This is a genomic window from Nocardioides pacificus, from assembly GCF_054775955.1.
This window is the reverse complement of the sequence record NZ_BAAHCI010000011.1, coordinates 1-54,513: the sequence shown is the minus strand read 5'-3', so window position 1 is coordinate 54,513 and position 54,513 is coordinate 1. Positions and strand designations below refer to the sequence as shown.

Here is a 54,513-nt window from a genome sequence, read left to right as displayed (position 1 = left end):
CCCCCCCCCCCCCCCGCGACCGGGCCCCGGTCGGCGACCAGACTGAAGGCGTCCTGCTCCTCCTGGTCGTTGTGCAGCCGCAGGATCGCATAGAGGCCATAGAGCAGGCGTCGCAGCTCGACCACGTCCTCGGGCTCGGGCTCGGCCTCGGGGCCGCCCTCGTCGAGGGAGGCCAGGAGTCGGCGCAGTCGGGAGGCCTGGTGCTCGATCTCGGCATGGGTCCGGCTCAGGGCCGCAGCGGCGTCACTTCCACCGAGAGCGCGACCGACCAGCGGGACGAGCACCGCCTCGTCCTCCCTCTCGTGCGGGAGCAGCTCGGTGTCGAGACGGACCATCAGGCCTCGCACCGGCTCCAGGTCGATGCCCTGGGTGGTGAGCGCGTCGGCGACGGTGCGGAACTGCTCGACCACCGGGAGCACCGCGTCGTGCTCCGCCCGCAGGCGTACGGCGCTCGTCACGTCGGCCGCGGGCATCGCCACCGTGTGCACGCGGCCCGGCAGCACGGCACGCAGGGCGATCCCGATCGCCAGGACGTCGATGACCTCCTGGACGACCGCGCCGGCGGCGGGCGGCAGCCAGCCGAGGGCGGCCGCGACCATCGCGACCAGGGAGAGCCCCATCCCCACCGAGACGGCCTGCACCGCGATGCGCCGCGACCGGCGGGCGATCCAGATCGCGTCCGCCAGCGCGTCGATGCGGTCCACCGTCAGCACGACGTCGGCCGCCTCCGACGAGGCCGTGGCTCCGCGGGCGGCCAGCGCCACGCCCACCCCGGCCGCGGCCAGGGCCGGGGCGTCGTTGATCCCGTCCCCGACCATGATCGTGTCGACCCCCTCTTGGGCGATCGCTCTCAGCTTGTCGGCGGGGTCGCAGTCGGCGAGCACATGGTCCGCGCCGACGAGTCGCCCGACCATCTCGGCCGTGTCGGCGTGGTCACCGGTCACCAGGACCACCCGATCGACGCCTGCACGACGCAGGCTGCGGACCATGCGCGCCGCACCGGGCCGGATCGGGTCCTCCAGCAGGAAGGCCCCGGCCGGCTCACCGTCGACCGCGACGTAGACGCTCAGCGAGCCGTCCAGGTCCGCGCGTCGACGGACCCGGCGAGCCCAGGCGGGCGGGTCGGCACCGAGGATCCAGGAGGCCTTGCCGAGCCGCACGTCGTACCCACCGACCGATCCCCGCAGGCCGTAGCCGTGCTCCTCCACCACGTCGGTCGGCATATCCAGCGCTAGGCCGCGGGCCGAGCCGGCGCCCACGATGGCGCTGGCCAGCACGTGGGCGGAGACCTGGTCCAGCGACGCTGCGAGCCGCAGGAGCTCGTCGGCGTCCCACCGGTCGTCGGCGACCACCACGTCGGCGAGCGTCGGCCGGCCGCGGGTGAGCGTCCCGGTCTTGTCGAACAGCACCACTCGTCCCTGCGCCAGCCGCTCCAGGGCTCCCCCGCCCTTGACGACCACTCCGGCCCGCGCCGCCCTCGAGAGACCCGACATGATCGCGACCGGGGCGGCGAGCAGCAGCGGGCACGGCGTCGCGACGACCAGCACGGCGACCGCGCGGACCGCGTCGCCGCTCAGGGCCCACGCCGCCCCCGCCAGCACCAGCGTGAGCGGCACGAACAGCACGGCGAACCGGTCGGCGGTGCGCACGAACGGGGCCGAGGAGGCCTGCGCCTGCTCGACCAGCCGCACCACCCCGGCGTACGTCGACTCGGACGCGGCCGCGGTCGTGACCAGCTCGAAGGGCGATCCTGCATTGACCACCCCGCTGCGGACGTCGTCGCCCGCCGGACGCTCGACCGGGAGCGGCTCGCCGGTGAGCGCGGACTCGTCGAGCAGGGCGGCCGAGGCGAGACGGCCGTCGGCGGGGACGATCTCACCCGTGCCGACCAGCAGGCGGTCGCCGTGGGCGACCTCGTCCACGGCGACCTCGATCACGGTGTCGCCCACGCGGCGTCGGGCCACCCGGGGTGCGCGCTCGACCAGGAGGCTGAGCTCGCGCCGGGCGCGCTGGGCGGCCCGGGCGTCCAGGAGCTGCCCGCTGGAGAGCATCACCGTGATCATGGCGCCCGCGAAGGCCTCGTCCACGAGGAGCGCGCCGAGCAGGGCGAGCACCGCGATGACGTCGACGCTGGGCTGCCGCTCGCGCAAGGCTTCGATCGTCGTCCAGCTCGAGAACAGCAGGCCGAGGACCGCCCCGCCGATCCAGAGCCCGGTGGCGGCGGGGTCCTGGTCGAGAACCCACGCGACGCCGCCCAGCGCCAGCAGCGCGGCGGAGGCGAGGAAGAAGAGCAGCGGCACCTGCTCCGCCACGCGGTCCCGGAGGGAAGGGGCAGGCTGCTGGGCGACGTGCATCTGGATGGGTCCTTCCTCGACGCGGTTTCCAGTGTCGTCCCGCGAGCCCGGGACCCCCAGGGCCCTAGGTCCCCCCGGGTGCCGCTCCCGGGCGGCGGTGATTGGAGCACAGCCGTGACCTGGCGGTAAATTCGCCCGTCGGTCGGCCGGACGCCGTGCCACCCCCTCAGGAGCCACCGTGTCGAAAGCCGCCATCCCCACGCCCTCTCCCCTCGGTCCCATCGGGGAGGCCACCGCGCCGCCGCCTCCCTCCGAGACCCACACGGTCCGCGGGGCGCTGCGTCGGCCTGCGGTCCTGCGCCGCGAGGTCGTCGCCGGGTTGGTCGTCGCTCTGGCCCTGATCCCGGAGGCCATCTCCTTCTCGATCATCGCCGGCGTCGATCCCCGCCTTGGCCTGTTCGCGTCCTTCACGATGGCCGTCTCGATCGCCTTCCTCGGTGGCCGCCCCGCGATGATCTCGGCTGCCACCGGAGCCGTGGCTCTGGTCATCGCGCCCGTCGTGAGCGAGCACGGGGTCGACTACCTGATCGCGACCGTCATCCTCGCCGGGGTGATCCAGATCCTCATGGGGCTGGCGGGGGTCGCCCGGATGATGCGGTTCATCCCGCGCTCGGTGATGGTCGGCTTCGTCAACGCCCTGGCCATCTTGATCTTCGTGGCACAAGTGCCGCACATGGTCGACGTCCCGGCGCTCGTCTATCCCATGATCGCCGTCGGCATCGTCGTGATGGTGCTGCTCCCGCGGATCACCAACGTGGTCCCGGCGCCGCTAGTCGCGATCGTGGTGCTCACCGCCGTCACGCTGCTCGCCGGCTGGTCCCTGCCCGACGTCGGCGACGAGGGCGACCTGCCCGACACGCTCCCCTCCCTGCTCTGGCCCGACGTGCCGCTGAGCCTGGACACGCTCGAGATCATCGCGCCGTACGCACTCGCGATGGCGCTGGTCGGCCTGCTCGAGTCGCTGCTGACGGCCAAGCTCGTCGACGACATCACCGACACCCACTCGGACAAGAGCCGGGAGGCCTGGGGCCAGGGCGCGGCCAACGTCATCACCGGCTTCTTCGGCGGGATGGGCGGCTGCGCGATGATCGGCCAGACGATGATCAACGTGAAGGCCGGCGGCGCCCGGACGCGGATCTCCACCTTCAGCGCCGGCCTCCTGCTGCTCGTGCTCGTGGTCGGCTTCGGCGACCTCGTCGCCCGGATTCCGATGGCCGCTCTGGTCGCCGTGATGATCATGGTCGCCGTCGGCACCTTCGACTGGCACTCGGTCGCGCCACGCACGCTGCGGCGGATGCCCAAGTCGGAGACCGCGGTCATGGTCTCGACGGTGGCGGTCACAGTCGGCACCCACAACCTCGCCATCGGCGTCGGTGTCGGCGTGCTGGTGGCCATGACGCTCTTCGCGCGTCGCGTCGCACACCTGGCGGCCGTCCAACGCGAGGTGGTCGAGGAGCAGGACGGCTCCACCAGCGTCCGCTACACGGTCATCGGCGAGCTCTTCTTCGCCTCCAGCAACGACCTCTACACCCAGTTCGAGTACGCCGACGACCCCGAGCACGTGGTCATCGACCTGAGCCGGTCGCACGTCTGGGACGCCTCGACGGTGGCCTCCCTCGATGCGATCGTCACGAAGTACGAGCGCAAGGGCAAGACTGTCGAGATCCAGGGCCTCGATGAGCACAGCTCGCACATGCACGACCGACTCAGTGGGGAACTCTCACCGCCCTGATTCGGCGCCTTCTCCTCAGGATCGGGTGGCATTCGCCGATGCCCAGACGGACGCGGCATGCCCGCTCTCGGTCCGGCGACCCGCAGGAAGCCGGCCCGCCACCGTCCCGGGCCACCGCCCCTCCACCATCCTCTGGGGATCATTTCATGGCAACGTCCGCAGCACCGACGCGCTCGCGCTGGCTCGCCGACCGCAGCATCCGCACCCGGATCGTGGCCCTCGCGGTCACCCTCGGCATCGCCACGCTCGTCGTCGCCGGGACCGCGGCCCAGGGTGCCTCCGAGGTGACGGACCTCAACGCCGACCTGGAGCGCGCCGTGAGCGTTCAGGACTCCGTCGAGACTGCGCGCTACGACCTCCTCTGGGCGTCGAACTGGCAGAACATCACCGCGTGGAAGTCCCGCTCGGAGGGAGGCGCCACCGCGGCGGCACCCGGCGGCGACAACCTGGCCAACTACGACGACGGCGTGGCCGGCTTCGAGCGGATCTTCGACCTGGATCGCTCCCTGCTCAGCGCCTCTGCCGCCGACAGCCTCGACGTCATCGAGACCCAGTGGGACGACCTGCTGGCCTACAACGACGAGATCCACGGCCTCTGGGGGCAAGGTCGGCTCGACCAGGGGGATGCCGTCTCGGGTGGTCCCAAGTGGGACATCTACTACGTCATCTCCGAGGCGCTGGACGCGCTGTCGGAGTCGGTGAACGCCCGGGTCGAGTCCCTGCACGCGGAGACCGCGGCAGCGCAGGACCGCACACGGACAACGACGTTCCTCGTCACGGGGATCGCCCTGCTGGCCGGTGCGGCGATGGCGATGCTCCTGTCCCGCTCGATCGTGCGGCCGCTGCGCCGGATCAGCGACGGTCTCGAGCGGGTCGCGGAGGGTGACCTGTCGGTCGAGGTCGACGTCCACTCCGCCGACGAGGTGGGACAGATGGCCGTGTCGTTGACGACCGCCCTCACGTCCCTGCGCTCGCTGGTCGGCTCCGTGGCCGAGTCCGCGACGACGGTGGCCTCCGCGGCCGAGGAGCTCACCGCGACTGCCGGATCGATCGAGACCTCCGCGGTCGAGACGTCGTCTCGCTCGGACGTCGTCGCAGCCGCGGCCGGCGAGGTCTCGCACAACGTCAGCGCCGTCGCGGCGGGTGCCGAGCAGATGGGTGCCTCGATCCGTGAGATCGCCGAGAACGCCCAGCTTGCCGCCCAGGTGGCCTCCGAGGCCGTGGGCGTGGCGGCAGCGACCAACGAGACGGTGATGAAGCTGGGTGTCTCGAGCGAGCAGATCGGGCGCATCGTCAAGGTGATCACCTCGATCGCCGAGCAGACGAACCTGTTGGCGCTCAACGCCACCATCGAGGCGGCGCGGGCCGGCGAAGCGGGCAAGGGCTTCGCGGTCGTGGCCGGGGAGGTCAAGGAGCTCGCCCAGGGCACTGCCAAGGCGACGGAGGACATCGTGACCCAGGTGGCCGCGATCCAGGCCGACACCTCCGACTCGGTCGAGGCGATCAGCAAGATCTCCGAGATCGTGCTCTCGATCAACGACTACCAGACCACGATCGCGACCGCCGTCGAGGAGCAGACCGCGACCACCAACGAGATGTCGCGTCTCGTCGGCGAGGCCGCGGCCAGCTCGAGCCAGATCGCAGCCAACATCACCGGGGTCGCCACCAGCAGCACGATCACCTCGGAGGCGGTCAACCAGACAAGTCAGGCGATCAGCGAGCTCGCCAGCATGGCCGAGAGTCTGCGCTCCGAGGTGCGCCGCTTCACCTACTGAGGACGGGCTGCCTCAGGACTGGGCTCAATCAGGACTGGGCCACCTCAGGCGGCCACGACCTCGAGGAGGGCCTCGCCCCATTTCTCGAGCTTCCCGGCACCGATCCCCGAGATGGTGCCGAGCTCGGCGAGCGTGGCGGGCGACGCAGCGGCGACGTGGCGCAGGGTCGCGTCGTGGAAGATCACGTAGGCCGGGAGCCCGGCCTGCTTGGCCGTCGTGGCCCGCCAGGCGCGCAGCCGCTCGAACAGGGCCTCGCCGGCGGCGTCCAGCACCACGGCGTCCGCCGCCCGCGAGCGCTTGGCCGACCGGGTGCGCGCAGCCTTCGGCGCCTCGGTCCGCAGCGCCACCTGCCGGTTGCCGCGCAGCACCTCCGCGGAGTCCTCGGTGAGCTCGAGCGTGCCGTAGCCGTCGCTGCCCACCGCCAGCAGCCGCTGGGCCAGCAGCTGGCGAGCGACTCCCCGCCACTCCGCCGCGGAGAGCTCGGTCCCGATGCCGAAGACCGTGAGCGTCGTGTGGTCGAGCTGGACCACGCGCGGCGTCTCGTTGCCCAGCAGGATGTCGACGATGTGGCCGGCACCGTAGCGCTGCTGGCGGTGGGCCAGCCGCACGACGGCTGACAGCAGCTTCTGGGCCGCGACCGTGCCGTCCCAGGTCTGCGGCGGAGCCATGCAGGTGTCGCAGTTGCCGCAGGGCTCCCCCTCCTGGCCGAAGTAGGCGAGGAGCTGGACGCGCCGGCACTGCACCGTCTCGCAGAGCGCCAGCATCGCGTCGAGGTGCTGCCCGAGCCGGCGCCGGTGGGCGGCGTCACCCTCGGAGGAGTCGATCATCTTGCGCTGCTGGACCACGTCGGCCAGGCCGTAGGCGAGCCATGCCGTGGCCGGCTGGCCGTCCCGTCCGGCCCGGCCTGTCTCCTGGTAGTAGCCCTCCACCGACTTCGGCAGGTCGAGGTGGGCGACGAACCGGACGTCCGGCTTGTCGATCCCCATCCCGAAGGCGATCGTCGCCACCATCACCAGACCGGGCTCGCGCAGGAAGCGGGCCTGGTGCTCAGCGCGCACCTCCGCCGGCAGCCCCGCGTGGTAGGGCAGTGCCGTGATGCCGTTCTTGGTCAGGAACCGCGCGCTCTCCTCGACCGACTTGCGCGACAGGCAGTAGACGATCCCCGCGTCACCCACGTGCTCCTCGCGCAACAGGGTGAGGAGCTGGCCGCGCGGGTTGTCCTTGCCGACGATGCGGTACTCGATGTTGGGGCGGTCGAAGCTCGACACGAACGTCCGGGCCCCGCCCAGGCCCAGCCGGGCGACGATGTCGGTGCGGGTCGCAGCGGTGGCTGTGGCGGTGAGCGCGATCCGGGGCACGTCCGGCCAGCGCTCCCCCAGCACCGCCAACAGGAGGTAGTCGGGTCGGAAGTCGTGCCCCCAGGCCGAGACGCAGTGGGCCTCGTCGATCGCGAACAGCGCGATACGACCCCGGTCGAGGAAGTCCAGCGTGGCGCGGGCCGAGAGCCGCTCGGGGGCGAGGTAGAGCAGGTCGAGCTCCCCCGCGACGTACGCCGCCTCGACCCGTCGGCGCTCCTCGCTCGACTGCGTCGAGTTGAGGAAGGCCGCGCGCACGCCGAGCGCCGCCAGGGCGTCGACCTGGTCCTGCATGAGCGCGATCAGCGGCGAGATCACCACACCCGTGCCCGGCCGGACCAGCGCCGGGATCTGGTAGCACAGCGACTTGCCACCGCCGGTGGGCATCAGCACGAGCGCGTCGCCGCCCGCGCACACGGTGTCGATGATCTCTGCCTGCTCGCCGCGGAACGACGGGTAGCCGAAGACGGTGTTCAGCACGCCCAGCGGGGTGGCCAGGGAGGTCGACGTCATGGGCGACATCGTGCCCGCCCGGGCAGACGTTGGCGAACCCAGGTGCACAGCCCGGCCGGGTAGGTTGACCGTCGAAGCCGCCAGGAGGTCCGCCGTGTCCATGCCCCCATCGCCTGAGCCCTTCCATCACGTCCCTCGTCCGGCCCCTCCTCGATCTTCGGGGACCGCCTGGCGCGGGTGGTCGATCGCGCTCGCGCTCGTGCTCGCCGGTGCGGCGCTCCTCTGCCTGTTCCCCACGGGCCTGGGGCTGGTGGTGATGCTCGGTGATCTCGCGGACGGCGACTCCGGGCAGTTCGACGGGCTGGGAGTCGCGCTGGGCGGCTTGTTCGCTGTGGCGGGAGGGGTGGGGCTGGTGCTCGCTCTCGCGTTGTCGGTGGCGACGGTCAAGGGACGCACGCGGGCTGCAGCCGGACGTCCACGCCTGCTGCGCGGGAGTGCCTGGACGTGCGTGGTGCTGGCGGTGCTCGGTGGGCCGGTCGCCGCCGTCGCGATGCTGGCGCTCGACGGCCGGCTCATCGACTCGCTGTTCTGGCTGGTGTGGTCGATCCCGTTCGGTCTCCCGGCGGCCGCCGTCCTCGTCACCCTTCCGGCGCAGACCGCTACCCGGGCGGGATCAGCTGACCGGGCACCTGCCCACTGATGTAGCGGCGACCGTACGTCGCGACCAGCTCGCCGGGCAGCGCCTCCTCGGTGCCGTCCGGGCGCACCCACAACAGCGCGAATCCGTCCCGGCTGTCGGGCTCGTCCTCGCGAACCCGGGCCACCACCCGGTGCTCACCCTGCCACCACGTCAGCTCGTCCTCGCTGCCCTCGACCATCTGCCACGCGCCGTCCTCCAGCACCCAGGTGCCGCGCTGCACGGTGTACGGCGTGGAGTCGATCTCGCCGCGGGGACCGTCACGCCACTCGGTCTCGGTGAACCGGACCGCGATCCGGTCGCCAACCTTGTCCATCGCCGCCACCCGCCACTCCTCGACGTACTCGTCGGGCATGCCGTAGTCAACGAGCTCGCCCGTGGCGGGATCGACCTCGACGATCTCCTGGTCCACCGTGCACCCGCCGCAAGGGTCGCCCTTAACCTGGCGCAGGGCGAGGAGCCCAGCGCCGTCCGCGGAGAGGTAGAGCGCGATGAGCCGCTCGTTCAGCGCGACGTTCGTGAGGTCGCCGTCCTCGATCCGAGCCAGGCCGTAGTCGCCGTCCTCGTACCACTCGCTGCTGTCGTGCCACAGCACGTAGGTGACGCCGTCGATGGTCGGCGTCGCGCCGTAGTAGTTGCGTGCCAGCTCGTTGAAGTCGGTGGCCTCCGGGTTGTCGGTGCCGGGGAGCTCGATCGACCAGAGCCGCTCCATGTCGAGCGAGTACGCCGTGAGCGTCGGTGGCAGCCGATAGCTGTCCAGGACGTTGACCTGGGTGACGGACCGGGACGGCAGCTCGAAGCCGCCTCCTCGGACCGGTACGGACGTCGGCCCACGCTCGGGATCGAGCGTCTGCAGCTCGACGGACCCTCTGGCCACGCGGGTCAGTGCCGTGCCGTTCGGCAGCCAGTGCGCGTCCCGACCTGTCGCCACGACCCACTGCTGCTCACCGGCGCGCAGCAGGAGGCCGGCGGGCGTGGCTGCGGCGTACGTCGGTCCGGGGTAGGACATCGCCACCGGCTCGACCCCCGTGTCCAGGACGCCCGAGCTCTCGGAGGCGCCCGGCACCGAGCACGCCGCCAGCAGCGAGCCCAGGACCAGCCCGCACGCGAGCCCCTGCTGGGGCGCACGTCGCCAGGGACGGCGGGTCGAGCGGACTGGCGACACGGCACACCTCTGGCTCACGCGGGGACTGATGGCCACGAGCATGCCCCACGGTGGAGGATGGCGGGCATGATGACCCTGCTACGGAAGCTGTTCTCGCCCCGGCTCGGGCACAACGGGTCCGCGGCCAGCTCCCCCGACGTCCGCGGGGTCGGCCAGCACCGGTGGGAGACGACCACCAGTCAGGTCCACCGGCCCGGCGCGCTCCCCGGCATAGACGCGGGGATCGATGCGGAGGACGTGTGGAGCCGGGCCCTCGACCTGGACGCGCACGAGCAGGAGTCTCCCCGCCCCGGGGACATCGCGCTGGCGTCTGTCCTGCGCATCCACGGCAGCATCATGAACGGCGGGGTCCTCAACGCGGTGGAGGACGTCTTCACCGCTGAGCAGCTCGACGCGGCCGAGCACGGCTACCGGTGGTTCGGCCTCGACGAGGTCGCGGATCTGCTCGCACGCACGCGAGTGGACGTCGCCTCCGGCGCGCTGAGCGAGAGGGATCTCGAGCGACTCGAGCGGCGCTGCGATGACGCGTACGCGACCGCCGTTCCCGACGACGCCTTCCTGAGCGACCTCCTCGAGCGTCGCGTGGCCGACGAGCCCGAGGCCTTCGCGCCGTTCTGATCCTCGGGCCGGGCCGGGCCGCGCCTCGTCGAAACATCACAATTGACGTTCGGCGACGATGAGTCACGTGGGAAAACGCAGATACAGCAATACGACGCGTCAATTCGACCTCGCGCATACGATCAAGCACATGACGACCAATGGCCCCACCCCGCCAGGCTGGTATCCCGACAATCAGGGGACCATTCGCTGGTGGGACGGAGCGACGTTCACTGAGAGGACGCAAAGCTCCCCACCCGGCTATGGCGGTAGCCCCGCGACGCCGCCTCCCAACTCGGGCGGCAACAAGCCCTGGTACAAGCGCTGGTGGGTGTGGGCCATCGCCGCGGTCGTGATCATCGCCGCTGTCGCCGGAGGGGGCAGTGGCGGCGATGAGGGCGACGCCGATCCGGTCGCGTCAGACGAGAACACGGCGAAGACTGAGTCGACCCCGAATGACCCCAAGGGAAAGCCCACGCCTGAGCCGGAACCTGAGCCTGAGCCTGAGCCGAAATGGATGACGGTCGGCAAGTTGAGCGGGAACACCAACAAGGCCGGCCCTGACTTCCACCTCGACGGTTGCGACATTCGCATGACCTACAACGTTCAGGGCGATGCGACGTCCACCATCGTCGCGTTCTACCTCATGGATTCCGGCACGCAGTTGATGGAAGACGGCGGCTTCCCCGTAGCGCAGCCCACCAAGACTGGCCCGGGCGAAACCACCCTTCGCAAGGATGAAGGCGACTACTACATCGAAGTGGTCGCTGCTAACGCTGAGTGGACAGTCCAGGTTCAGGAGAAGTGCTGACGCACTGACCCACGTAGGAGCCATCAGCGCAAGGCGGGTTGGTGGGGCATCTGTGCTTCAACGAGTAACGGCCGCCCGGGGACGGACCAGCATGTCCTGAGGATCTCGCTCAGCCCGATCCCGAGCGGCGGTCGCCGCCCCCCCCCTAATCGAGCGCCGTCTTGCCAGCGGAGCCCGACGCCTTCGCGCGGCTCTGATCCTCCAAGCGCCGCGCCAGGTAGCCCGCCGTGTGCCCCACCCCGGCCGCCGCGACGTCACGCGGCCTGCCCGTGGCAACGACCTGTCCCCCGCCGTCTCCGCCGCCGGGTCCGAGGTCGACGACCCAGTCGGCCGTGGCGATGGTGTCGAGGTCGTGCTCGACCAGCACGACCGTGTTGCCGGCGTCCACCAGCCGGTGCAGCTGCCGCAGCAGCAGGTCGGTGTCCGAGGGGTGCAGCCCCGAGGTCGGCTCGTCCAGGAGATAGAGGCTGTGGCCCCGGTTGGTGCGCTGCAGCTCGGTGGCCAGCTTGATGCGCTGCGCCTCACCGCCGCTGAGCTCGGTCGCCGGCTGCCCCAGGCGCAGGTAGCCCAGGCCGACCTCGCGCAGGGTCTGCAGGCCGCGGGCCGCAGCCGGGACGTCGGCCAGGAACTCCGCGGCGTCGTCGACGGACATCGCGAGCACGTCGGCGATGGTGCGGTCGCGGTAGGTCACCTCGAGCGTCTCGGCGTTGTAGCGCGCCCCGTGGCAGGTGGGACACGGCGCATAGGTGCTCGGCAGGAACACCAACTCCACCGAGACGAACCCCTCGCCCTGGCAGGTCTCGCACCGTCCGGCGGCGACGTTGAAGGAGAAGCGCCCCACGCCGTACCCGCGCGCCTTGGCCTCCGGCGTCGCGGCGTACAGCCGACGGACGGCGTCGAAGAGCCCGGTGTACGTCGCGAGGTTGGACCGCGGGGTGCGGCCGATGGGGCGCTGGTCCACGACCACGAGTCGGTCGAAGCAGTCGACCCCTCGCGCCTCGCGGACGTCCACGCCCTCCGCCGGCCCCAGGGCCCCCTCGTCCGGGGTCTCCTCGGCGGCGTCCTCCTCCGGCGGAGCGATCCCGAGGTGGCGGCGGACGACCTCGGCGAGGACCTGGGTCACCAGGGTCGACTTGCCGGACCCGGACACCCCGGTCACGGCGGTCAGTGCCCCCACCGGCAGGTCCAGGGAGACGTCCTGCAGGTTGTGCCGCGAGACGCCCCCCAGGTGCAGCCAGGCGGCCGGTGTCCGCGGGTCCCGGACGAACCGCTCGGCGCGACCGAAGAGGTAGGCGCTGGTGGGCGACTCGGCGACCTGCTCCAGGCCGGCGATCGGGCCCGAGTAGAGGACCCGTCCCCCGCCCTCTCCGGCGGCGGGTCCGATGTCGACCACCCAGTCGGCTCGTCGTACGACGTCCATGTCGTGCTCGACGACGAAGAGGGAGTTGCCCGCCGCCTTGAGCTGGTCGAGCACCTCGAGGAGCGGCTCGGCGTCCGCCGGATGCAGACCGGCCGACGGCTCGTCGAGGACGTAGACGACGCCGAACAGTCCCGAGCGCAGCTGGGTGGCGATCCGCAGACGCTGCGCCTCGCCCGGCGACAGCGTGGTCGAGCTGCGGCCCAGCGCCAGGTAGCCGAGCCCGAGTCTCAGCAGCACCTCGATCCGCGCCACCAGGTCGCCGCTGATGCTCCCTGCCACGTCGTCGACGTCGTCGCTGGCGAAGGGCCGCAGCGCCTCGGCCAGCTCGGTGAACGGCAGGGCGTTCGCGTCGGCGATGGAGAGTCCGGCGAAGGTCACCGCCAGCGCCTCGGGCCGCAGCCCACTGCCGTGACAGACGGGGCAGCGGGAGCTGCGCACGAAGCGGAGCATCTTCTCGCGCATCTTCTCGCTCGGCGACCCCGCGAGGACGTGGCGCACCTGGCTCCGGGCACTGCGGAAGGTGCCCATGTAGTCGCGCCCGCCTCCGCCGTCCTTGTCCTGCGGACGGATCAGCACCGAGGGCTGCTCCTCGGTGAACAGCAGCCACTCCTGGTCCTTGCGGTCCAGCTCGCGCCAGGGGCGGTCGACGTCGATGCCGAGGTTCTTGGTGACGCGACGCAGGTTGTGGCCCTGCCAGGCCCCGGGCCAAGCTGCGATGGCGCCGTCACGGATGCTCAGCGAGGTGTCGGGGACCAGCAGCTCCTCGGCCACGTCGTGGGCGACGCCGAGCCCATGGCACTCGAGGCAGGCTCCTGCGGCGGTGTTGGGCGAGAACGCCTCGGCGGCCAGATGGCCGGCACCGGCCGGGTAGTCACCGGCACGCGAGTAGAGGATCCGCAGCAGGTTGGACAGCGTGGTGATGGTGCCCACGGTCGAGCGCGAGCTGGCCGCGCCTCGACGCTGCTGCAGGGCCACGGCGGGTGGAAGGCCGGAGATCTCCTGGACGTGGGGTGCGCCGACCTGCTGCAGCAGACGACGCGCGTACGGCGCGACGGACTCGAAGTAGCGGCGCTGCGCCTCGGCGTACAGCGTGCCGAAGGCCAGCGACGACTTCCCCGAGCCGGAGACGCCGGTGAACGCCACCATCGCGTCGCGTGGAAGGTCGACGTCCACGTCGCGGAGGTTGTGCTCGCGTGCTCCGCGGACGCGCACGCAGCCGTCCTGCTGCTCGATGCTCACCACCACTGTCTAGCCGACGCGGCAAGCAGCGGGCCGGGTCAGGCCGGTGGCGCCCAGGTCTGCGTGCCGCCCATGAAGAGGTGCACGTAGCCGCACGTGGTGCAGATCGCGCCGTCCGCGGACTTGTTGAGGAAGTCGAGGTTGAGCAGCGAGAGCCCCTCGGTGTTCATCTTCACCTCGCGCCGGACGAACTCCTGCCCCACTCCGCACACGACGCAGGTGAGGTCCTTGCCGGCAACGCTCACGCGGCGTCCTGCAGGTGGGGTGCGCCCCATGTCTGTCTTCCCTCCGGAGTCGGCATGGCGACCAGAGGCTAGTGGCTGGTCGGGCATCCGGGAAGGTTTCGCGGGGTGACCCACCGGGGACGGATGCCGTCATGATGCGCATCGGGATGGTCGTGGGATCGCTGCTCGTAACCCTCCTGATCGGCTTCGGGGCCGGTTGGCTGGTCTTCGAGGAGGATCTTGACGACCGCGAGCTGGCCTGCGCCGGAGCGCGCTCGCTGCCACAGGAGCCCGGGGACCGATGGGGCGTCGCTGTGGGCAACGAGATCGCGGGCGTGGGTCTGCTCGCCCAGGCGGCCGGCTCGACCGGTGAGGACTTCGACGACCTCGACGAGCTCGGTCGGGCCGGACGCGATCTGAACGCCATCATTCAGCGGGCCGACATCGACGGCTACGACGACGCCCGCCGGGCGCTGCTCGCGGCCTGCTAGTCGCGGGGCTCACGACGACTCCGGCGGGGAGAGTCTGTCGCTGCCGCGGCCGACCGCCCCCTAGACTGATCCCCGGATCGACGGCTCAGCCAGGGCGGACCACGGGGTCATCCCGAGGGTTCCCCCGGTTGTGGGTTCGATCCCCCGCCTCCGTAGCTCAGCTGGATAGAGCAGCGGCCTTCTAATCCGCCGGTCGCAGGTTCGAATCCTGCCGGGGGCACCATCCTCCTCGCCGAGGACATGCTGGGACCCGGCGCACGGGTCCCACCAGGGCGTGTCAGAGTGTCGCCATGATGCATCAGATCAATGCCGCCGTTCAGGCCGCCGTCGACGCCACCTCCATCTTCCGCGACCAGGGCCACAGCGACACCACGGAGCTCGTGAAGCGCCTACGCGACGAGCTCGCGCAGCGCGACATCCAGACCGAGGACCAGGGGTGGCTGGAGAAGACCGTCGACCACATCCTGGCCGACCCCAACTTCATGACCGACGACTCCCCGTCGGACGTCGGCAACCCCTGAGCCCGCGCCTGACCGCTGCGACTTCGTGAGGTGAGGACCCGACGGCCGAGCGCGGCATGACTGCTCGGCCGCCGGGGTACCCGCCATGGCATGAAGCTGCGCCGCAAGTCCCCTGACCACGAGCCCCGGGACAGCGACACCCGGGACCACACGTCGCACGACAGCGACTCGGGGGCCCGGACCCCGCAGGAACGCGAGCACCTCGACCCCGACGACCAGGGCAAGGCGGACTCCCCCACCGACCTGACCAAGCGGTCGTGGATATACGTCGGGCGCAAGACCGTGCGCGAGTTCTCCAAGGACCAGTGCACCGACCTGGCTGCTGCGCTGACCTACTACGCCGTCCTGGCGCTCTTCCCCGCAGCCATCGCGCTGCTCTCGATCGTCGGTCTGGTGGACCAGGGCACCAAAACCATCGACGAGATGATGAAGATCCTGCGCGACATCGGCGCCGGATCGATGGCCGACACGATCGAGCCCACCTTGCTGGAGCTCTCGAACACTCCCGGCGCCGGCCTCGCGCTGATCCTCGGTCTCGCCGGCGCCCTCTGGTCGGCCAGTGGGTACGTCGGGGCGTTCGGCCGCGCGATGAACCGGATGTACGAGATCGACGAGGGCCGCCCGATCTGGAAGCTGCGCCCCGCCAACATCCTGCTCACGCTCGTGCTCGTGATCCTCGCGGCCTTCGCGCTGCTCTCGCTCGTCCTGACCGGGCCGGTCGCCGACTCGGTGGGCTCCGCCGTCGGTCTCGGGGACGCCGCCGTACTCGCCTGGCAGATCGCCAAGTGGCCGGTGCTGCTCGTGGTCGTGGTCGTGATCGTGGCACTGCTCTACTGGGGCACCCCCAACATCAAGCAGCCGAAATTCCGCTGGATCAGCGTCGGGGCCTTCCTCGCGATCGTGACCTGGGTGCTGCTGTCGGCGGCCTTCGGGTTCTACCTCGCCAACTTCTCGTCCTATGACAAGACCTACGGCTCGCTCGCAGGCGTCATCGCGTTCCTGCTCTGGCTGTGGCTGACCAACATCGCTCTGCTGTTCGGCGCCGAGCTGGACTCCGAGCTCGAGCGTGGCCGCGAGCTCCAGGCGGGGCTGAAGGCGGAGAAGACCGTCCAGCTGCCGCCGCGCGACACGCGCAACATCGAGAAGAAGCAGGAGAAGGAGGAGGAGGACATCGCCAAGGGTCGGGCGATCCGGCTCGAGCACGCCTCCCAGAACAACGGGGGCCAGAACAACGGGAGCCAGCCCAACGACGGTGGGCGACGCAACGAGGGGAAGGACTGACATGACGATGTCCTCGCTGTGGCGCGACGGCCGCCCCTCGCCCCTGCCGGTGCAGTCCACCGTCGACGGTGAGTGGGATGTGGTGGTCGTCGGCGCCGGCATCACCGGCCTGACCACCGCTCTCCTGCTCGCGCGAGCCGGCCAGTCGGTCGCCCTGATCGAGGCGCGCCAGATCGGCTATGGCACCACGGGTGGGAGCACCGCCAAGCTGAGCCTGCTGCAGGGCACGACGCTGTCACGGATCAAGCGCCGTCATCCGGAGCGCACGGTCGAGCAGTACGTCTTGGGCAACCTCGAGGCACAGGCCTGGGTGGAGCAGTACTGCGGGCAGCACGGCGTCGACGTCCAGCACCGCGCGGCCTACACCTACGCCAACGGGGCGCTCGGTCGCCGCTCGGCAAGCCGGGAGTACGACGTGGCCTCCGCCGCCGGGCTCCCGGTGGAGTGGGTCGACGAGCTCGACCTGCCGTTCCCCACCCAGGGCGCGGTGCGGCTCGACGACCAGCTGCAGCTCGACCCGATGAAGCTCCTCGACGCGCTCGCCGCCGACGCCGTACGTCACGGGGTGACCCTGATCGAGGGCGCCCGGGTGCGGCGCGTGACCGGCAAGGCGCCCGTCCGGGTGTCGACCACGGCTGGCGAGGCCCGCGCCTCCCGGGTCGTGATCGCGACGAACATGCCGATCCTCGACCGCGGCGCCTTCTTCGCCCGGGCCAGCCCCGAGCGCTCCTACATCCTCGCGTTCCGTACGCCCACCCCCGCGGTCGACGCGATGTACCTCGCCGCCGACTCCCCCAGCCGCTCGCTGCGCGACGTACCCCTGGGCGGGCCCGACGGCGACCCGAGCAGCCTGCTCCTCGTAGGCGGCAACGGGCACACGGTCGGCCGCGCCCGCTCCGAGCGCGCGAAGGTCGAGGACCTGCGGCGCTGGACGCACGCCCACTACCCGGGAGCCCAGGAGACGCACGCCTGGTCGGCTCAGGACTACGTCACGGCCAGTGGCCTGCCCTATGTGGGCCCCGTCCTGCCCGGTCGCGATGACATCCTCGTGGCAGGCGGATACGCCAAATGGGGGATGACGAACGGCGTGGCAGCCGGGCTGGCCCTCAGCAGCCGCATCCTCGGCGGCCAGACGCAGTGGGCGGCGGCCTTCGAGACCTGGACGCCGAGCATGCTGCGCGGCACCGTCGACGCCGCCCGGATCAACGCCGAGGTCGGCTTCGAGATGACCCGCGGCTGGCTCCGCCCCGTCGCCGGGCTCGGGCCGTGGAGTGAGAAGGGCAGCCCCGAGGAGGGTCAGGGAGTCGTCCGCTACGACCACGCCGGCACGCCCACGGCCGTCTCCCGCGTCGACGGGCAGGTGCGCAGTGTCTCGGCCGTCTGCCCTCACCTGGGCGGCATCCTGAGCTGGAACGACGCCGAGACGAGCTGGGACTGCCCCCTGCACGGCTCCCGGTTCGATGCCGACGGCGAGCTCCTCGAGGGCCCCGCCACCTGCGGCCTGAGCCAGCGCTAGCTGTTCTGACCACGGACGTTAGGTACGGCGTGCCGGCTGGACGATGACGAAGACCTCCGGGTGAGGTGTGGAGCTACCACGCACCCACATCTCACAACCGGAGGCCTTCGTGTCCCACGCTAACGCGTGCCTGACTCCTGCTGGACGGCTACGTCTTGCCCAGCTCATCGTCGACAACGGCTGGGCGCTGCGCCGTGCTGCCGAACGCTGGAACTGTTCAGTGACCACCGCTCGTCGATGGGCTGATCGGTACCGGCTCTACGGTCGTGCTGGCATGACCGACCGGCCATCGCGACCCAAGGCCTCGCCGCACCGGACGCCGACCCGCACGGAGCGACGGGTGATCGGGCTGCGAGTCGCTCGGCGGTGGGGGCCAGCTCGCATCGGTTACCGACTGGGTCTTCAGCCCTCCACGGTGCACAAGATCCTGCGTCGCTACGGATGTCCGCCGCTGGCTTGGACCGACCCCGCCACTGGGGTGCGGATCAAGTGGGCGCGACGCAAGATCCACCACTACGTCCACGACGCCCCCGGCGACCTGGTGCACATCGACATCAAGAAGCTCGGTCGTATCCCCGACAGAGGCGGACACAAAGTGCTGGGCCGAGCGGCCGGGCGAAAGAACACCACGCGCGGCAAGATCGGCTACTGGTACATCCACAATGCCGTAGACGACTGCACGCGGCTCGCGTACAGCGAGCTCCTCACCGATGAGAAGAAGGAAACCGCCGCCGCGTTCTGGGTCAGGGCCAACGCCTACTTCGAGTCCGTTGGCATCACCGTCCAGCGAGTGCTCACCGACAACGGCTCTTGCTACCGCTCGACGTTGTTCGCCAAGACCCTGGGCGATGCCATCAAGCACAAGCGGACCAGGCCGTACCGGCCACAGACCAACGGCAAGGTCGAGCGATTCAACCGCACCGCCCTCGAGGAGTGGGCCTACGCCCGGCCCTACAAATCAGAGACCGAGCGTGCAGCCCTCTTCAACGAATGGCTCCACACCTACAATCACCACCGCGGCCACACCGCACTCGGCGGCAAGTCACCAGCCGACCTCGTACCCAACCTGCGTGGACAGAACAGCACCCGTCCCGCGTGGTGGAGGCTGCGCGGCCCGCTCGTTGGTCGAGCAGGTTGCGTAGCCCCACCTCGCTGGTCGAGCAGGTTGCGTAGCCCCACCTCGTTGGTCGAGCAGGTTGCGCAGCAACCGACGTCGAGACCCACCCGCGCCCTCGTTGGTCGAGCAGGTTGCGTAGCAACCGACGTCGAGACCCAACCGCGAAGAAAGTTCTCCACAGGTAGCGCGTCGCGCCGCTTCTGGGCGGGGGCAGTGTCGGCGCCCCCTGCTTGACTATTTCCATGTCCCAGACAGCCATCCCCGACACCGCCGCCGCGGTGCTCGAGGCTGCCCGGGCACGCCGCACCGGGGCGGACCGCCTCGAGGCAGAGCAGCTCCAACTCGCAGTCGACTGGGCCGCCATGCACTCCGTCGACTCCCTCACCGACGCCGCACTCGCCCACGACGGCTACGGCGACCGAGGCCTCCCCATCGCCGGCGAGGGTGCCCCGCTGGTCGCGGAGTTCGCGATCACCGAGTTCGCCCTCGCCGTCGGCATGTCCACCGACGCCGGCAACCGCTACATCGGCCAAGCCGTCGAGCTCAGATATCGCCTCCCCAAGGTGTGGGCCCGGGTCTGCTCCGGCGACCTGGTGGCGTGGAAGGCCCGCCGCATCGCCGACGCCACGATGAGCCTCGTGCCCGACGGCGCGGCGTTCGTGGACCGCCACGTCGCGCCGGTCGCGCACAAGATCGGCATCGCTGCCCTGGACCGACTGATCGAGGAGGCCCGGGTCCAGTTCCAGCCCGAGGACGCCGAGCAACGCCGCCGCAACGCAGCCGACGGCCGCTGCTTCGACGTCGACACCCACCAGGTCTCCTACGACGGCACCATGGCTATCCGCGGCGAGCTCGACATCGCCGACGCGATGGACCTCGACGCCGCCGTCACCTCCGGGGCCGAGGCCCAGCGCGCTCTCGGGTCCGAGGAACCGCTCGGTGCCCGACGGGCGAAGGCGGTCGCCGATCTCGCCCGCCGGCAGCTCGCCTTCGACCTCAACAACACTGACGACGATGAGTCCTCCACCGGCAGCGCACGCGATGGCGAGCCCACCACCGGCGACGTCGCGACACCGGCTCAGGGTGGTGCATCCGACTCATTCCCTGCTCCCGATCAACCGTGCTCATCCACCACGGCCTCCGAGGGCCCGACCCTCACCCGGGGGACACCGCGGCGTCCGCGTCAGGTGGTGCTCTACGTCCACCTCTCCCACGAGGCACTGCGCGCCCGCGCCCTCGACGACAGCGTCGGCGCCGACGGCGACGGGGCCCGGGACCGCCTCCACCTCGCCCGACTCGAGAACACCCGCTCCTTCGTCTCCGCCGAACAGGTCCGCGACTGGTGCGCCAGCCCCGACGCCCAGGTCACCGTGAAGCCGGTCATCGACCTGGAGGACCACGTCCACGTCGGCGCCTACGAAGTCCCCGACCGCCTCGTCGAACGAGTCGCGTTGATCAACCACAGCTGCGTGTTCCCCTGGTGCACCCGACCAGCCCGCAAGCTCAAGCCCGACGGGCACCGCGCCGACTGCGACCACGTCCGCGAACACGCAGCCGGCGGAGCTACGTGCTCCTGCAACCTAGCCCCGCTGTGCCGCAGACACCACCGCCACAAGACCCACTCGCCGTGGACCTACACCGTCATCGACCCCGGCACGTTCCTGTGGACCAGCCCTCAGGGGTATCAGTACCTGCGCGATCACACCGGGACACTCGACGTCGCCCGTGAACGGTCTCGCGCCGTACCACCGCCCGACGAGTAGCTGCATCGCCCCGCACCCCGCCGTAGGCAGCACCCGGCGGGAGCTTCGGCATGTCCCCGCTGGTTGAGGAAGGCGCGCAGCGCCTGTCTCGAACCATCGCCATGGTCTCGACGTCGGTTGCTAGCGCAACCTGCTCGACCACCGAGGGGTGCGGAGGGTCTCGACGTCGGTTGCTAGCGCAACCAACTCGACCACCGAGGGGGCTGCGCAACCTGCTCGACCAGCGAACGGCGCTGCGCAACCTGCAGAGTCGTTCGGCCCTGTGCGCTGTCCGACGGCCCTCGTAGCGTCGGGCGTGGGAGATGATCACGATGACCGAACGACACCGGGCCAAGACCCGGCCCAATCCCAAGTGCCCGATCCGTCCCGGCGAGGATTGCCTGCTCTGCTTCTCCGGCGCCAGCGGCCCCGAGGACTGCGGGCTCGTCTACCTCGTGATGGAGGACCCGGAGCTGCGCGACCAGCTCACCCAGATCCGCCGCGAGCACCTCGCGGCCGAGCTCCCGGCCTAGACGCGGCCAGACATGCAGGTGCCGGCCATCCCTCACGCAGGGATGGCCGGCACCGTTGCTGATCGCTCTCGTGCGCCGATCAGGCGACCGTCGCGGGGAACCTCTCCCACACGCGGTGCGACGCCATCAGCTCCTGCACCTCGGTGAAGACAGCAGCAGCGTTCTCACCGGTCACCACCCCAGGCGTGCCGGCAACGCCGGCCTGGGTGACCGCGTCGACGCCGGCGCCCCAGGCACCGATGACCTTCGCGTGGCGCCAGCACTCGTCGATCATCAGCGTCACGCGCGGGTCGATCGCGGCCGAGTCTCCTGCGCCCGCCTTCGCGTCCCGGGCGGGCTGGGCGTCGGGCGCGGGCACGGGGCTGCCGGCGACCAGCAGCACGTCGTACTCGACGGAGCGTCCGGTCGCGAACGTGCGCTGCACCGGCATCTCCTCGACCATGCCACCGTGCGGGGCAATCAGCAGCGGCACCATGCCGGCGGCGAAGATCGTCTGGCGCAGGGCGCGCACCCCGTCGAGGTCGCCGTCGGGGTCGACCACGATGCCGACCATCCGGCCGTCGGGAGGCCAGACTCCGCCGACCTGCGAGAGCGCAGGGCTCGGCGTCGAGTCGATCAACTCGATGGTCGGCTCGGGGGCCGGGAGGCCGAGGCCGGTCGCCACCTCGGAGCACAGCAACGGGTCGATGTTGGCCAGGCACTGGAGCTGGCGCTCCTTGATGGCCTGCTCGTAGCACTTGCCGAGCTCGAAGGTGTAGGCCCGGATGATGTGCTCCTTCTCCACCGGGCTCATGCTCAGCCAGAACAGGCGCGTCTGGCTGTAGTGGTCGTCGAAGGACGCCGGGTTCTCGCGCACCTTCGTGGCCTCAGGCACCCGGACGGGCACGTCGATGAACGCCCCCTCCTCGATGCTGGCTGGCGAGGGGTTGCCGCCGTCGAGTGAGTTCGGCTTGTACGGCGCGACCCCGCCGTGCACTGCGTGCTGGTGGAAGCCGTCGCGCAGGTTGTCGTTGACCGGCGCGTGGGGCCGGTTGATCGGGATCTGCGTGAAGTTCGGGCCACCGAGCCGGGTGATCTGCGTGTCGACGTAGGAGAACAGACGCGCCTGCAGGAGCGGGTCGTTCGTGAAGTCGATGCCGGGCGGCATGTGTCCGAGGTGGAACGCCACCTGCTCGGTCTCGGCGAAGTAGTTCGTGGTGTTCCGGTTGAGCGTCATCTTGCCGATGAGCTGCACCGGGGCCAGCTCCTCGGGGACGATCTTCGTCGGGTCGAGCAGGTCGATGCCCTCGAACGTCTCCTCGGGGGTGTCCGGGAAGACCTGGATGCCGAGCTCCCACTCCGGGTAGGCCCCCGCCTCGATCGCGTCGAAGAGGTCACGGCGGTGGAAGTCCGGGTCGAGGCCGCCGATCAGCTGCGCCTCCTCCCACGTCAGCGAGTGCACGCCGAGCTTGGGCTTCCAGTGGAACTTCGCCAGCGCCGTCTCCCCCGCCTCGTTGATGAGGCGGAAGGTGTGGACCCCGAAGCCCTCCATCATCCGGTAGGAGCGCGGGATGCCGCGGTCGGACATGTTCCACATCGCGTGGTGCTGCGCCTCGGTGTGCAGCGAGACGAAGTCCCAGAACGTGTCGTGCGCGCTCTGGGCCTGCGGGATCTCGCGGTCCGGGTGCGGCTTGCCCGCGTGGATGATGTCGGGGAACTTGATCCCGTCCTGGATGAAGAACACCGGCATGTTGTTGCCGACGAGGTCGAAGGTGCCCTCCTCGGTGTAGAACTTCGTCGCGAACCCGCGGGTGTCGCGCACCGTGTCAGCGGACCCCCGCGATCCGAGGACCGTGGAGAACCGGACGAACACGTCGGTCTTCTTGCCCTTCGCCAAGAAGCCGGCCTTGGTGACGTTCTCCGCGGTGCCGTAGCCCTCGAAGACGCCGTGCACACCGGCGCCGCGGGCGTGCACGACGCGCTCCGGGATGCGCTCGTGGTCGAAGTGCGTGATCTTCTCGCGGAGGTGGTGGTCCTGCAGCAGCGTCGGTCCGCGCAGGCCGGCCTTGAGCGAGTGATCGGTGTCGCGCAGTCGCGCGCCGTTGGCGGTGGTGAGATAGGCGCCCTGCTGGGCGGCCGCGGTCGGAGGGGCCCCGGTCTCCGCACCCGTGGGGGTCCGCGTCTCGGGCGTCCCCTGGTCCTTCTTGGGCGGCAGCGGCGGCGTCGGCTCGGTGGGCTCCTCGAGCGTCGCGGGCGCAGCTCCCGGTGTGCCGGGAACCTCCGGGGTCATCATGTCGGCCGCCTTCTCGGCGGTCGCCTCCAGGGCGTCCTTCACGGCCTTGGCCGGCTTGCTCGGATCCATTGCTGGTCTCCTTCTCGTTGCCTCTGGGGTTGCGTGTAGTCGACAAGGGCGGCGGTACCCGCGCCGGCTGCGGGCATACCGCCGGCCGCCCAGGGAAACGGAACTGATCCAGAAAGGGCGCTCAGCCCTGCGCGACGTACGCCGTGATCTCGGCGCGCAGGTCCGCCTTGCCGGAGTCGTCGAGGAACGACGCGTCCACGGCGGCGACAGCCAGGTCGCCGAGGCCGGCTCGATCGAGCTCGAGCAGGTCGGCCGCGATCTCGTACTCCCGGTTCAGCGTCGTGGCGAACATCGGCGGGTCATCGCTGTTGATGGTGACGACGACGCCGGCGTCGTGAAGCGCTCGCAGCGGGTGCTCGTCGAGCGAGGCCACCGCCCGGGTCGCGAGGTTGGAGGTGGGGCACACCTCCAACGGGATGCGGTGCTCGACCAGGTGGGCAATGAGGGACGGGTCCTGGATGGCGGTGGTGCCGTGCCCGATCCGCTCGGCACCGAGCACCCGCAGCGCGTCCCAGACCGTCTCCGGCCCGGTGGTCTCCCCCGCGTGCGGCACACTGTGCAGCCCGGCCGCCCGGGCCGCGTCGAAGTGCGGCTGGAACTGCGGACGCGGCACCCCGATCTCCGGGCCGCCCAGCCCGAAGCCGACCAGCGCATCGGTGCGGTGGTTCAGCGCATAGTCGAGGGTCGCCTCGGCGGCGGGGATGCCCAGCTCGCCGGGGATGTCGTAGATCCAGCGCAGCCGGATCCCGAAGTCACGCTCGGCTGCCACCCGAGCATCCTCGATCGCCTCGGTGTAGGCCTCGATCGGGACCCCGGCCAGCACCGACGTGTACGGCGTGCAGGTGAGCTCGGCGTAGCGCACCTGCTGGGCGTGGGCCATCTCTCGAGCCACCTCATAGGTCAGCAGCCGGACGTCTTCGGGCGTGCGGATCAGGTCGACGACCGCGAGGTAGACCTCGATGAAGTGCCCGAAGTCGCGGAACGTCATGAACTCCCGCAGGGCATCGAGGTCGGCGGGCACCGTGCCCGGGTGGCGCGTGGCCAGCTCGGAGACGATCCGGGGCGAGGCCGAGCCCACCTGGTGCACGTGCAGCTCGGCCTTCGGCAGACCGGCGACGAACTCGGACAGGCTGGTGGGGCTCAGAGCACTCATCGAGCCAGTGTGCCAAAGACCAGGGCCCGCACCCGACCTGGGCTCAGCCGATCGCCTCGAGCAGCTTGGTGGCGATCTCCTGCAGCGACTCGCCTTCGATGACCTCGCCGTCGACCAGCGTCGTCGGCGTCCCGTTGACTCCGTTCTTCGACATCTCGTCGGTGGCGTCGACCCCCCACTGCTCGAAGACCTTGTCCTCGATCCCCGGGCGGATCTCGTCCTCGTCGGCGCCGGCCTCGACCGCCATCTCGATCAGCTCGTCGTCCTCCTGGCCGGGCCCACCCTCGGCGGGCTGCTGCTCCATGAGCGTGTCGTGGAACTCCCAGAAGACGTCCTTGCCCGCCGTGTCGAGGACCACCATCGCCGCGTTGAGGGCGCGCGAGGAGTACTCGTTGGAGGACGCCTGGTCGAGGAAGGTCACCGGACGGAACTCGAGCTGGATCCTGCCGGCGTCCACGGCGTCACGCAGGTCCGCGCTCACGGCCTCCTCGAACATCGCGCAGTTGGGACAGAGGAAGTCCTCATAGATGGTGACGGTCTTGGGGGCTGACTCGTCGCCCAGCACGACGCCGTAGTCGTCGGTGGTGTCGGCCGGCACCGCCGTGCGCTCGTCGCCGGTCTTGTCACGCGAGGCGTTCCAGATCACCCCTCCGCCGATGACGACGATCAGCACGGCGACGATGGAGCCGACGATGGCCAGCCGGAGATTCCGCTCGTGCCTCTTCTGCTCCTGCAGGGCCGCGGCCGCGCGCTCGGCGCGGGACTGGGAGGCAGCCTTCTTGGACATGCGTCATTCCTCTCGTGACCGGACGGGGAGTCCGAAGAGCCAGGTGTCGAGCGCCAGCGCGCTGCGCGGACGCCAGGCGAGCGCGAGGGAGACCAGCAGCAGCGCGGCGTCGCGCGCGATCTCCCACGGGTACTTGTCCTCGGCTCCCGCCTGCGCGCCGCCGCCGCCGAAGCAGCCGCAGTCGATGGACAGGCCGCGGGCCCACGCGGCGGAGATGCCGACGATGAAGGCCGCGAAGAGCAGCGCCGAGATGAGGGCGTTGACCCGCACGAGGAGGCCGAGGACCAGGCAGAGCCCCACCACGACCTCGAGGACGGGCAACAGGTAGCCGGTGGCCGGGACGATCGCCTCGGGCAGCAGGTCGTAGGCGCGTACGGCGCGCACGCTCGCCGCAGGGTCAGGCAGCTTGAGCGCGCCCGCGACGATCCAGACGCCGCCCACGATGACGCGCCCGAGGAGTCCCAGCCAGTGCCACACGTCTCGACCCTAGACGGCTCGACTGAGGCGTTGCTGAGTAACGCGCCCAACCGGGTCCTTAGTCCCGTGGGTAGTGTGACTGCTCGTGAATGAAAGACTTGTCTGGATCGACTGCGAGATGACCGGCCTCGACCTGCACGCCGACGCCCTCATCGAGGTCGCCGCCCTCGTGACCGACTTCGACCTCAACGTGCTGGGCGAGGGCATCGACCTCATCATCAAGCCCCCTGCGGAGGCGCTCGACCAGATGGGTGACTTCGTGCGCAACATGCACGAGACGTCGGGTCTGCTCACCGAGCTGGAGCACGGCATCACGATGGCCGACGCCGAGGAGCAGGTGCTCACCTACATCAAGGAGCACTGCCCCGACGGCAGCCGGCCGCCGCTGGCCGGCAACACCGTGGCGACCGACCGCGCGTTCCTGGCGCGCGACATGGCGACGCTCGAGTCGTTCCTGCACTACCGGATCGTGGACGTCTCCTCCATCAAGGAGCTCTCTCGCCGGTGGTACCCCCGGGCCTACTTCCAGTCGCCCGCCAAGCGCGGCAACCACCGCGCCCTGGCGGACATCCAGGAGAGCATCGAGGAGCTGCGCTACTACCGCGAGGCCGTCTTCGTCCCCGCCCCGGGCCCCGACAGCGAGACCGCCAAGGCCATCGCCGCGCGCCACGCCGGGGCCCTCACCGGACTCACCGAGACCGTGTCGACCCCCGGTGGTCAGCAGGACTCCTGACACCCGTTACACTTTCTCTGCGTTCCGGCCCTCGGCCGGAACCGTGGTGGGCGTAGCTCAGTTGGTAGAGCGCCGCGTTGTGGTCGCGGATGTCGCGGGTTCAAGTCCCGTCGTTCACCCCAGGTGCCCCACCTGAGACGCCCTCACCTGTGGCGTCTCAGGTGGGGTCTGCTCGTGAAGAGCATCTCCACTCGCACGCCCCTCTCACAGGGGCGCCACTCCTCGCGGAAGTCGCGATGGTCGGCATAGAGAAGAGCACGCACCTGAAGCGTGTGCAACTGGGGCGGTGCCTCACCGCGGGCGACCGCGGCGCGCACCCGCCGTACCAACGTGCGCACCACCTGGCTGCCGTCGAGCAGCACGTGGTCGATCTGACTCCCGGCGCACGCCTCGCGCGCATCCTCCTCGGCGCGGGCGAGCAGGAAGTCGAGCAGGGCGGACACAGCCGTGCACGGAAGTGGCGACACAGGTTCCTCCAGCGGGGCGAGGGCACCCTGTCCAACGAGATCCGGCCCGGTGGGGCTATCAGCGCGTTGGTAAAGGTTCCGGGCGAGGGGTGGCCCGAGGGTGGTTCGTTCGAGCGATCGAGGGGATCGGCGGAGAGGCTCAGGCCGCGACGAGCGGGTCGAGAATCCCCTCGACCCGCGCCAGCGCGACGATCCGCTGCACCGCGGGGCTCACCGGGCCGACCCGCAGCTGGGTGCCCGAGCCGTTGAACTGCCGGCGGGCGGCGATCAGCACGCTCAGTCCCGAGCAGTCGGCGAAGGTGACACCCGACAGATCGATGGCCAGTCGGCGGCACGACGCGCGGTCGACATCCTGCAGGGCGCGCGCGAGGCGGGCGGCCGACTGGAGGTCCAGCGCGCCCGTGACGCGGATGGTCGTGGTGGGACCGGGGACCATCGTGAGACTGGCGGTCATGACTCTTCTTTCCGAGCGCCGGCCCTGAGAAGGGACTGACGGTGGCCGTGGTGGGACGCCTCACCAACCGCTGCGCCCTCCGGAGGTTACGCGGCACCGTCGAGTGGTCTAGGCCCCTTCGCCCTGCGTCCCGCTCCCCCGCTCCTCGTCCGCGTCCAGGAAGAGCAGCTGCGCCGTCTTGACCGCAAGGTCGACCACCGGCCCCCGGGTGAAGCCGAGCCTCTCGAAACGGCCGATCGCCCGGGTGTTGCGCACGTCGGGGTCGGCGACCAGACGGCGTACGGCGGGCGCGGCGAGGGCGTGGCGCAGGAACGGCGTGACCACCGCGCCGGTGAACCCGCGACGCGGGGCGGAGGTGCCCGCGAGCAGGAGATGGATGCCCAGGTCCCCGTCGCGCACGTCGTAGGTCTCCCCCACCGGCTCGGCGCGTGGCTCGTAGTCCTGCAGGAGCGCGACGGGTTCGTCATCGAGACGCACCAGCCAGGCGTGGTGGGTGGGCTGCTCGTCGATCCACGTGTAGACCTCGCGGACCTCGTCGAGCGTGTGGTCGCGCATCATCCAGAAGCGCGCCCGCTCCTGCACCACCCAGCTGTGCAGGAGCCGCGCATCCTCGTGCGGGTCCAGCCGCCCGACCGTCAACCGGCCGTGGTCGGGAAGGTCGACGCTCCAGCTCACGAGAGCTCCTCGGTCAGCTCGGTCCAGTCGGTCACGATCGGCACCAGGCGCGCCTCCAGCCAGTGCTGCTGCTGGTCGGTGTGGTGGGGGCTGCGCGGGTCGCCGGCCGCCCCCAGCGGGACGACCCACCGACTCGCGCAGCGGTCCGCGAGGTCCCACACATAGCGCGCCACCGAGCCGCGCCAGCACTCGTCGCTCACACCGGGCACCGACGAGGTGCAGCGGACCGTGTCGCTGTCGCCCGGCACCGCCGGGGCGGGCAGCGGCGGCGGATCGAGATCGGCGTCGGCCACCTCGAAGGCGTGCACCGGGGTCAGCACGTGCGTGGCACCCCAGGTGTCCCGATGACCCGCCGCGTCCTCCAACGCTCGTGCGGAGAGCCGGGCGACGTCGATCCCGAAGGGCCGATCGGCCGCCACCAGCGCCTCCAGGGCCAGCCCCACGCGGCCCGGCACGCTGAGCCACGGCCCGAACACCTCGTCGTACGGCGCGGGGGTCGCGGCGAGGTCCGCGAGGGGCCGCTCGGCCAGCAGCCGCGCTGTCAGGGCCGAGCGCCAGGCGGCGAAGGCGGCTGCCCCACGGGACTCGGTGTCCAGGTGGCCGTCCCAGGCCACGATCTCCGCCCGGACCTCCTGCCCCCTGCTGCCAGGTGCCACCTCATCCAGTGCCAGCCCGCGCAGATGCCTCTGGAAGAGGGGCACCGCCAGCAGCAGGGTGTCACCGTGCATCGCCTCGAGGTCCTCGACCCTCAGGCCGGTGCGCCCCGCCACGAGCTGGTGGAGTCGCTGCGCCCGGTGCGGCGGAGCGAACTCCACCCCGATCCGGTCGCTCTGCGGTCCCCGTCGCTCGTTGGCGGTGACCGCGTGGCCGTCGGGCGCCACCTCCTCGCGCAGCGCGTCGGCGAGCCAACCGGTCCAACCGCCACCGGCGTCCTCGGCGGGCACCACCGTCTGCCGGTTCGCCTCGGCCCGCAGCGGCACCCGACCGGCGACCCGATAGCGCACCGTCCCCGCGGCGTCGGCCACCAGGACGTTGTTGACCGGCTCCACCCAGTGCCCGAGGGCTGCGTCGACGTCGTCCGCGGTGCGCGAGCGCAGCAGCGGGAGAAGGGCGTCGAACCCGCACGCACCGAGCACGTCGGGCGGCGTGCGCAGGCTGATCGCCCCACCGTCGCCCCCGCCGTCGACACCGCCGGAGACCACCCGCCCCCGCGCGGTCACGACCACCTCGACCGCCGCCGGGTCGGCGCCGCGGACCAGGACCGTCTCGAGGTGGCTGCGAGTCGGCTCCCAGCCGTCCGGACCGAGGGCCTCCACCCGGCCGTCATCCACCCGGCGCAGCTGCTCGTCGAACAGGTCCTGGGTGTCGCCCATCGCGTTCGTGATCGCCCACGCGACGCTGCCGGCGTGCCCGAAGTGCTGGATGCCGGGGACTCCGGGGAAGGCGAAGCCGACCACGTCGAACTCGTCGCAGGCCAAGCGGACCTGCGCGTAGACCCCGGGCGCCTCGATCAGCCGGTGCGGGTCCCCGGCGACCAGCGGGCTGCCACTCGCGGTGCGGTCGCCCCCGACGGCCCAGGCGTTGCTCCCGCTGCTGCTGGGGCCCTCGTGGGAGAGCAGGGCGGCCTCCTCGCCCAGCATGCGGCGGGCGTGCGTGCGCCAGAGCTTGGCGGTGAGGTTCGCGAAGAGCAGGTGCTGGGAGAGGAAGACGGCGATGGGGGTCCAAGGCTCCCAAGCCGCGGGAGCCACGCCCAGACGGACGAACTCGGGACTGTCGGTGTGGAGAGCGTCGTTGACGCCGCGCACGTACGACGCAACGAAGGCGCGCGTCTCCTCGTCGAGCGCACCGTGGGCGCGCTGCGCAATCTCCGCGATCCCGGCCCGTCGCGCCAAGCGGTCCGCCGGCACTGCCGCGAGACCGAGGAGCTCGGCACTCGTCCCGGTGGCCCGACGGCGCTGGTGCTCGAGCTGCCAGGACCGGTCGCGAGCCATCGCGACGCCCTGCCCGTGGGCGACGTCCAGGACGCTGCTCCCCCGCACATGCGGGATGGCCCAGGCGTCACGGAAGATGCGGGCCACGCCGACCTCCTCGCTCGATGAAGTTAGGGCACCCTAACTCACCGACCGGTCGGCCGCGCCGCCTCACGCCGTACGACGCACCGGGCTCGCCTGCGGGAGCACGACCCGGAAGGTCGAGCCCTCACCGGGCGCGGAGGTCACCTCGATCGTGCCGCCGTGCAGCTCGACGATCGTCGCGGCGATCGAGAGGCCCAGCCCGCTCCCCTGGATCGCATGCTCCTCGGCGATCGAGGAGCGGAAGAAGCGCGTGAACAGGAGCCCCTGCTCGTCCGGCGGGATGCCCAGTCCGGTGTCGCTCACCGAGAGCTCGACGGCGTCGACGAGCTGCTCGGCGCGGATCTTGATCCGACCCCCGTCAGGGGTGAACTTCACGGCGTTGGAGGCGAGGTTGAGCATCACCCGCTCGAGCTTCTCCCGGTCCCCGCGCACCACGAGGGGCTCGTCGGTGAGTCGCACCTCGATATTGAGCTCGCGCCCCTCGAGGGCCCGGGCCAGCTTGGCCCGGGCCGACGCGACCACGTCGCGCGCATCGACCATCTCGTGCAGGTGCTCTCCCAGGTCCTCCTGGGCGCGCACCAGCAGCAGCAGGTCTTCGATGAGCTCGAGCAGACGCGTGCTGTTCTGCGAGACCCGGGCCATCGCCTTGGCCTGCCCCTTGCCCAGCTCGCCGAAGGCACCGTCCTCCAGCAGCTCGAGATAGCCGACGATGTTGGTGATCGGAGTGCGCAGCTCGTGGCTCACGTTGGCCACGAAGCCGTCCTTGATCCGGTCGAGCTCGCGGAGCCGGGCCATCGCGAGGCGCTGAGCAGCCAGGGCCTCCTCGAGCGCCTGCTGGCGGGCCATCCGCTCGGTGACGTCCTCGGAGGTGACGACGTACCCGGCGGGACCGTTGCGCTCGTCGTAGACGCGGGTCAGGGTCATCGAGTGCCGGCGCACCTCACCGTCCTTGCGGCGGAACGTCCACTCCCGGCACGGCCCCCGAGGAGCCGTCGTCAGCGCGGAGGCCAGGGCCGGATAGCTCGGCTCGACGTCCAGCATCTGCGCGTGCTCGAGGAACTCGTCGCGCTCGTGGAAGAACGAGGGGAGCTCGCCCAGCACCTCGGACTCGCGATAGCCGAGCAGCTCCTCGGCACCGGGGTTGAAGAGGGTGATCCGGGCGTCCTCGTCCAAGCCGATGATCGCGATCCCGGAGACGTTGCGCACGATGCGCTGCACCAGGTCGCGCTCGATGGCCACGGCCCGGGTCCGGCCGCGCTCGAGCCCGGTGGTCATGGCGAAGGGAAGCGTCCCGATGGCACAGGCACCGATGAAGAGCACCAGCATCAGCTGCTCGACCCAGGCCGGGTGGCCGAAGGAGTCGTGCACGCCGGGGAAGGGCCCATGTCCAGCCGTGGTGAACCAGGCGGCGAAGAGGCCGCACATGAGGACCTGCCCCTGCACCTCGCGGACCGTGCCTCGGGCGGCGGCCACCACGAGGAACGGGATCAGCACGAAGAGCAGCGGCAGCGACTCAGCGATCCAGAAGATGATCACGCACACGGCCGCGACGATGACCCAGTGCAGGACCCGCTCCCAGGTCATGAACAGCGGCGCGTGGTGCGAGACCTGGAGGAAGTAGGGCACGAGCGCCAGGTGCGAGGCGAAGGTGACGCCGAGCAGGCCGAGGACCATCGAGGGGACGGTCCCCACTCCGGTCACCAGCGGCACGATCGCGCCACCGACCGCGACGACGCCGAGGGAGAGCAGCCCCGCACGGGCGAACCGGATGCCCTCCGCGCCGGTGACCAGCCGGGGGCCGTCGGGGTTGCGCAGCAGGTACCACGCCCCCGCCGCGGCCTGCGCCACCACGACGAGCCCGAGTCCGATCGCGAGGCCGAGGGGGCGACCGGCTCCCCACACGCTGCCGACGGCGACCACGAGCGCCACGAGCGCCACTGCCGGGCGCTGCCGCGGGCCGGCCCAGAGCAGCGCGCCGGTGACCAGGCCGACCGGCCACACGCCGAGGGCGTGGGTCGCGTCGGGAGCGGCGTCGACGGCGGCCCAGCCAAGCAGCGCGGTGAGGGCGAGCACGCCGACGAGTCGCAGCAGGCCCTGCATCGGGTGACTCCCTCCCTCGCTCGAACCACCATGCTCGGGTCGGTGTGGCGCAGTCCTGACACCAGGACCGAGTCAGCACGATACCGGCGAGAAAATTTCAGAGGGCTAGGTTTGCCCAATGCCGACATCTCGCAAGCAGTACGACGTCGTGGTCGTCGGGGGTGGACACAACGGACTCGTCTCCGCCGCCTACCTCTCCCGCGCCGGACTCTCCGTCCTGGTCCTCGAGCGCCTGGACCACACGGGAGGGGCCGCCGTCTCCGCCCAGGCCTTCCCCGGCCTCCCCGCGCGACTGTCGCGCTACTCCTACTTGGTGAGCCTGATGCCGACCGAGCTGATGGCCGACCTCGGCCTCGACGTGCGGCTCACGTCGCGCTCCACCGCGTCGTACACCCCGACGCTGCGTGACGGCCGCCCCGGGGGGCTGCTCGTCGAGCGCCCCGAGGGCGAGGCGACCCGGGCGTCGTTCCGCGCCCTCACCGGGTCCGACGACGAGTACGACGCGTGGCGCGAGTTCTACGCCGACGTCGCCGACCTGGCCCATGTGGTCGCGCCGACCCTGCTGCAGCCGCTGCCCCTCGAGCGCGCCGTGCGCGGACAGGTCGACCCCGGGCTGTGGCGCGACTTCGTCACCGAGCCGCTCGGCGCGACGATCGAGGCCCGCTTCCGCGACGACACCGTGCGCGGCGTGGTCGCGACCGATGCGCTGATCGGGACGTTCGCCTCGCTCAACGACGCCTCGCTCGTGCAGAACCGCTGCTTCCTCTACCACCTGATCGGCAACGGCACCGGCGAGTGGCGGGTGCCCGTCGGCGGGATGGGAGCCGTCACCGACGCCCTGCACGCCCGTGCCGTCCAGGAGGGCGCCGAGATCCTCACCGGGGCCGGCGTCAGCTCGATCCGCGCCGACGCGGACGGCGCCGAGGTCACCTGGGACGGGCCCGAGGGGAGGCAGAGCGTCACCACCCGCCGGGTGCTGTCAGGCGTGGCGCCCTGGGTGCTGCAGATCCTGATGGGCGAGGCCGAGGACGCCGCCACGAAGCCGGAGGGATCACAGCTCAAGGTCAACGTGCTGCTCGACCGGCTGCCCCGGCTCAAGTCCGGGGTCGACCCTGCAGTCGCGTTCGCCGGCACCCTGCACCTGGGCGAGGACTATCGCGATCTCGAGGCGGCCTACACCGCTGCCGCCGAAGGCCGGCTGCCCGACCGGCTGCCCGGGGAGGTCTACTGCCACTCGATCAGCGACCCGTCGATCCTCGGCGACCTGGCGGCGCAGGGGAAGCACACGCTCACCTACTTCGGGCTGCACACGCCGGCGTCGCTGTTCGCCCAGGACCCCGAGGGCGTCAAGGCCGAGGCCGTACGACGCGCGAAGGCGTCGCTCGACGAGCACCTCGCCGAGCCGATCGACGACTGCATCACCCGAGGCCCCGACGGCAGCCCCTGTGTGGAGGCGAAGATCCCGCAGGACCTCGAACGCGACCTGGCGATGCCCGGCGGGCACATCTTCCACGGCGACCTGGACTGGCCCTGGGCCCCGAACCGCTCGCGGATGGAGACCGCCGCTCAGCGATGGGGCGTGCAGACGACCGTCGACTCGGTGCTGCTGTGCGGCTCCGGCGCCAGGCGCGGGGGCGCGGTCAGCGGGATCGCCGGCCACAATGCCGCGCAGGCGGTGCTCGAGGAGCGGTGAGCCGCTGTCGGCCTCGTCCGGGCGAGGGGCCTGCGTGATGCAGGGCACCCGACCTCGATTTTCTCATCCGCCGCTCGCGCTGCTAGAGTTCCTCTCGCTTCACGGCGTGCGCCATTAGCTCAATTGGCAGAGCAGCTGACTCTTAATCAGCGGGTTCGCGGTTCGAGTCCGCGATGGCGTACCAACTACGAAGGCCCCCGATCGGCTCCCAGCCGGACGGGGGCCTTCGTCGTTCCCCGGACCCGACGTCCAGCGCGGACGGGCGGTGGATCTAGTCTCCAAGGCGAGATGAGCAAGCACGCCAGGCATCGGGCAGAGACGACCCCCGCGCTCTCCCGGCTGCAGCGCTGGGCGGCGCTGGCTGTGTTGTCCGCCAGCCTCCTCGTCGTGTCGATGGACATGACGGTGCTGATCGTCGCGCTTCCCGACCTGGCTGCCGATCTCGCCCCCACGGCCAACCAAGAGCTGTGGATCGTCGACGTCTACTCCCTGGTGCTGGCCGGTCTGCTCGTCTCGATGAGCGCACTCGCCGACCGCTGGGGCCGCAAGCGGATGCTGCTGGCAGGCTTCGTGGTCTTCGGGGCCGCCTCCGCGCTGATCGGGCTGGCCGACAGCCCCGAGTCCGTCATCGCCGTACGGGCCCTGCTCGGCGTCGGCGGCGCGATGATCATGCCGACCACGCTGTCGCTCATCCGCAGCATCTTCAGCGACGCCGCCGAACGCGCCACGGCGCTCGGGATCTGGGCGGCGACCTCCGCCCTGGGCATCGCGGTGGGGCCGATCGTCGGCGGTCTGCTGCTCGAGCACTTCAGCTGGCACGCCGCCTTCCTCGTCAACGTGCCGCTCATGGTCGTCGGGGTCATCGCGGGGCTGGTGATCCTGCCCGAGGCGCGCGACCCCGATCCGGGGCGGTGGGACTACGTCGCGGCGCTGCTCTCCATCGCCGGCATGACCTCGCTGGTCTGGGCGGTGAAGCGCTTCGGCAAGGAGGAAAGTCTCACGGACGCCGCGGGGTGGGCGACGACCGCGCTCGCGTTCGTGCTGCTCGCCTGGTTCGTGTGGCGCTGCCTGCGCCGACCCGATCCTCTGCTGGAGGTCCGCCTCTTCGGCCGAGCGCCGTTCACGGCCGGTGCGCTGGCCGCGCTCACGTCGATGTTCGCAATGGTCGCTGCTCTGCTGCTGATCGCCCAGTGGCTCCAGCTCGTCGAGGGGCACTCGCCGCTGGGCGCCGGTGTCCATCTGCTCCCCCTCGCGGCGGGAGCCGCGATCGCCTCTGCCCTGGCCCCGGCCATCGCGGCCCGGATCGGAGCGCGGACGACGCTGGCCGGCGGCCTCGCGGTCGCGGGCCTCGGTCTGATCTCGCTCTCGTTCGTGCCCGGCGACCTCACCTATGGCACCGTCGCGGTCGCGATGACGCTCGTCGGCGCCGGGGGTGGATCGTTGGCGATCGCCTCGGCCATCATCATGGCGAGCACCCCCACCGCGAAGGCCGGCAACGCCGCCGCCATCGAGGAGACGTCCTACGACCTCGGGACAGTCCTCGGCGTCGCCGTGCTCGGCAGCATCGCGGCGGTCACCTACCGCACCCAGCTGGACCTGAGCGACCTGGTCACGCAGGGGCTCGACCCGGCGCTGGCAGCCGCTGCAGGCGAGTCGCTCGGGGCCGCCACCGCGATCGCCAGCAGCGCAGGACTCCCCGAGCTGGCCCGCGAGGCCACCACGGCCTTCACCGACGCGCTGACCCAGACCGGACTCATCGGAGGTGTGGCGATGGTCGTCGTGGCCGTGCTGGTGTTCGGTCTGGTGCCTCGGGACTTCAACCTGGCCGAGCAGCGGGAGTAATGCGCGTCTAGCCCACGGGCCCGCAATTGCTTGGCTTCCTCAAGGTCTGCTCAGGGTCTCCCGAAGATTGGCGCAACTCGGCTATCCAGGCCCCGGGACGCCCTCACGATGGACTCTCCTGTCGTCATCGAACCGAGGGAGCCTTCGTGCGCTCACCCCATCGCCGCATCGCAGCCGTGGTCGCTGCCACCCTGATCGGTCCGGGGCTGCTCCTCGGCGCCGCCCTGCTGCCGGCTGAGGCCACGTCCACGGGCGACCAAGGGGGCACCGAGGACCAGGTGTGCATCGGCCTGGACAGCGGCAAGATCGATACGACCGGCGAGCCCACGTCAGTTACCGTTCACGCCCCTTCCGGTCAGGTCGTCACGAGCTACTGCGTGAAGTCGGGGAGCACCAAGCAGGGCAACGGCCCCAAGTACGTCAAGGTGGCGGCACCGTCCGCGACAGTGACATTCACATATCCCCTGTCCCCGAACAAGGCAATCTCGCACTACTCCGTTGCATATGGGCCCGCGCCGACACCCAGCCCTACACCGACGCCGACGCCGACTCCGGAGCCCACGCCGACGCCGACCCCGACGCCGACTCCCACACCGACCCCGGAGCCCACGCCGACCCCGACCCCGACGCCGGAGCCGACCCCGACTCCCACGCCGACTCCCACCCCGACCTCGACTCCCACCCCGTCGGCCCCGGACACCCCCTTCGACTGGAACTGGAACTACCAGCCGCCCACCTGTGAGGCGCTGACGGTGACCTACCCCGCCAACCTCCCGAGCGGGCAGGCCAAGGACATCAACGTGCGCTTCAACAGCGCCGCCGGCGAGTTCACCCTGAACTTCCACAACGACCACTCCGAGTGGTCCGGCACCACGACGTTCCCGTTCACGACCCACCCGAAGTGGCCGGCTGGGCTCACCGAGTACGACGTCACGTGGATCCAGGTCGCCGGCACCAACCGCCACTGGACCGGCAAGCTCAGCTGCCCCGGCGGCGTAGCTCCGACCCCGCCAGTCGTGGACCCGGATGTGAAGCCGAACCCGCCCGTGGTCGACCCAAACGGCAACTTCGACTGGAACTGGACCTACGGTCCCCCGACCTGCAACTCCCTCGTCGTGGGCTACCCGGGCAACTTGCCCGGCGACCAGGCCAACGACCTCAATGTCCGCTTCCGCTCCGGCGCACGCACCTTCACGCTGAACTTCCACAACGACTACGACTTCTGGTCGGGGAACATGCACTTCTCGTTCACCGCCCACCCTCAGTGGCCTATCGACGTGACCGACTACAAGGTCGAGTGGGTGCAGGTCGCCGGCACCAATTACCACTGGCAGGGCTCGCTCCCGTGCCGGCTCACCGCGGACAGCGACCCCACGACGTACGACGTCGCGCAGGGCGTGACGACCGTGGCCAACTGGAGTCCCGCCACCAAGCGGGTCGCTCGTGGACGCGCCCTCGCGCCCCGCACGGTCGCCGTCATCCAGGCTGACGCTCCGGTCGTGCTGCAGCGCCGCGCCGGCGGCGCCTGGCGCACGGTGCGCAGCATCCAGCCGACCTCGGACGCGGTGCGGGTCACTTTCCCCCGCGAGCGGCGCCGCGGCGTCGTCCGCTACCGGCTGAGCGTGCCCGGAACCGACTTCGCCACCGGCACGACCACCGCGCCCGTGGTGGTGCGGGTCAGGTAGTCACCTAACGGCGGCGGCGCCCCATCGACGCCGTCAGTCGCCGCCGTCGCCGATCCCTCCGAACCCGCCGCCGCCACCGAGGATCCCGGCGTCCGCGGGCTCGGGATGGTCCGTCACGTCCTTGGGCGCGACCGCCACCCAGGCTCCCGCTGCGGCGACCGGCGGCAGCACGCCGTACCGGCGCCTGCGCTGCTCCTTGGCTGAGTCCTCCATCGCTCCATGATGGACCGCCGACGACCGGTGCACCAGGGTCGCGAGGTTTGGTCCTTCATGATCCGGATACCGGGCAATGGTCACCGAACTAGGAGGGACCATGCCTACCTGGGCCTGGATCGTCATCGCCGCCGTCGTCGTGCTGCTGCTTCTTGCAGCGCTCGCGGCCGTGATGAGCAAGAAGTCGAAAGCCAAGAAGCTGGAGGAGGCCGCACACCTGCGCCAGGAAGCAGCCCGTCGGGAGCCCGAGCTGAACCAGCGCACCGCCGAGGCCCGCCAGATCGACGCCGAGGCCGCCCGGATGCGGGCCGAGGCCGATCGCAAGGTCGCCGAGGCCGAGCAGCTCGAGGTCGCCGCGCGCGAGCACCAGGAGAAGATCGAGGCCGACCGCGCCCAGCACGCGGAGAAGCTGCGTCGCGCCGAGGAGCTCGACCCTAAGGGTGCCCACGCCGCACCCACGCCCGACAGCCGCACCGACACCACCGCCGGCGCCCACACGGACACCCGCGTCACCGAGTCCACGGGTTCTACAACCACGGGCTCCACGCCTACGGGCACCACGGGTACGGGCACCACGCCTACGGGCACCCACACCAGCGACACGACGTACGACGAGACCGCGGTGAACGACAGCAGCACCCGCGGCAAGCACCTCTGACCCGTCAGAAAATCACGCTGACCCGGCAGAAACTACCTCTCGCGAGGGAGTTTCTGCCGGGTCAGGCGTTTCTTGTGACGGGTCAGCGAAAGTTTCTGACGGGTCAGAGGTAGAGGCCGGTGTTGCTGTCGCCCAGCCGCTCGGCGGCGACCGCGTGCACGTCGCGCTCGCGCATCACGACGTAGACCTCGCCGTTGACCTCGACCTCGGCCTTCTCCTCGGGGTCGAACAGGACCCTGTCGTCCTTCTCCACCGAGCGGGCCTGCGGCCCGACGGCCACCACGCGCGACCAGGCGAGCCGGCGCGCGCCCATCGCCGCGGTCGCGGGGATGACGATGCCGCCCGAGGAGCGCCGCTCCCCCGCGTCGTTGTCGAGCTCCACGAGGACCCGGTCGTGGAGCATCTTGATCGGAGTCTTGTCCTCCACGTCGAGGGTGCTCAGCGGGTGATCTTGCGGACGATCACGAAGAACACGATCGTGCCCACCACGCCGCCGGCGACCTTGATGATGTTGTCGGTGCGGGGCGCACCGGTGGCCTCGTCGACGAAGTGGGCCTTCAGGGTGGCGATCTCGCGGCGCGCGATCGTCTTCGGGCTGGCGCGGTAGACCAGCTGGTCGATGGTGGAGGCGAGACGCTCGCGGGTCTCCTCGATCTCGTGCTCGAGGGAGGACATCTCCTTGCTCACTTCTCACGGCTCCTGGGGCGTTGGGGGCGGACGGTGACCGAAGGCTATCAACCCGCCGCCATCCCCGGCCGTCCCGTGCTGCGCGGGTCGAACCCGAAGGGCAGCTCGAGGCGGTTGGCCCGCATCAGGGCGTCGTCGGTGAGCACGTCGTACGTCGCTCCGTCGGCGACCACGATCCCGTCGTGCAGGATCACCGAGCGCGGGCACAGCTCGAGCGCATAAGGCAGGTCGTGGGTCACCATCAGCACCGTCACGTCGAGTGAGCGGAGCACGTCGGCGAGCTCGCGGCGTGAGGCCGGGTCGAGGTTGGACGACGGCTCGTCGAGCACCAGGATCTCGGGCTCCATCACCAGCACGGTCGCCACCGCCACGCGCCGGCGCTGCCCGAAGGACAGGTGGTGCGGCGGGCGGTCGGCGAAGTCGGCCATGCCCACCCGGTCCAGGGCCGCCATCACCCGGCGGTCCAGCTCGGCGCCCTTGACCCCGGCGTTGGCGGGTCCGAACGCGACGTCCTGGCGCACGGTCGCCATGAAGAGCTGGTCGTCGGGGTCTTGGAAGACGATCCCGACGCGGCGGCGGATCTCGGCCAGGTTGCGCTTCTCGACCGGCATCCCGCTCACCGCGACCGAGCCGGCCCCGGCGGTGAGGATGCCGTTGAGGTGGAGCACCAGGGTGGTCTTGCCGGCACCGTTGGGACCGAGCAGGGCAACCCGCTCGCCGGCGTGGACGTGCAGGTCGACGCCGTACAGCGCCTGGTGGCCGTCGGGGTAGGCATAGGCCAGACCGCGTACGTCGAGCACTGGGACGCTCATCGGCGGGTCCCGGCGTCAGCCCCGAAGTCGGGCAGCGTCCCGGTGTAGCCGCGCGAGACCATCGCCAGGTGCACCCGCTCGCCGCGCTCGTAGGAGCGGATGAACAGCGCGCCCAGCGACCGCGCCAGCACCGGCCAGTGGCGCGGTGAGCGCGGGTCGCAGCCTCGGGATCTCATGGAGGTCAGCATCCTCCCCATCTCCGCGGTCACGACGTCGAGGTAGCGGATCATGAAGCCCATGATCTGCACGATCAGGTCCGGCATCCGCAGCCGCTGCAGCCCGCGCAGCAGGTCGACGGACTCCGTGGTGGCCGCGAGCGTGAGCGAGGCCATCACACCGAGCGTCGCCTTGGCGAGGAAGCCGAACGCCGCGACCAGGCCCGGCTCCGACACCGAGACCCCGAGGACCTCGACGCGCGGTCCGGTGGCGATGAACGGCATCAGCACCGCGAAGACCACGAACGGGACCTCGACCACCATCCGCTTGGCGATGTAGCCGAACGGCACCCCGGAGGCCGCGATCACCGTGAGTACGACGAGCAGGTAGCCGCCGAAGACGCCGTACCAGTCATGCGGCGTCGCCACGACGACCAGCATGAAGCTCACCAGTGCGACCAGCTTGACGTGCGCCGGAGCGCGGTGGAGGCGACTGTGGCCGTGGTAGTGGAGCCGGTGACCGTGACCGGCGCCCACCTCAGCCGTCCCGGTCCGGGCTGCGCCGGCGCAGCGCGAAGGCGAGGCCGCCGGTGAGCACCAGCACGACGGCAGCACCGACGATGCCGGCGACCGCCCCGCTGAGGCGCTCGTCCTCGACGCCCTTGGTCTGGTAGTCCGAGAGTGGGCTGTCGGAGGTCGCGGAGTCCTCGGCCTGCTCGATGAACCCGGTCTTCTCCGCGACGGACTCGAGCCCGTCGGGGTTGCTGCTGGCGTAGAAGCTCAGCACGGCGGCGATGACCAGCGACACCGCGAGGCCGGTCCACCACAGGGCGCGGGTGGAGACCCGCTTCGTGGGGGGCGTATTCGTCTGGGTGCTCATGCGGGCTCCACCGTCCGGATCTCGAGGCTCTGCTTGCTCAGCGCGCCACGCGCGCCGTAGACGAGGTCGGGTCGCACGGAGACCACGCTGCCCACGACCAGACCGGTGATGACCGCCTCGCCGATGCCGATCAGGCTGTGCCAGCCGAGCATCGCCGTGGCGAGCGTGCCGAGGTCGACGGGCGTGGTCCCGCCGACGGCGAACAGGCCGGTGAAGACCAGGGCCGCGGCAGGCACGCTCACGAACGCCGCGAGCGCCGCGGCCGGGGGCACGGAGGCGATCCGGCGCGGAAGAACCGCGATCAGGAGCCGGAAGACCAGCCAGCCGACGGCCACCGAGACCAGGGCCAGCAGGGTGACGTTGCTGCCGAGCGCGGTGATCCCGCCGTCGGCCATCAGCAGCGCCTGGACGAGCAGCACGACGGTGATGCACAGGATCGCGGCCCAGGGGCCGACGAGCACGGCGGCGAGCGCTCCCCCCATCAGGTGGCCGCTGGTGCCGGCCCCGACCGGGAAGTTGATCATCTGTCCGGCGAAGACGAACGTCGCGACGAGGCCGGCCATCGGCGCGGTCCGGTCGTCGAGCTCGTTGCGCGCCTGGCGCAGCGCGACAGCGACGCCGGCCACGGCGATCGCGCCGGCCGCCACCGACGTGGGTGCGTCGAGGAATCCATCGGGGACGTGCATGCAGGCAGCTCCTGGCCGGTCAGTAGGTTGGTACCTGGCCCGCCCGAGCGGTCCATGTCAGACCCAGAATACCCATCTGCACATTACGTGCAATCAGCAGTCCGACAGGAGAAACCCGTTGTCCGAGTCCGCGCGCCTCTCCCCCGGCGATCCCGCCCCCGACTTCACCCTTCCCGACGACGCCGGCAACCAGGTGTCACTGGCGGACCTGCGCGGGCGCAAGGTGATCGTGTACTTCTATCCGGCCGCGATGACGCCGGGCTGCACCAAGCAGGCGTGCGACTTCACCGACAACATCGCCTCGCTGCAGGCGGCCGGCTACGAGGTCCTCGGCATCTCCCCGGACAAGCCGGAGAAGCTGGCGAAGTTCCGCGAGCGCGACGCGCTGACCTTCCCCCTCCTCTCGGATCCCGACAAGACCGTGCTGACGGCGTACGGCGCGTTCGGCGAGAAGAAGCTCTACGGCAAGGTCGTGCAGGGCGTGATCCGCTCGACGTTCGTCGTCGACGCCGAGGGCAAGATCGAGGTCGCGCAGTACAACGTCAAGGCGACCGGCCACGTCGCGAAGCTCCGAAGGGACCTGGGTCTCGCCGACGCCTAGGACGCTGCGGCCTAGACTTCGCAGCGCGCGCCCGTAGCCCAATGGCAGAGGCAACGGCTTTAGGTGCCGTCAAGTGAGAGTTCGAATCTCTCCGGGCGCACTGACCACACGAAAACCGCACTTGCCACGTGATCCTTCGCGTGGGAAGTGCGGTTTTCCCACGTTCACGTGGGAGGACCGCAGCCCCGGCCACCCTCAGCCGGCGTCCTCCTCGCGCAGCCGCGGCTCCGTGCGGCCCTCGGGGCGGATGCCCTGCTTGTCGGCGTAGAACTCCCGCACCAGGTCCATGTCGGCGCGGATGTCGCCGGTGGGGGTGAACGTCGGGCCCATGCCGAGGGTGCGGGTGGGGCCGTCGACGAAGCCCAGGGTGATCGGCAGCCCGGTCTGCTGGGAGATCCGGTAGAAGCCGGACTTCCAGTACTCCCCCTTGCTGCGGGTGCCCTCGGCGGCGAGGCAGAGCAGGAACGCGTCGTGGCCCTTGGCCGACTCGAGAAGCTCGCGCACGGTGGCGCCGGGGTTGTCCCGGTCGAGCGGCACGCCGCCGGTGGCGCGCATCAGCCAGCCCACCGGGCCCTTGAAGAACGACTTCTTGATCAAGAGCTGGGGCTGGACGCCGCTGCTCCAGGCGATCAGCAGCGTCAGCACCCAGTCCCAGTTGGACGTGTGCGGCGCGCCGACGAGGATGCCCTTGTGGGGCACCGTCCCGACGAGCCGCCAGCGGGCGAGGCGCAGCGCGGTGCGGGCGAAGGTGCGACGCAGCAGGAAGGGTCGGCTCATGGCGCTCAGTCTCCCAGCGCCGCGGCGACGGCGGGGGCGATCTCGCGCAGCGCCCGGCCGCGGTGCGAGATCGCGTCCTTGTCCGCCGGCGAGAGCTGGGCGGAGGTGAGCCCCGCCCCCGGGTCGCCGGCGTCGGCGTGCTCGTCGGCGACGAAGAGCACGTCGTAGCCGAACCCGCCCTCCCCGCGCATCTCCCGGATCACCCGGCCCGACATCCGGCCCTCCACCACCTGCTCGTCCCCACCGGGAAGGCAGAGCGCGACGGCGCACGCGAAGTGCGCACCCCGGCGCTCATCGGGCACGTCGCGCAGCTGAGCGAGCAGCAGCCGGTTGTTGGAGAGGTCCTTGTCGGCGGCGTCGGCGTCACCGCTCCACCGGGCCGACAGCACGCCCGGCATGCCGTTGAGCGCGTCGACGCACAGCCCGCTGTCGTCGGCGAGCGACGGCATGCCGGTGGCGGCCACGCCGGCCCGTGCCTTGAGCAGCGCGTTGCCCGCGAACGTCGCCTGGTCCTCGACGGGCTCGTCGTACCCCTCGACGTCGTCGATGCCGAGCACCTCGATGCAGGGGGCGTGCTCGCTCAGCAGCCGCTGCATCTCGACGATCTTCTTGCGGTTGCGCGAGGCCAGGAAGACGCGGCTCACGCGCCGAGCTCCCCACCCAGATCACGGGCCAGCGCCTCGTGCTGCATGACGGTGAGGTCGGCGCAGCCCTTCTCGGCCAGCGCCAGCAGCGCGTCGAGCTCGGCGCGGTCGAAGGCAGCACCCTCGGCGGTGCCCTGCACCTCGACGAACTTGCCCTCGCCGGTCATCACGACGTTCATGTCGGTCTCGGCGCGGACGTCCTCGACGTAGGGCAGGTCGAGGCGCGGCACGCCGTCGATGATGCCGACGCTGACCGCGGCGACGGAGCCGGTGAGCGGCTCGCCCTTGAGCGCACCGTTGGCCCGCAGGTGACTGACCGCGTCGGCCAGCGCGACGTAGGCGCCGGTGATCGCCGCCGTGCGGGTGCCGCCGTCGGCCTGCAGCACGTCGCAGTCGAGCACGATCGTGTTCTCGCCGAGCGCCTTGTAGTCGATGACGGCGCGCAGCGAGCGGCCGATCAGCCGCGAGATCTCGTGGGTGCGCCCGCCGATCTTGCCGCGCACCGACTCGCGGTCGGAGCGGGTGTTGGTCGAGGCGGGGAGCATGGCGTACTCCGCCGTCACCCAGCCCAGCCCGGAGCCCTTGCGCCAGCGCGGGACGCCCTCGGAGGCCGAGGCGGCGCACAGCACCCGGGTCTTGCCGAACTCCACCAGCACCGAGCCGGCGGCGTGGTCGAGCCAGTTGCGGGTGATCGTGATCGGGCGCAGCTCGTCGTCGGCGCGGCCGTCCACACGGGGTGCAGCGGAGGGGGCCGAAGCAGAGGGGGTCGGTGCGGTGGAGTTCATGCCCGTGACCCTATCCGGGCCGCCTCCGGCTCTCGCGGCTCCGTGCGGCCCGCCCGCTGGCGACCGCCGGCCCACGCCGCCCGCACCGCCCAGGGAGCCAGGTCCCGGGTCCGCCGGCCCAGCCAGGGGGCACCCTCGGTCACCAGCCACGCCACGTCGTCGCGCCGGCTCGGGAGGTGGCCGCCGTCGGGCTCGAGCGTCGGCGGCTCGAAGCTCAGCCCCGCCCCGTGCAGCAGCTCGGCGTAGCGCCGGGCCAGCACCCGGTGTCCCCGCTCCGAGGGGTGCAGCCGGTCGATCGACCAGAACCGACGATCGTGCACCTCCGGCAGGGCGGCGAGGTCGAGCCGGAGCCCGCCGTACGTCGTGTGGATCTCGTCGTAGACCGCGTTGACGCGCTCGATGCGCGCCCACAGCGGCCGGCGCAGCACCCCCGGCAGACCGAACACGGCGCCGTGGTCGTGGAAGCGTGCCGTCACCAGCTCGGCGCCACTCGCGTCCAGCTGCTGCGCGCAGGTGAGCAGGTCGTCGCGCAGCCGGTGCGGGTCCCAGCTCGAGCGCATGGTGTCGTTGATGCCGACGATGAGGGACGCCAGGTCCGGGCGGTGCGCCACCGCCTGCTCGAGCTGGTCGTCCCGCACTGCGGCGGCGGTCGCGCCGGTCACCGCGAGGTTCGCGTGCGAGACGTCGTACGACGTGGCGAGGGCGCCGGCGAGCAGCCGCGCCCATCCCCTCCACCCGGGCTCGTGTCCTCGGGGATGCGGGTCCCCGATGCCGTACGTCGTGCTGTCGCCCAGCGCCGCGAAGCGGAGGTAGCCCCGACCCGGCCCCACCCGTGAGGTGCTCATGGGACCAGCGTGGCCTCGCCACGTCGTACGCCCGAGGAGCCGGGGGTGTCGCGTCCCGCAACGTCGGGTGAACTCGCCGGTCTCTAGTGCAGCGCCACCGTCAGCATGATCGCTGAGTCCTCGTCGGCGTGGACCGAGTGACGCTGCTGCGGGATCGGGATCAGCTGGCCGGCTGCCAGCGTCCAGGAGTCGTCGCCGGCCACCAGGCGCACCTGCCCGGTGAGCACCTGGAGCACCGCGGCGGGCGGCGCCTCGTGCTCGGCCATCTCGTGGTCGGCGGCCAGGGCGATGACCACGGCACGCATCGTCGAGCCGGACATCACCGTGCGCGCGGTGCGACCGGCCGCGTGCCCGGGCAGCATCGCGATCAGCTCCTGGGCCAGGTCGCTCAGCATGAGCGGGTCGTGGATGTCGGGCTGGGTCATGCGGGTTCCCTTCGTAGCCGGACCACGAGTGTCGCGCAGTCGGGCGTCGAACGACACCCGTGGCGCAACACTCGCGGCCCTGGATCCGCGTTCCGCAGGAGGGCCCTACTTGGGCTCGGAGCGGAGCACGCGGCGAGCGCCGAGCACCAGCGGCGCCACGATCCAGATCGTCGACGCCACGAGCAGTCGGGCGATGTCGAGGCCACCCACCCCCTCGTCGGGATCGAGGAACGGGGCGCTGGCGTACTGGAGGTCGATCCACGGGATCAGGTCCTGTGCCCAGCCGAAGACCGCGTAGAGGAAGGAGTAGACCATCAGCGGCAGGAACAGGGCCACGACGTAGAAGACCGCGATCGCGCCCGGGGTGTTGAGGAAGACCATGGCCAGGCCGAATGCCATCAGGAAGTAGAGCAGCTGGCTGACGATCAGCAGGATCAGCGTCCGCGCCTCGAGGTCCCACTCGGCACCGTCCCCGGTCATCGACGCCGCCACCACGTTGGTGATCGCACCCAGGACGATGGCGAGCGCGATCGTCGCCAGCGCCAGCAGCACCACCGCGGCCAGCTTGGCCAGCAGCACCCGGATCCGATGCGGCTCCAGGGTGAAGGTGACCAGGCCGGTGCGCTGGCTCCACTCGCTGGTCACCGCCAGGATCGGGAAGACCGGGAGCAGCAGCGACAGTGGGATGGTCAGGATCTGCGACAGGCCGTTGGCGGTGACCGAGACGTCGTCGTTGAGGCCGACCACGAGCAGCGTCAGGCCGATCGTGATGACCAGCAGGATGCCGGTCGAGAGCAGCAGCCAGAAGCCGCCGCGGGTGTCGAACATCTTGCGCCACTCGACGCCGACCAGGCGGCCGAACGGCACCCGCGGCGTGCCCGAGACGTCGAGGGTGCCCGGACCTGCTGGGCGCGGGACGGACTGGGTGGTGCTCATGCGTGGACTCCTTGCTGGGTCGCGGCGGCGGGGTGGCCCTCGCGCTGGGTGTCGGCGGTGAGCTCGAGGAACAGGTCCTCCAGGCCGGCGCTGCCGCTGCGCAGGTCGGTGAGTACGACGCGCGCCTCGAGGGCCGCGCGCCCGACCGTCTCCGTGCTCGCCTCGACCCGCAGGCCGGTGCCCATCGGCGTGACCGCGATGCCGGCGGCCGTCAGGGCGCCGGCGAGCGCCTGGTTGTCGAGCGCGGTGACCAGCGTGGACTCCGTGCCGGTGTTCGCCAGCAGCGAGTCCCGGTCGCCCTGGGCGACGATCCGGCCCCGGCCGATGAGGATCATCTCGTCGGCGATCTGCTCGACCTCGTTGAGCAGGTGGCTCGACAGCATCACGGTGCCGCCGCGCTCGGCGTAGCCGCGCAGCAGCCCGCGCATCCAGCGGATGCCGGCCGGGTCCAGACCGTTGGCCGGCTCGTCGAGGATCAGCACCGACGGGTCGCCGAGCAGGGCGTGCGCGATGCCGAGCCGCTGACGCATGCCGAGGGAGTAGTTGCGCACGCGCCGCTTGGCCTCCGTGGGCGAGAGGCTGACCAGCTCGAGCATCTCGTCGACGCGCGAGGAGGGCAGCCCCATCGTCTTCGCGCCGAGTGCCAGCACCTCTCGTCCGGTGCGGCCGGCGTGCTGGGCCGAGGCGTCGAGCAGCACCCCGACGTGCCGGCCGGGGTTGGGGATGTCCTGGTAGCGCAGGCCCCCGATGGTGGCGCTCCCGTGGCTGGGCGGGGTGAGTCCGACGAGGATGCGCATCGTCGTGGTCTTGCCGGCCCCGTTGGGCCCGAGGAACCCGGTGACCTTCCCCGGCTGGCACACGAAGCTGACATCGTCGACGGCGTTGAAGTCGCCGTAGCGTCTGGTGAGTCCTTCGACCTTGATCATGGACACCACCCTGCCGTGCCCGGCCGGTCGCCGCCATCCGACACGAGGCGACGAGTGGCCAGACCTAAGTAGGGGGTGCCCCGCGACCCGGGCCGCTCCCCCGCCCCTCCTCCGGGCCCCTAGCCTGTGCGGGTGGAGCAACACCTGCCCGAGGAGTACCAGCCGCCGTTGCGGACCTGGCAGCACGTCTGGCGCCTCCTGCTCTGCGCGGCGATCAGCGCCCTGGTGTGGGTGCCGGTGATGGAGCGGCAGCTCGCGTGGCATCCGGCCCTGCTCTGGCTCGACGTGGTCCTGGGGCTCGCGTCGTTCGTCCTGGTCCTGGGCCGGCGTCGCTGGCCGTTCTCGGTCGCGATGCTCACCGCCGTCCTCAGCGCGGTCTCGGGCCTGGCCGCCGGCCCGGCGACCCTCGCCGCGGTGTCGCTCGCGACCCGCCGCCAGGGCGGCCAGATCGCGGCCGTGGGGGTCGTCAGCCTCCTCGCGGCGGAGATCTGGACCCTCACCCAGGACCACGACGGCATCTCCCCCCTCTGGCTCGGCCTGGTGCTCAACGTCACCGTGGTCGGCGCCGCCCTCGGCTGGGGCATGTACATCGGGTCGCGCCGCGAGCTCCTGTGGACCCTGCAGCGCCGTGCCGAGCGGGCCGAGGCCGAGCAGGAGCTGCGCGTCGGTCAGGCGCGCGGCACGGAGCGGGCGCGGATCGCCCGCGAGATGCACGACGTGCTGGCCCACCGGATCTCCCAGGTCTCGATGCATGCGGGCGCACTGGCCTTCCGCGAGGACCTCGGCGCAGATCAGATGCGCGAGGGCGCCGCCCAGATCCAGCAGACCGCCAACCGGGCGCTCGACGACCTGCGCAGCGTGCTGGGGGTGCTGCGCGGCCACGAGTCGGCTGCCGAGCTGGACCGTCCCCAGCCGACGTACGCCGCCGTGGCCGCGCTGGTCGAGGAGGCCCGTGCCGGGGGCATCCGCATCGACCTCGAGGACGACCTCACCGGCTCCCCCGACGACGTGCCCGAGACAGCAGGGCGCACGGTCTATCGCATCGTCCAGGAGGGGATCACCAACGCCGCCAAGCACGCTCCGGGCACCCTCGTGCACATCCGGCTCGCCGGCTCCCCCGACCAGGGGCTGCGCGTGGAGCTGCGCAACCCGCTGGGCTTCGCGAGCACCGCGCCACGCGGCGCAGCCCCGGGAGCGACCCCCGGATCGGGTCTCGGCCTGATCGGGCTCGAGGAGCGAGCCGAGCTCCGCGGTGGCCGGCTCGAGCATCGCCGCGAGGGCGACACCTTCCTGCTGCGGGGGTGGATACCGTGGGCGTCGTGACCCGCGTGCTGATCGTCGACGACGACCCTCTGGTCCGTTCGGCGCTGACGCTGATGCTCGGCGGACGCGACGACCTCGACCTCGTCGGTGAGGCCGGCGACGGCCGTGCTGCCCTCGCCGCAGCGGACAGGCTGAGCCCCGACGTCGTGCTGATGGACGTGCGGATGCCCGTGCTCAACGGGATCGAGGCCACCCGCGCCCTGTGCGCGGGGCCCACCCCGCCCAAGGTGATCGTGCTGACCACGTTCGACGCCGACGAGTACGTCGTCGAGGCGGTCGCCGCCGGGGCAGACGGGTTCCTGCTCAAGGACACCCCGCCCGCCCAGATCGTCGCCGCGATCACCCGGGTCGCCCAGGGCGAGCCGATCCTGTCGGCATCGGCGACCAGGACCCTGATCACCCGGGTGCGCAGCGAGCCGGGTCCGGACGAGGCGGACGCGGTCGCGACCGGAGCCGCGCAACGAGCCTCGAGCCGCGTGGCCGTCCTGACCGATCGCGAGCGGGAGGTCGCGATCGCCGTGGGGCGCGGGCTGAGCAACGCCGAGATCGCGAAGGAGCTCTATCTGTCGATCCCCACGGTCAAGGCGCACGTGTCGCGGATCTTCGACAAGCTCCAGGTGACCAACCGGGTCCAGGTCGCGATGTGCGTGCACGTCGCCGGCCTGGTCTGAGGATGGGTCCGGCGCTCAGACCTCGAGCACTGCCCCGGCGACGGCCAGCGAGAGCGGTCCGTCCCAGGTCTGCCGGGCGTCGCTGAGCACGTCCCGTGCGTCGTACCACGGTGGGATATGGGTCAGCACCAGCCGGCCGACCTGGTTGCGGGTGGCCACGTCGCCGCACTCGGCGCCGGTGAGGTGCAGGTCCTCGGGGTTGTCGACCCCGGTCCGGAACGACGCCTCGGCCAGCAGCACGTCGGCGTCCTTGGCGGCCTGGTCGAGGGCGCCGCACGGCCCCGTGTCGCCGGTGTAGGTGATCGTGCGTCCGTCGGCCGTGACGCGCAGGGCGTACGCCGGCACCGGATGCACCACGCGGACGGGGTCGATGTGGAACGGCCCGAAGGTGAACGCGCCGTCATAGGCGCGGAAGTCGAACTCCTCGGTCATCCCCGGGTCCTCGGGGAGGTCGTAGGCCCGTGCCATCCGGGCCGCCGTGCCGTCCGGGCCCCACACCGGGATCCGCGGCTGCGGACCGGTGGGGTGGTACTTGCGCATGACGTAGTAGCCACACAGGTCCAGGCAGTGGTCGGAGTGCAGGTGGCTCAGCACCACACCGTCGACGGTGAGCGGGTCGATGTAGCGGTGCAGCGCCCCCAGGGCCCCGTTGCCGAGGTCGAGCAGCAGCCGCCAGGTCCGGCCCTCGTGCTGCGCCTCGAGCAGGTAGCAGCTCGCCGGGGAGTCCGGTCCCGGATAGGAGCCCGAGCAGCCGACGACCGTGAGCCTCATCCGACCTCCCCCTGTAGGTGTGCTGCGTAGGTGTGCCGAGCGCGTGCGCTGGCAACGACTGCCCAATGTAGGGCCACCGCGCCTCAGGGGGTAAGCAAAGCGAGCCACCTCACGCGAGATCGCCGTCACGTGAGGTGGCTCGTCGTCCGCCGAGCGCCAGCCCGGGTCAGCTGGTGGGCTCGATGACCGAGACGTGGAAGGGCTCGGCCCCGCAGAGGCGGTGCATCTCCTGGAGCAGGGTCCCGCCCGGCACCACCTGACGGGTGGAGCCGAAGGTCACCAGCGGGAGCGACAGCTGGCTGGGCTCGGGCATCAGCGACTTCACGCTGCCCCCGATCATGTTGGCGATCTCGCCCAGCGCGTCGCTGATGTCCTCGGGGCCCAGGTCGTCGACCGTGCTCTCGAACATGCTGGCGGCGGCGTAGCCGGCGAACGCCTCCGAGCAGGAGACGAGCACCGAGCCGGTCCAGGCACCACTGACCTGGACCGAGGCGCCGACCGGGAGCAGGTCGTTGCTGTGGGGGGCGAGAGGCTCGCCCAGGACACCGACGAAGGTCTCCATGACATCGTTCACCACCTGCACGAGCAGGTCTTGACTCAGGGACATTGTTTTCGGCTCCTGTTCAGCTGGCGCGCAGCCGGTAGGCCGGTGCGCGTCCGATCTGGACGCGCTCGAAGTTCGCGTCGAGGTTCAAGGTGGTCTCGGCTCCGCCGAGGAAGAGGTACGAGTCCGGGGCCATCAGGCCCCGGATCCGCGCCAGGATGCGTTGCTTGGTCGGAATGTCGAAGTAGATGAGCACGTTGCGCAGGAAGATGATGTCCATCTGCGGCAGCGTCGGCCAGGCAGCGTCGAGGTTGAGCAGCCGCGTCTCGATCATCCGACGCAGTGGCTCCGCAACCTGCCACTGCGAGCCGACCCGGGTGAAGTGCTTCACCATCTGCTGGGCGGGCAGTCCGCGGTTGACCTCGAGCTGGCTGTACATCCCGGCCTTGGTGCGCTCGAGCATCTCCTGGGAGATGTCGGTCGCGATCAGACGGGCGCGCCAGCCTGGCTCCTTGGCGAAGGCCTCCCCCAGCAGCATCGCGATGGAGTAGGGCTCCTGACCGCTGGACGCGGCCCCGCACCAGATGTTGAGCGAGCGCTGCGCCTTGCGCTTGGCCATCAGCTCCGGCAGCACCGTGTCGGCGAGCGCCGTGAACGGGTGCACGTCGCGGAAGAACGAAGTCTCGTTGGTGGTCATCGCCTCGATGACCTTGGTGCGCAGCGGACTGCCCGGCGAGCGGCGCAGCTCCTGCACCAGCGCCGAGATCGTCTGGCTTCCCACGCTCCGGGCGACCGGAAGCAGCCGCGACTCGACGAGGTACTCCTTGCCGCGCTCCAGGACGATCGCCGAGTCCTTGCGGACCACCGAACTGATGAAGTCGAAGTCGGCGGCGGACATGGTGGTCATCGGGCGACCCTTTCCGGACGGGCGGCCAGCACCCGCCGAGTGAGCGTGGAGGCCACTGCCTGCAGCGCGACGACCTCGGACACCGCACCCGCCGCCACAGCGGCCCCGGGCATGCCCCAGACGACGGAGGTGGCCTCGTCCTGGGCGACGACCTGTCCGCCGACCTCTCGGATCGCGCGGGCGCCCTTGGCTCCGTCGGACCCCATGCCGGTGAGGACGGCGGCGAGCACGTTCGCGCCGTACACCTGGACCGCGGAGCGGAAGAGGACGTCGACGGCGGGGCGGCAGAAGTTCTCGGGGGTTCCCTGGTCCAGGGTCACCGATGTCACCTGACCACGACGGCGCAGACGCATGTGCCAGTCGCCGGGCGCGATGAGGATCCGACCGGGCTCGACGAGGTCGCCCTCGCGGGCCTCCGAGACGCTCAGCGCGCACTTGGTGTCGAGGCGCTGCGCGAGCAACCGGGTGAAGGTCTTGGGCATGTGCTGGACCACCAGCACGGGGACCGGCAGTGACGCCGGGAGCGACGGGAGCACTGCGGCCAGCGCGTCCGGACCACCGGTGGAGACACCGATGACGAGCACGTCGACGGGGCCGTCCGGGACCGGGGGCGCCCCGGGCGGTGAGGTCGGGCGGATCGGGAAGGGCACCCGCGCCTTGGCCCCGGGCGCCGCGGCCCGCAGCTTGGCGCCGCACAGCGACATGATCCGGGGCACGAGCTGGTCGCGCACACTCGCCATCGAGGCGGTGACGCTCCCGACGTTGGCCGGCTTGGTGACGTAGTCGGTGGCGCCGAGCTCGAGCGCGTCGAGCGTCGCCTGTGCCCCGCGCTCGGTGAGCGTGCTGAACATGATCACCGGCGTGCCCGGGTAGTCCCGGCGCAGGTGACGCAGCGTCTCGAGCCCGTCCATCTCCGGCATCTCGATGTCGAGCGTGATCAGGTCGGGGTTGAGCTGGGGCATCTTCGCCAGCGCGATCTTGCCGTTGGCAGCGACGCCGACGACCTCGATGTCGTCGGCGGCGTTCAGGACGTCCGTGACCAGACGCCGCACGACGACGGAGTCGTCGACGACCAGAACCGAGATGTGTGCCATGCGTGTCGGGCCTGCCTGTCAGGGTTGGTCACTGGCGCCGGTCGTTCGGCGCTCGGATATGGGATCGGCCGAAGGCCGGTGGACCTGAGGACCACGGACCTACGAACCGACGTCGAACGTGTCGTTCAGGGACGGCGAGTCGAGGAACTCACCGCGCGACGGAGACGGTCTGGGAGACCTGCTGCGCTGCCGCGGCGACGTTGTCCCGGGCGGAGGCCGACACCCCCCGCTGGCGCTCCACGGCATCGAGCACGTCGTCCTGGGAGGCGGTCACTCCCTCGAGCTGCTGCTCGACCGATCCGACCGCCTGCGCGACCCTCTCGATGGCACCGTGCACCGCCTCGATGTTCTCGCCGATGGTCGACGTGGCGGTCGCAGTCTGGCCAGCGAGACTTCGGACCTCATCGGCGACGACGGCGAAGCCTCGCCCGGCATCTCCGGCGCGGCTGGCCTCGATCGTGGCGTTCAGCGCCAGCAGGTTCGTCTGTCCGGCGATCACGTCGATCAGCCGGGCCACCTTCTCGATGTCCTGGACGACCGTGCGCAGCTCACCGACGGCCACGCCGACGGCGACGGTCTCGTCGCGCGCGCCGCGCGACTGCGCGCCGACCGAGCGGGCGACCGCGGAGATCCCGTCGAGGCCCTGGTCGAGCTCGTCCATCTGGATCCGCGTCGTCGCGTCGAGCTCGGTGCCGGTATCGGCGACCCGCTGCAGCAGCACGCGCAGCTCCTCGGCAAGACCGCTCGAGCGCTGCAGCTCCGCGTCCGCGCGGCTCGCCGCCTCGAGCTCACGCTGCGCGGCCTGCTCCGCCGCCTCCCGCAGGGCGGCCTGGGTGGTCTCGGCCTGGGCGGACTGGAGGGCGTCGCTCGCGCGCTTGGCCGAGGCCGCGAAGATCCAGTACGCCATCAGCGCGGCGCACTCGGTGAGGATGAAGCCGGCGTGCAGCGCCACCCACGGGAGCGGGTTGTCCTGGGCGTCCGCTGCCGAGAAGAGCGCCGTCGGGTCGGTGAGGCCCATCACCAGGTGGTGCACAGCGACCAGCACCACGGACCAGGCGAAGGGTGCCCAGTCCTGGTAGAGGCTGATCAGGGCGATCACCACGAAGAAGTGGAAGTGCAGGTCGGTGAGACCGCCGCCCGCATGGACCAGCCCCGCTGCGGAGACGAGCAGACCGGTCGAGGCCGCCATCGAGGCCACCCGACCCTGTCGTACGACGCTCGCTGCGACGGCGCAGATGATCATGATCGCGAGCGAGACCCAGACGGTGGCCGCGTGGGCCCCGGGATCGCCGGCGTGCGTGTGGTCGTGCGCCGACTCGGACCCACCCCCGAGGGAGATGGCCTCGTTCATCAGCCCGACGACCACGACGAGAGGGATGTGCAGCCACAGCACGGCGGTGAGGACCCGATGCCGGGCAGTGAAGGCGGCCGCTGGGACCCTGCTCTCGACGATGTCGCGCAGCAGACCCGGAGAGGTGGTGGAACTGGTCATGGGGGGACACCGTTCGAAGGAGGGGGGGCTCTCGCCGCATCGGCGAGAGGGGGGTCAGTAGTGGAACTTGCTCACCAGGGTCTGCATCTCCGCCGCCATCCGCGACAGCTCCTGCGCCGCAGCAGCCGTGTCCGACGCACCACTGGTCGTGTCCGACGCAGCCCGCGCCACCGACG

General features: G+C 71.1%; 52 protein-coding genes, 4 tRNA genes and 1 pseudogene. 24 read left to right on the top strand and 33 right to left on the bottom strand.

The genetic code is table 11. From position 1 onward, the window contains the following. On the bottom strand, positions 1-2,354 hold a 2,354-nt coding region (locus ACYU7L_RS13890; RefSeq protein WP_460797618.1), incomplete at its 3' end, for a heavy metal translocating P-type ATPase. 178 nt (positions 2,355-2,532) lie between these two features. On the opposite strand from ACYU7L_RS13890, the gene ACYU7L_RS13885 reads away from it, so the two are divergent. After that, positions 2,533-4,086, top strand: coding sequence for a SulP family inorganic anion transporter (locus ACYU7L_RS13885; RefSeq protein ID WP_460797615.1), 1,554 nt, complete (start codon positions 2,533-2,535; stop codon positions 4,084-4,086). Between the two features lie 146 nt (positions 4,087-4,232). Beyond that, entirely contained in the window at positions 4,233-5,861 is a 1,629-nt protein-coding gene (locus ACYU7L_RS13880; RefSeq protein ID WP_460797613.1) for a methyl-accepting chemotaxis protein, read from the top strand. 44 nt (positions 5,862-5,905) lie between these two features. Here the strand turns inward: ACYU7L_RS13880 and recQ are convergent, their stop codons facing one another. After that, on the bottom strand, positions 5,906-7,729 hold the full coding sequence (gene recQ, locus ACYU7L_RS13875) for a DNA helicase RecQ (protein WP_460797611.1): 1,824 nt from the start codon (positions 7,727-7,729) through the stop codon (positions 5,906-5,908). Positions 7,730-7,823: 94 nt separating this feature from the next. Here recQ and ACYU7L_RS13870 point away from each other — a divergent pair, with 94 nt between their 5' ends. Beyond that, on the top strand, positions 7,824-8,369 hold the full coding sequence (locus ACYU7L_RS13870) for a hypothetical protein (RefSeq protein ID WP_460797609.1): 546 nt from the start codon (positions 7,824-7,826) through the stop codon (positions 8,367-8,369). Here ACYU7L_RS13870 and ACYU7L_RS13865 read toward each other — a convergent pair. Then, the gene (locus ACYU7L_RS13865) at positions 8,329-9,531 is read right to left on the bottom strand and encodes a hypothetical protein (protein ID WP_460797606.1); all 1,203 of its coding nucleotides are present in this window, start codon (positions 9,529-9,531) and stop codon (positions 8,329-8,331) included. The two genes, ACYU7L_RS13870 and ACYU7L_RS13865, sit on opposite strands and share 41 nt — an antisense overlap. Positions 9,532-9,597: 66 nt before the next feature. Between ACYU7L_RS13865 and ACYU7L_RS13860 the strand changes: the two genes are divergently transcribed. Further along, positions 9,598-10,149: a DMP19 family protein gene (locus ACYU7L_RS13860; RefSeq protein ID WP_460797604.1), complete on the top strand. Its 552-nt coding sequence runs from the start codon at positions 9,598-9,600 to the stop codon at positions 10,147-10,149. A 130-nt stretch (positions 10,150-10,279) separates the two neighbouring features. Then, a complete protein-coding gene (locus ACYU7L_RS13855; RefSeq protein WP_460797602.1) occupies positions 10,280-10,939 on the top strand; it encodes a DUF2510 domain-containing protein in 660 nt (219 codons plus the stop codon). A 145-nt stretch (positions 10,940-11,084) separates the two neighbouring features. Here the strand turns inward: ACYU7L_RS13855 and ACYU7L_RS13850 are convergent, their stop codons facing one another. Further along, complete coding sequence (locus ACYU7L_RS13850; RefSeq protein ID WP_460797599.1) at positions 11,085-13,598, bottom strand: excinuclease ABC subunit UvrA; 2,514 nt, start codon at positions 13,596-13,598, stop codon at positions 11,085-11,087. Positions 13,599-13,636: 38 nt separating this feature from the next. Continuing rightward, positions 13,637-13,843, bottom strand: coding sequence for a hypothetical protein (locus ACYU7L_RS13845; protein WP_460797597.1), 207 nt, complete (start codon positions 13,841-13,843; stop codon positions 13,637-13,639). Positions 13,844-13,974: 131 nt separating this feature from the next. On the opposite strand from ACYU7L_RS13845, the gene ACYU7L_RS13840 reads away from it, so the two are divergent. The 8 genes and pseudogenes from ACYU7L_RS13840 (at position 13,975) to ACYU7L_RS13805 (ending at position 21,023) form a co-directional block, all read left to right on the top strand. Continuing rightward, entirely contained in the window at positions 13,975-14,313 is a 339-nt protein-coding gene (locus tag ACYU7L_RS13840) for a hypothetical protein (RefSeq protein WP_460797594.1), read from the top strand. Between the two features lie 146 nt (positions 14,314-14,459). Further along, positions 14,460-14,536 (top strand) — tRNA-Arg (locus tag ACYU7L_RS13835). Between the two features lie 67 nt (positions 14,537-14,603). Then, positions 14,604-14,834, top strand: a complete 231-nt coding sequence (locus ACYU7L_RS13830) for a hypothetical protein (RefSeq protein ID WP_460797592.1) — start codon at positions 14,604-14,606, stop codon at positions 14,832-14,834. Positions 14,835-14,924: 90 nt separating this feature from the next. Next, positions 14,925-16,115, top strand: coding sequence for a YihY/virulence factor BrkB family protein (locus ACYU7L_RS13825; RefSeq protein ID WP_460797589.1), 1,191 nt, complete (start codon positions 14,925-14,927; stop codon positions 16,113-16,115). A 1-nt stretch (position 16,116) separates the two neighbouring features. Beyond that, on the top strand, positions 16,117-17,631 hold the full coding sequence (locus tag ACYU7L_RS13820) for an FAD-dependent oxidoreductase (RefSeq protein ID WP_460797587.1): 1,515 nt from the start codon (positions 16,117-16,119) through the stop codon (positions 17,629-17,631). Between the two features lie 109 nt (positions 17,632-17,740). Then, positions 17,741-18,709, top strand: a pseudogene (locus ACYU7L_RS13815) (IS481 family transposase); the annotation flags it as partial. A gap of 281 nt (positions 18,710-18,990) precedes the next feature. After that, the gene (locus tag ACYU7L_RS13810; protein ID WP_460797585.1) at positions 18,991-20,511 is read left to right on the top strand and encodes an HNH endonuclease signature motif containing protein; all 1,521 of its coding nucleotides are present in this window, start codon (positions 18,991-18,993) and stop codon (positions 20,509-20,511) included. Positions 20,512-20,822: 311 nt separating this feature from the next. After that, positions 20,823-21,023 (top strand): DUF6767 domain-containing protein, encoded by a 201-nt coding sequence (locus tag ACYU7L_RS13805; protein ID WP_460797583.1) that lies wholly within the window; start codon positions 20,823-20,825, stop codon positions 21,021-21,023. A 79-nt stretch (positions 21,024-21,102) separates the two neighbouring features. Here the strand turns inward: ACYU7L_RS13805 and ACYU7L_RS13800 are convergent, their stop codons facing one another. The 4 genes from ACYU7L_RS13800 to ACYU7L_RS13785 all read right to left on the bottom strand — a co-directional run bounded on the left by ACYU7L_RS13800 (position 21,103) and on the right by ACYU7L_RS13785 (position 25,781). Further along, positions 21,103-23,364 (bottom strand): catalase, encoded by a 2,262-nt coding sequence (locus ACYU7L_RS13800; RefSeq protein WP_460797580.1) that lies wholly within the window; start codon positions 23,362-23,364, stop codon positions 21,103-21,105. 121 nt (positions 23,365-23,485) lie between these two features. After that, on the bottom strand, positions 23,486-24,517 hold the full coding sequence (locus ACYU7L_RS13795) for an adenosine deaminase (protein WP_460797578.1): 1,032 nt from the start codon (positions 24,515-24,517) through the stop codon (positions 23,486-23,488). A 43-nt stretch (positions 24,518-24,560) separates the two neighbouring features. Continuing rightward, complete coding sequence (locus ACYU7L_RS13790; protein ID WP_460797575.1) at positions 24,561-25,304, bottom strand: DsbA family protein; 744 nt, start codon at positions 25,302-25,304, stop codon at positions 24,561-24,563. Positions 25,305-25,307: 3 nt separating this feature from the next. After that, complete coding sequence (locus tag ACYU7L_RS13785; protein ID WP_460797572.1) at positions 25,308-25,781, bottom strand: MauE/DoxX family redox-associated membrane protein; 474 nt, start codon at positions 25,779-25,781, stop codon at positions 25,308-25,310. An 85-nt stretch (positions 25,782-25,866) separates the two neighbouring features. Between ACYU7L_RS13785 and orn the strand changes: the two genes are divergently transcribed. Next, positions 25,867-26,514: an oligoribonuclease gene (orn, locus tag ACYU7L_RS13780; protein ID WP_460797570.1), complete on the top strand. Its 648-nt coding sequence runs from the start codon at positions 25,867-25,869 to the stop codon at positions 26,512-26,514. Positions 26,515-26,560: 46 nt separating this feature from the next. Further along, positions 26,561-26,636: transfer RNA gene (locus tag ACYU7L_RS13775), tRNA-His, on the top strand. Positions 26,637-26,657: 21 nt separating this feature from the next. Here ACYU7L_RS13775 and ACYU7L_RS13770 read toward each other — a convergent pair. The 5 genes from ACYU7L_RS13770 to ACYU7L_RS13750 form a co-directional block, all read right to left on the bottom strand. After that, positions 26,658-26,957 carry a hypothetical protein gene (locus ACYU7L_RS13770; RefSeq protein WP_460797568.1) on the bottom strand — a complete coding sequence of 100 codons (300 nt, stop codon included), beginning with the start codon at positions 26,955-26,957 and terminating at the stop codon, positions 26,658-26,660. Positions 26,958-27,120: 163 nt separating this feature from the next. Further along, a complete protein-coding gene (locus tag ACYU7L_RS13765; RefSeq protein ID WP_460797566.1) occupies positions 27,121-27,435 on the bottom strand; it encodes an STAS domain-containing protein in 315 nt (104 codons plus the stop codon). Positions 27,436-27,543: 108 nt separating this feature from the next. Beyond that, positions 27,544-28,110: a GNAT family N-acetyltransferase gene (locus ACYU7L_RS13760; protein ID WP_460797564.1), complete on the bottom strand. Its 567-nt coding sequence runs from the start codon at positions 28,108-28,110 to the stop codon at positions 27,544-27,546. Then, a complete protein-coding gene (locus ACYU7L_RS13755; protein ID WP_460797562.1) occupies positions 28,107-30,188 on the bottom strand; it encodes a penicillin acylase family protein in 2,082 nt (693 codons plus the stop codon). The genes ACYU7L_RS13760 and ACYU7L_RS13755 overlap by 4 nt, the downstream gene beginning before the upstream one ends. Before the next feature lie 63 nt (positions 30,189-30,251). Further along, complete coding sequence (locus ACYU7L_RS13750; RefSeq protein ID WP_460797560.1) at positions 30,252-32,285, bottom strand: ATP-binding protein; 2,034 nt, start codon at positions 32,283-32,285, stop codon at positions 30,252-30,254. Between the two features lie 118 nt (positions 32,286-32,403). Between ACYU7L_RS13750 and ACYU7L_RS13745 the strand changes: the two genes are divergently transcribed. The 4 genes from ACYU7L_RS13745 (at position 32,404) to ACYU7L_RS13730 (ending at position 37,505) form a co-directional block, all read left to right on the top strand. Further along, a complete protein-coding gene (locus tag ACYU7L_RS13745; protein ID WP_460797557.1) occupies positions 32,404-33,978 on the top strand; it encodes a phytoene desaturase family protein in 1,575 nt (524 codons plus the stop codon). A 108-nt stretch (positions 33,979-34,086) separates the two neighbouring features. After that, positions 34,087-34,162, top strand: a tRNA-Lys gene (locus ACYU7L_RS13740). A gap of 104 nt (positions 34,163-34,266) precedes the next feature. Continuing rightward, complete coding sequence (locus ACYU7L_RS13735; RefSeq protein WP_460797555.1) at positions 34,267-35,820, top strand: MFS transporter; 1,554 nt, start codon at positions 34,267-34,269, stop codon at positions 35,818-35,820. A 146-nt stretch (positions 35,821-35,966) separates the two neighbouring features. Continuing rightward, positions 35,967-37,505, top strand: a complete 1,539-nt coding sequence (locus ACYU7L_RS13730) for a hypothetical protein (RefSeq protein WP_460797553.1) — start codon at positions 35,967-35,969, stop codon at positions 37,503-37,505. A gap of 33 nt (positions 37,506-37,538) precedes the next feature. On the opposite strand, the gene ACYU7L_RS13725 is transcribed toward ACYU7L_RS13730, so the two are convergent. Next, the gene (locus tag ACYU7L_RS13725; protein WP_460797551.1) at positions 37,539-37,718 is read right to left on the bottom strand and encodes a hypothetical protein; all 180 of its coding nucleotides are present in this window, start codon (positions 37,716-37,718) and stop codon (positions 37,539-37,541) included. 100 nt (positions 37,719-37,818) lie between these two features. On the opposite strand from ACYU7L_RS13725, the gene ACYU7L_RS13720 reads away from it, so the two are divergent. Continuing rightward, positions 37,819-38,376: a hypothetical protein gene (locus ACYU7L_RS13720; protein ID WP_460797548.1), complete on the top strand. Its 558-nt coding sequence runs from the start codon at positions 37,819-37,821 to the stop codon at positions 38,374-38,376. A 103-nt stretch (positions 38,377-38,479) separates the two neighbouring features. Here ACYU7L_RS13720 and ACYU7L_RS13715 read toward each other — a convergent pair whose 3' ends face one another. Genes ACYU7L_RS13715 through ACYU7L_RS13690 form a run of 6 tightly spaced genes read right to left on the bottom strand, consistent with a single transcriptional unit; the run spans position 38,480 to position 41,596 of the window. Beyond that, positions 38,480-38,803: a GroES family chaperonin gene (locus tag ACYU7L_RS13715; RefSeq protein ID WP_460797545.1), complete on the bottom strand. Its 324-nt coding sequence runs from the start codon at positions 38,801-38,803 to the stop codon at positions 38,480-38,482. An 11-nt stretch (positions 38,804-38,814) separates the two neighbouring features. Continuing rightward, entirely contained in the window at positions 38,815-39,063 is a 249-nt protein-coding gene (locus tag ACYU7L_RS13710; RefSeq protein ID WP_460797543.1) for a DUF3618 domain-containing protein, read from the bottom strand. A gap of 47 nt (positions 39,064-39,110) precedes the next feature. After that, a complete protein-coding gene (locus ACYU7L_RS13705; protein WP_460797541.1) occupies positions 39,111-39,875 on the bottom strand; it encodes an energy-coupling factor ABC transporter ATP-binding protein in 765 nt (254 codons plus the stop codon). After that, entirely contained in the window at positions 39,872-40,567 is a 696-nt protein-coding gene (gene cbiQ, locus ACYU7L_RS13700) for a cobalt ECF transporter T component CbiQ (protein WP_460797539.1), read from the bottom strand. Before cbiQ ends, ACYU7L_RS13705 begins: the two co-directional genes overlap by 4 nt. A 1-nt stretch (position 40,568) precedes the next feature. Then, the gene (locus ACYU7L_RS13695; protein WP_460797534.1) at positions 40,569-40,910 is read right to left on the bottom strand and encodes a PDGLE domain-containing protein; all 342 of its coding nucleotides are present in this window, start codon (positions 40,908-40,910) and stop codon (positions 40,569-40,571) included. Continuing rightward, a complete protein-coding gene (locus ACYU7L_RS13690) occupies positions 40,907-41,596 on the bottom strand; it encodes an energy-coupling factor ABC transporter permease (protein WP_460797531.1) in 690 nt (229 codons plus the stop codon). Before ACYU7L_RS13690 ends, ACYU7L_RS13695 begins: the two co-directional genes overlap by 4 nt. 118 nt (positions 41,597-41,714) lie before the next feature. On the opposite strand from ACYU7L_RS13690, the gene bcp reads away from it, so the two are divergent. Both bcp and ACYU7L_RS13680 read left to right on the top strand, forming a co-directional pair. Then, positions 41,715-42,197, top strand: a complete 483-nt coding sequence (gene bcp, locus ACYU7L_RS13685; protein ID WP_460797529.1) for a thioredoxin-dependent thiol peroxidase — start codon at positions 41,715-41,717, stop codon at positions 42,195-42,197. A gap of 27 nt (positions 42,198-42,224) precedes the next feature. Continuing rightward, positions 42,225-42,297: transfer RNA gene (locus ACYU7L_RS13680), tRNA-Leu, on the top strand. A gap of 95 nt (positions 42,298-42,392) precedes the next feature. On the opposite strand, the gene ACYU7L_RS13675 is transcribed toward ACYU7L_RS13680, so the two are convergent. From ACYU7L_RS13675 to ACYU7L_RS13645, 7 genes are all read right to left on the bottom strand, one after another. Then, the gene (locus ACYU7L_RS13675; RefSeq protein WP_460797527.1) at positions 42,393-42,974 is read right to left on the bottom strand and encodes a lysophospholipid acyltransferase family protein; all 582 of its coding nucleotides are present in this window, start codon (positions 42,972-42,974) and stop codon (positions 42,393-42,395) included. Positions 42,975-42,979: 5 nt separating this feature from the next. Next, positions 42,980-43,618, bottom strand: coding sequence for a non-canonical purine NTP pyrophosphatase (locus tag ACYU7L_RS13670; protein ID WP_460797525.1), 639 nt, complete (start codon positions 43,616-43,618; stop codon positions 42,980-42,982). Further along, positions 43,615-44,403 carry a ribonuclease PH gene (gene rph / locus ACYU7L_RS13665; protein ID WP_460797523.1) on the bottom strand — a complete coding sequence of 263 codons (789 nt, stop codon included), beginning with the start codon at positions 44,401-44,403 and terminating at the stop codon, positions 43,615-43,617. Before rph ends, ACYU7L_RS13670 begins: the two co-directional genes overlap by 4 nt. Beyond that, positions 44,400-45,248, bottom strand: coding sequence for an SGNH/GDSL hydrolase family protein (locus tag ACYU7L_RS13660; protein WP_460797521.1), 849 nt, complete (start codon positions 45,246-45,248; stop codon positions 44,400-44,402). The genes rph and ACYU7L_RS13660 overlap by 4 nt, the downstream gene beginning before the upstream one ends. 83 nt (positions 45,249-45,331) lie before the next feature. Further along, on the bottom strand, positions 45,332-45,673 hold the full coding sequence (locus tag ACYU7L_RS13655; protein ID WP_460797519.1) for a cupin domain-containing protein: 342 nt from the start codon (positions 45,671-45,673) through the stop codon (positions 45,332-45,334). A 105-nt stretch (positions 45,674-45,778) separates the two neighbouring features. Beyond that, entirely contained in the window at positions 45,779-46,609 is an 831-nt protein-coding gene (locus ACYU7L_RS13650; RefSeq protein ID WP_460797517.1) for an ABC transporter permease, read from the bottom strand. Further along, positions 46,606-47,535: an ABC transporter ATP-binding protein gene (locus ACYU7L_RS13645; protein WP_460797515.1), complete on the bottom strand. Its 930-nt coding sequence runs from the start codon at positions 47,533-47,535 to the stop codon at positions 46,606-46,608. Before ACYU7L_RS13645 ends, ACYU7L_RS13650 begins: the two co-directional genes overlap by 4 nt. Before the next feature lie 132 nt (positions 47,536-47,667). On the opposite strand from ACYU7L_RS13645, the gene ACYU7L_RS13640 reads away from it, so the two are divergent. Together ACYU7L_RS13640 and ACYU7L_RS13635 are read left to right on the top strand one after the other, a co-directional pair. Then, positions 47,668-48,858 (top strand): sensor histidine kinase, encoded by a 1,191-nt coding sequence (locus ACYU7L_RS13640; protein ID WP_460797513.1) that lies wholly within the window; start codon positions 47,668-47,670, stop codon positions 48,856-48,858. Continuing rightward, the gene (locus tag ACYU7L_RS13635) at positions 48,855-49,529 is read left to right on the top strand and encodes a response regulator (RefSeq protein ID WP_460797511.1); all 675 of its coding nucleotides are present in this window, start codon (positions 48,855-48,857) and stop codon (positions 49,527-49,529) included. The genes ACYU7L_RS13640 and ACYU7L_RS13635 overlap by 4 nt, the downstream gene beginning before the upstream one ends. Positions 49,530-49,544: 15 nt before the next feature. On the opposite strand, the gene ACYU7L_RS13630 is transcribed toward ACYU7L_RS13635, so the two are convergent. From ACYU7L_RS13630 to ACYU7L_RS13610, 5 genes are all read right to left on the bottom strand, one after another. After that, entirely contained in the window at positions 49,545-50,300 is a 756-nt protein-coding gene (locus ACYU7L_RS13630) for an MBL fold metallo-hydrolase (protein ID WP_460797509.1), read from the bottom strand. Positions 50,301-50,466: 166 nt separating this feature from the next. Beyond that, the gene (locus ACYU7L_RS13625) at positions 50,467-50,907 is read right to left on the bottom strand and encodes a chemotaxis protein CheX (protein ID WP_460797507.1); all 441 of its coding nucleotides are present in this window, start codon (positions 50,905-50,907) and stop codon (positions 50,467-50,469) included. Positions 50,908-50,923: 16 nt separating this feature from the next. After that, on the bottom strand, positions 50,924-51,751 hold the full coding sequence (locus tag ACYU7L_RS13620; protein WP_460797505.1) for a CheR family methyltransferase: 828 nt from the start codon (positions 51,749-51,751) through the stop codon (positions 50,924-50,926). Further along, positions 51,748-52,845 carry a protein-glutamate methylesterase/protein-glutamine glutaminase gene (locus ACYU7L_RS13615; RefSeq protein WP_460797502.1) on the bottom strand — a complete coding sequence of 366 codons (1,098 nt, stop codon included), beginning with the start codon at positions 52,843-52,845 and terminating at the stop codon, positions 51,748-51,750. Before ACYU7L_RS13615 ends, ACYU7L_RS13620 begins: the two co-directional genes overlap by 4 nt. Before the next feature lie 148 nt (positions 52,846-52,993). Beyond that, positions 52,994-54,337, bottom strand: coding sequence for a methyl-accepting chemotaxis protein (locus ACYU7L_RS13610; protein ID WP_460797501.1), 1,344 nt, complete (start codon positions 54,335-54,337; stop codon positions 52,994-52,996). Between the last annotated feature and the right edge of the window lie 176 nt (positions 54,338-54,513).

Coding starts and splice junctions, on each gene's coding strand:
- ACYU7L_RS13880 (WP_460797613.1), top strand. CDS start 4,233: ATGGCAACGTCCGCAGCACCGACGCGCTCGCGCTGGCTCGCCGACCGC.
- recQ (WP_460797611.1), bottom strand. CDS start 7,729: ATGACGTCGACCTCCCTGGCCACCCCGCTGGGCGTGCTGAACACCGTC.
- ACYU7L_RS13860 (WP_460797604.1), top strand. CDS start 9,598: ATGATGACCCTGCTACGGAAGCTGTTCTCGCCCCGGCTCGGGCACAAC.
- ACYU7L_RS13855 (WP_460797602.1), top strand. CDS start 10,280: ATGACGACCAATGGCCCCACCCCGCCAGGCTGGTATCCCGACAATCAG.
- ACYU7L_RS13840 (WP_460797594.1), top strand. CDS start 13,975: ATGATGCGCATCGGGATGGTCGTGGGATCGCTGCTCGTAACCCTCCTG.
- ACYU7L_RS13830 (WP_460797592.1), top strand. CDS start 14,604: ATGATGCATCAGATCAATGCCGCCGTTCAGGCCGCCGTCGACGCCACC.
- ACYU7L_RS13825 (WP_460797589.1), top strand. CDS start 14,925: ATGAAGCTGCGCCGCAAGTCCCCTGACCACGAGCCCCGGGACAGCGAC.
- ACYU7L_RS13820 (WP_460797587.1), top strand. CDS start 16,117: ATGACGATGTCCTCGCTGTGGCGCGACGGCCGCCCCTCGCCCCTGCCG.
- ACYU7L_RS13810 (WP_460797585.1), top strand. CDS start 18,991: ATGTCCCAGACAGCCATCCCCGACACCGCCGCCGCGGTGCTCGAGGCT.
- ACYU7L_RS13805 (WP_460797583.1), top strand. CDS start 20,823: ATGACCGAACGACACCGGGCCAAGACCCGGCCCAATCCCAAGTGCCCG.
- ACYU7L_RS13800 (WP_460797580.1), bottom strand. CDS start 23,364: ATGGATCCGAGCAAGCCGGCCAAGGCCGTGAAGGACGCCCTGGAGGCG.
- ACYU7L_RS13795 (WP_460797578.1), bottom strand. CDS start 24,517: ATGAGTGCTCTGAGCCCCACCAGCCTGTCCGAGTTCGTCGCCGGTCTG.
- ACYU7L_RS13790 (WP_460797575.1), bottom strand. CDS start 25,304: ATGTCCAAGAAGGCTGCCTCCCAGTCCCGCGCCGAGCGCGCGGCCGCG.
- ACYU7L_RS13765 (WP_460797566.1), bottom strand. CDS start 27,435: ATGACCGCCAGTCTCACGATGGTCCCCGGTCCCACCACGACCATCCGC.
- ACYU7L_RS13750 (WP_460797560.1), bottom strand. CDS start 32,285: ATGCAGGGCCTGCTGCGACTCGTCGGCGTGCTCGCCCTCACCGCGCTG.
- ACYU7L_RS13745 (WP_460797557.1), top strand. CDS start 32,404: ATGCCGACATCTCGCAAGCAGTACGACGTCGTGGTCGTCGGGGGTGGA.
- ACYU7L_RS13735 (WP_460797555.1), top strand. CDS start 34,267: ATGAGCAAGCACGCCAGGCATCGGGCAGAGACGACCCCCGCGCTCTCC.
- ACYU7L_RS13725 (WP_460797551.1), bottom strand. CDS start 37,718: ATGGAGGACTCAGCCAAGGAGCAGCGCAGGCGCCGGTACGGCGTGCTG.
- ACYU7L_RS13720 (WP_460797548.1), top strand. CDS start 37,819: ATGCCTACCTGGGCCTGGATCGTCATCGCCGCCGTCGTCGTGCTGCTG.
- ACYU7L_RS13705 (WP_460797541.1), bottom strand. CDS start 39,875: ATGAGCGTCCCAGTGCTCGACGTACGCGGTCTGGCCTATGCCTACCCC.
- ACYU7L_RS13695 (WP_460797534.1), bottom strand. CDS start 40,910: ATGAGCACCCAGACGAATACGCCCCCCACGAAGCGGGTCTCCACCCGC.
- ACYU7L_RS13690 (WP_460797531.1), bottom strand. CDS start 41,596: ATGCACGTCCCCGATGGATTCCTCGACGCACCCACGTCGGTGGCGGCC.
- ACYU7L_RS13675 (WP_460797527.1), bottom strand. CDS start 42,974: ATGAGCCGACCCTTCCTGCTGCGTCGCACCTTCGCCCGCACCGCGCTG.
- rph (WP_460797523.1), bottom strand. CDS start 44,403: ATGAACTCCACCGCACCGACCCCCTCTGCTTCGGCCCCCTCCGCTGCA.
- ACYU7L_RS13660 (WP_460797521.1), bottom strand. CDS start 45,248: ATGAGCACCTCACGGGTGGGGCCGGGTCGGGGCTACCTCCGCTTCGCG.
- ACYU7L_RS13655 (WP_460797519.1), bottom strand. CDS start 45,673: ATGACCCAGCCCGACATCCACGACCCGCTCATGCTGAGCGACCTGGCC.
- ACYU7L_RS13650 (WP_460797517.1), bottom strand. CDS start 46,609: ATGAGCACCACCCAGTCCGTCCCGCGCCCAGCAGGTCCGGGCACCCTC.
- ACYU7L_RS13645 (WP_460797515.1), bottom strand. CDS start 47,535: ATGATCAAGGTCGAAGGACTCACCAGACGCTACGGCGACTTCAACGCC.
- ACYU7L_RS13630 (WP_460797509.1), bottom strand. CDS start 50,300: ATGAGGCTCACGGTCGTCGGCTGCTCGGGCTCCTATCCGGGACCGGAC.
- ACYU7L_RS13625 (WP_460797507.1), bottom strand. CDS start 50,907: ATGTCCCTGAGTCAAGACCTGCTCGTGCAGGTGGTGAACGATGTCATG.
- ACYU7L_RS13620 (WP_460797505.1), bottom strand. CDS start 51,751: ATGACCACCATGTCCGCCGCCGACTTCGACTTCATCAGTTCGGTGGTC.
- ACYU7L_RS13615 (WP_460797502.1), bottom strand. CDS start 52,845: ATGGCACACATCTCGGTTCTGGTCGTCGACGACTCCGTCGTCGTGCGG.
- ACYU7L_RS13610 (WP_460797501.1), bottom strand. CDS start 54,337: ATGACCAGTTCCACCACCTCTCCGGGTCTGCTGCGCGACATCGTCGAG.